The sequence below is a fragment of the Intrasporangium flavum genome, from assembly GCF_001956915.1.
GTDB classification, from domain to species: domain Bacteria; phylum Actinomycetota; class Actinomycetes; order Actinomycetales; family Dermatophilaceae; genus Monashia; species Monashia flava.
In genome coordinates this window covers 1-57,671 of record NZ_MLJO01000021.1, presented here as the reverse complement: position 1 = coordinate 57,671, position 57,671 = coordinate 1, and the positions used below count along the sequence as shown (strand labels likewise).

50 protein-coding genes (1 of these 50 running past the window's edge) are annotated in these 57,671 nt (G+C 74.0%); 27 read left to right on the top strand and 23 right to left on the bottom strand.

The genetic code is table 11. The annotated features are described in order from the left end of the window. Positions 1–684: the 3' end of an MDR family MFS transporter gene (locus tag BIV28_RS15405; RefSeq protein ID WP_076263283.1), read on the top strand. The gene continues 1,050 nt to the left of window position 1, outside the view; 684 of the gene's 1,734 nt are visible here — the last part of the coding sequence; its start codon lies off the left edge, out of view; the stop codon is at positions 682–684. A 178-nt stretch (positions 685–862) separates the two neighbouring features. Here BIV28_RS15405 and BIV28_RS15400 read toward each other — a convergent pair whose 3' ends face one another. The 5 genes from BIV28_RS15400 to BIV28_RS15380 all read right to left on the bottom strand — a co-directional run bounded on the left by BIV28_RS15400 (position 863) and on the right by BIV28_RS15380 (position 6,641). Next, positions 863–2,062: an MFS transporter gene (locus BIV28_RS15400; protein ID WP_076263281.1), complete on the bottom strand. Its 1,200-nt coding sequence runs from the start codon at positions 2,060–2,062 to the stop codon at positions 863–865. Positions 2,063–2,254: 192 nt separating this feature from the next. Further along, positions 2,255–2,992: an enoyl-CoA hydratase-related protein gene (locus tag BIV28_RS15395; RefSeq protein ID WP_076263280.1), complete on the bottom strand. Its 738-nt coding sequence runs from the start codon at positions 2,990–2,992 to the stop codon at positions 2,255–2,257. 29 nt (positions 2,993–3,021) lie between these two features. Further along, positions 3,022–4,149, bottom strand: a complete 1,128-nt coding sequence (locus tag BIV28_RS15390) for an acyl-CoA dehydrogenase family protein (protein ID WP_242653077.1) — start codon at positions 4,147–4,149, stop codon at positions 3,022–3,024. Continuing rightward, the gene (locus BIV28_RS15385; protein ID WP_076263278.1) at positions 4,149–5,297 is read right to left on the bottom strand and encodes an acyl-CoA dehydrogenase family protein; all 1,149 of its coding nucleotides are present in this window, start codon (positions 5,295–5,297) and stop codon (positions 4,149–4,151) included. The genes BIV28_RS15390 and BIV28_RS15385 overlap by 1 nt, the downstream gene beginning before the upstream one ends. 72 nt (positions 5,298–5,369) lie before the next feature. Next, positions 5,370–6,641 (bottom strand): Nramp family divalent metal transporter, encoded by a 1,272-nt coding sequence (locus BIV28_RS15380; protein WP_076263370.1) that lies wholly within the window; start codon positions 6,639–6,641, stop codon positions 5,370–5,372. A gap of 115 nt (positions 6,642–6,756) precedes the next feature. Here BIV28_RS15380 and BIV28_RS15375 point away from each other — a divergent pair, with 115 nt between their 5' ends. Next, positions 6,757–8,061 (top strand): M48 family metallopeptidase, encoded by a 1,305-nt coding sequence (locus BIV28_RS15375; RefSeq protein ID WP_207556021.1) that lies wholly within the window; start codon positions 6,757–6,759, stop codon positions 8,059–8,061. Positions 8,062–8,083: 22 nt separating this feature from the next. On the opposite strand, the gene BIV28_RS15370 is transcribed toward BIV28_RS15375, so the two are convergent. After that, entirely contained in the window at positions 8,084–9,589 is a 1,506-nt protein-coding gene (locus BIV28_RS15370; RefSeq protein ID WP_076263275.1) for a hypothetical protein, read from the bottom strand. 100 nt (positions 9,590–9,689) lie between these two features. Between BIV28_RS15370 and BIV28_RS15365 the strand changes: the two genes are divergently transcribed. Beyond that, on the top strand, positions 9,690–10,052 hold the full coding sequence (locus tag BIV28_RS15365) for a TraR/DksA family transcriptional regulator (RefSeq protein ID WP_242653076.1): 363 nt from the start codon (positions 9,690–9,692) through the stop codon (positions 10,050–10,052). A 102-nt stretch (positions 10,053–10,154) separates the two neighbouring features. After that, positions 10,155–12,734, top strand: coding sequence for a hypothetical protein (locus tag BIV28_RS15360; RefSeq protein ID WP_076263274.1), 2,580 nt, complete (start codon positions 10,155–10,157; stop codon positions 12,732–12,734). A 37-nt stretch (positions 12,735–12,771) separates the two neighbouring features. On the opposite strand, the gene BIV28_RS15355 is transcribed toward BIV28_RS15360, so the two are convergent. Next, positions 12,772–13,380 carry a TetR family transcriptional regulator gene (locus BIV28_RS15355; protein WP_076263272.1) on the bottom strand — a complete coding sequence of 203 codons (609 nt, stop codon included), beginning with the start codon at positions 13,378–13,380 and terminating at the stop codon, positions 12,772–12,774. A gap of 74 nt (positions 13,381–13,454) precedes the next feature. Here BIV28_RS15355 and BIV28_RS15350 point away from each other — a divergent pair, with 74 nt between their 5' ends. Continuing rightward, entirely contained in the window at positions 13,455–15,578 is a 2,124-nt protein-coding gene (locus BIV28_RS15350; protein WP_076263367.1) for an MDR family MFS transporter, read from the top strand. Between the two features lie 141 nt (positions 15,579–15,719). On the opposite strand, the gene BIV28_RS15345 is transcribed toward BIV28_RS15350, so the two are convergent. The 4 genes from BIV28_RS15345 to BIV28_RS15330 all read right to left on the bottom strand — a co-directional run bounded on the left by BIV28_RS15345 (position 15,720) and on the right by BIV28_RS15330 (position 20,109). Further along, the gene (locus BIV28_RS15345) at positions 15,720–17,177 is read right to left on the bottom strand and encodes a dihydrolipoamide acetyltransferase family protein (protein WP_076263271.1); all 1,458 of its coding nucleotides are present in this window, start codon (positions 17,175–17,177) and stop codon (positions 15,720–15,722) included. A gap of 19 nt (positions 17,178–17,196) precedes the next feature. Then, positions 17,197–18,183 (bottom strand): alpha-ketoacid dehydrogenase subunit beta, encoded by a 987-nt coding sequence (locus BIV28_RS15340; protein WP_076263269.1) that lies wholly within the window; start codon positions 18,181–18,183, stop codon positions 17,197–17,199. After that, positions 18,183–19,337 (bottom strand): pyruvate dehydrogenase (acetyl-transferring) E1 component subunit alpha, encoded by a 1,155-nt coding sequence (gene pdhA / locus BIV28_RS15335; RefSeq protein ID WP_076263268.1) that lies wholly within the window; start codon positions 19,335–19,337, stop codon positions 18,183–18,185. The genes BIV28_RS15340 and pdhA overlap by 1 nt, the downstream gene beginning before the upstream one ends. A gap of 274 nt (positions 19,338–19,611) precedes the next feature. Continuing rightward, entirely contained in the window at positions 19,612–20,109 is a 498-nt protein-coding gene (locus BIV28_RS15330; protein WP_076263266.1) for a winged helix-turn-helix transcriptional regulator, read from the bottom strand. 90 nt (positions 20,110–20,199) lie between these two features. Here BIV28_RS15330 and BIV28_RS15325 point away from each other — a divergent pair, with 90 nt between their 5' ends. After that, entirely contained in the window at positions 20,200–20,724 is a 525-nt protein-coding gene (locus BIV28_RS15325; protein WP_076263264.1) for an SRPBCC family protein, read from the top strand. A 63-nt stretch (positions 20,725–20,787) separates the two neighbouring features. On the opposite strand, the gene BIV28_RS15320 is transcribed toward BIV28_RS15325, so the two are convergent. From BIV28_RS15320 to hisC, 6 genes are all read right to left on the bottom strand, one after another. Then, positions 20,788–22,179, bottom strand: a complete 1,392-nt coding sequence (locus BIV28_RS15320) for an AAA family ATPase (RefSeq protein WP_076263263.1) — start codon at positions 22,177–22,179, stop codon at positions 20,788–20,790. A gap of 9 nt (positions 22,180–22,188) precedes the next feature. Next, positions 22,189–22,644: a glyoxalase superfamily protein gene (locus BIV28_RS15315; protein WP_076263261.1), complete on the bottom strand. Its 456-nt coding sequence runs from the start codon at positions 22,642–22,644 to the stop codon at positions 22,189–22,191. Between the two features lie 47 nt (positions 22,645–22,691). Next, positions 22,692–23,333 carry a hypothetical protein gene (locus BIV28_RS15310; protein WP_207556019.1) on the bottom strand — a complete coding sequence of 214 codons (642 nt, stop codon included), beginning with the start codon at positions 23,331–23,333 and terminating at the stop codon, positions 22,692–22,694. Positions 23,334–23,460: 127 nt separating this feature from the next. Next, positions 23,461–24,045 carry a hypothetical protein gene (locus tag BIV28_RS15305; protein WP_076263258.1) on the bottom strand — a complete coding sequence of 195 codons (585 nt, stop codon included), beginning with the start codon at positions 24,043–24,045 and terminating at the stop codon, positions 23,461–23,463. 122 nt (positions 24,046–24,167) lie between these two features. Beyond that, positions 24,168–25,715, bottom strand: coding sequence for a hypothetical protein (locus BIV28_RS15300; RefSeq protein ID WP_076263256.1), 1,548 nt, complete (start codon positions 25,713–25,715; stop codon positions 24,168–24,170). 44 nt (positions 25,716–25,759) lie between these two features. Further along, entirely contained in the window at positions 25,760–26,899 is a 1,140-nt protein-coding gene (gene hisC / locus BIV28_RS15295; RefSeq protein ID WP_076263254.1) for a histidinol-phosphate transaminase, read from the bottom strand. A 161-nt stretch (positions 26,900–27,060) separates the two neighbouring features. Between hisC and BIV28_RS15290 the strand changes: the two genes are divergently transcribed. The 5 genes from BIV28_RS15290 (at position 27,061) to BIV28_RS15270 (ending at position 33,345) form a co-directional block, all read left to right on the top strand. Then, positions 27,061–28,206, top strand: a complete 1,146-nt coding sequence (locus BIV28_RS15290) for a 6-phosphofructokinase (RefSeq protein ID WP_242653075.1) — start codon at positions 27,061–27,063, stop codon at positions 28,204–28,206. A gap of 4 nt (positions 28,207–28,210) precedes the next feature. Next, positions 28,211–28,588 (top strand): phage holin family protein, encoded by a 378-nt coding sequence (locus BIV28_RS15285; RefSeq protein WP_076263253.1) that lies wholly within the window; start codon positions 28,211–28,213, stop codon positions 28,586–28,588. Positions 28,589–28,728: 140 nt separating this feature from the next. Continuing rightward, positions 28,729–29,925 carry an exonuclease SbcCD subunit D gene (locus tag BIV28_RS15280; RefSeq protein WP_076263251.1) on the top strand — a complete coding sequence of 399 codons (1,197 nt, stop codon included), beginning with the start codon at positions 28,729–28,731 and terminating at the stop codon, positions 29,923–29,925. Position 29,926: 1 nt separating this feature from the next. Beyond that, positions 29,927–32,920 (top strand): AAA family ATPase, encoded by a 2,994-nt coding sequence (locus BIV28_RS15275; RefSeq protein WP_076263249.1) that lies wholly within the window; start codon positions 29,927–29,929, stop codon positions 32,918–32,920. A 44-nt stretch (positions 32,921–32,964) separates the two neighbouring features. Next, the gene (locus BIV28_RS15270) at positions 32,965–33,345 is read left to right on the top strand and encodes a DUF1304 domain-containing protein (protein WP_076263248.1); all 381 of its coding nucleotides are present in this window, start codon (positions 32,965–32,967) and stop codon (positions 33,343–33,345) included. A gap of 19 nt (positions 33,346–33,364) precedes the next feature. Here BIV28_RS15270 and BIV28_RS15265 read toward each other — a convergent pair whose 3' ends face one another. Genes BIV28_RS15265 through BIV28_RS15255 form a run of 3 tightly spaced genes read right to left on the bottom strand, consistent with a single transcriptional unit; the run spans position 33,365 to position 37,663 of the window. Next, positions 33,365–34,780 (bottom strand): MFS transporter, encoded by a 1,416-nt coding sequence (locus BIV28_RS15265; RefSeq protein WP_242653074.1) that lies wholly within the window; start codon positions 34,778–34,780, stop codon positions 33,365–33,367. Then, complete coding sequence (gene paaN, locus BIV28_RS15260; protein WP_076263246.1) at positions 34,777–36,504, bottom strand: phenylacetic acid degradation protein PaaN; 1,728 nt, start codon at positions 36,502–36,504, stop codon at positions 34,777–34,779. Before paaN ends, BIV28_RS15265 begins: the two co-directional genes overlap by 4 nt. Before the next feature lie 10 nt (positions 36,505–36,514). Continuing rightward, entirely contained in the window at positions 36,515–37,663 is a 1,149-nt protein-coding gene (locus BIV28_RS15255) for a C40 family peptidase (protein ID WP_207556018.1), read from the bottom strand. Positions 37,664–37,743: 80 nt separating this feature from the next. Here BIV28_RS15255 and BIV28_RS15250 point away from each other — a divergent pair, with 80 nt between their 5' ends. The 8 genes from BIV28_RS15250 (at position 37,744) to BIV28_RS15215 (ending at position 46,834) form a co-directional block, all read left to right on the top strand. Further along, entirely contained in the window at positions 37,744–38,976 is a 1,233-nt protein-coding gene (locus BIV28_RS15250; RefSeq protein WP_076263244.1) for a 3-hydroxyacyl-CoA dehydrogenase NAD-binding domain-containing protein, read from the top strand. Continuing rightward, positions 38,973–39,467 (top strand): hydroxyphenylacetyl-CoA thioesterase PaaI, encoded by a 495-nt coding sequence (paaI, locus tag BIV28_RS15245; protein WP_341350231.1) that lies wholly within the window; start codon positions 38,973–38,975, stop codon positions 39,465–39,467. The genes BIV28_RS15250 and paaI overlap by 4 nt, the downstream gene beginning before the upstream one ends. Positions 39,468–39,686: 219 nt before the next feature. Next, positions 39,687–40,793 carry a ScyD/ScyE family protein gene (locus BIV28_RS15240; protein WP_076263242.1) on the top strand — a complete coding sequence of 369 codons (1,107 nt, stop codon included), beginning with the start codon at positions 39,687–39,689 and terminating at the stop codon, positions 40,791–40,793. Positions 40,794–40,977: 184 nt separating this feature from the next. Continuing rightward, the gene (locus BIV28_RS15235) at positions 40,978–42,393 is read left to right on the top strand and encodes a glycerophosphoryl diester phosphodiesterase membrane domain-containing protein (protein WP_076263240.1); all 1,416 of its coding nucleotides are present in this window, start codon (positions 40,978–40,980) and stop codon (positions 42,391–42,393) included. Beyond that, a complete protein-coding gene (locus tag BIV28_RS15230) occupies positions 42,390–43,058 on the top strand; it encodes a DUF4129 domain-containing protein (protein ID WP_083707388.1) in 669 nt (222 codons plus the stop codon). The genes BIV28_RS15235 and BIV28_RS15230 overlap by 4 nt, the downstream gene beginning before the upstream one ends. After that, entirely contained in the window at positions 43,055–44,437 is a 1,383-nt protein-coding gene (locus tag BIV28_RS15225; RefSeq protein WP_076263239.1) for a DUF4350 domain-containing protein, read from the top strand. The genes BIV28_RS15230 and BIV28_RS15225 overlap by 4 nt, the downstream gene beginning before the upstream one ends. After that, positions 44,434–45,525 (top strand): AAA family ATPase, encoded by a 1,092-nt coding sequence (locus tag BIV28_RS15220; protein WP_083707387.1) that lies wholly within the window; start codon positions 44,434–44,436, stop codon positions 45,523–45,525. Before BIV28_RS15225 ends, BIV28_RS15220 begins: the two co-directional genes overlap by 4 nt. Before the next feature lie 13 nt (positions 45,526–45,538). Further along, positions 45,539–46,834, top strand: coding sequence for a DUF58 domain-containing protein (locus BIV28_RS15215; RefSeq protein ID WP_076263237.1), 1,296 nt, complete (start codon positions 45,539–45,541; stop codon positions 46,832–46,834). Between the two features lie 2 nt (positions 46,835–46,836). On the opposite strand, the gene BIV28_RS15210 is transcribed toward BIV28_RS15215, so the two are convergent. Continuing rightward, the gene (locus BIV28_RS15210; protein ID WP_076263235.1) at positions 46,837–47,832 is read right to left on the bottom strand and encodes a stage II sporulation protein M; all 996 of its coding nucleotides are present in this window, start codon (positions 47,830–47,832) and stop codon (positions 46,837–46,839) included. 101 nt (positions 47,833–47,933) lie between these two features. On the opposite strand from BIV28_RS15210, the gene BIV28_RS15205 reads away from it, so the two are divergent. The 8 genes from BIV28_RS15205 (at position 47,934) to BIV28_RS15170 (ending at position 55,315) form a co-directional block, all read left to right on the top strand. Further along, the gene (locus tag BIV28_RS15205; RefSeq protein ID WP_242653073.1) at positions 47,934–48,764 is read left to right on the top strand and encodes an RDD family protein; all 831 of its coding nucleotides are present in this window, start codon (positions 47,934–47,936) and stop codon (positions 48,762–48,764) included. A 194-nt stretch (positions 48,765–48,958) separates the two neighbouring features. Next, positions 48,959–49,864: an ABC transporter substrate-binding protein gene (locus BIV28_RS15200; RefSeq protein ID WP_076263232.1), complete on the top strand. Its 906-nt coding sequence runs from the start codon at positions 48,959–48,961 to the stop codon at positions 49,862–49,864. 10 nt (positions 49,865–49,874) lie between these two features. Next, positions 49,875–50,867: an amino acid ABC transporter permease gene (locus BIV28_RS15195; protein WP_076263230.1), complete on the top strand. Its 993-nt coding sequence runs from the start codon at positions 49,875–49,877 to the stop codon at positions 50,865–50,867. Beyond that, positions 50,867–51,766, top strand: a complete 900-nt coding sequence (locus BIV28_RS15190; protein WP_076263228.1) for an amino acid ABC transporter ATP-binding protein — start codon at positions 50,867–50,869, stop codon at positions 51,764–51,766. Before BIV28_RS15195 ends, BIV28_RS15190 begins: the two co-directional genes overlap by 1 nt. Positions 51,767–51,913: 147 nt before the next feature. Then, on the top strand, positions 51,914–53,233 hold the full coding sequence (paaK, locus tag BIV28_RS15185; RefSeq protein ID WP_076263356.1) for a phenylacetate--CoA ligase PaaK: 1,320 nt from the start codon (positions 51,914–51,916) through the stop codon (positions 53,231–53,233). A 113-nt stretch (positions 53,234–53,346) separates the two neighbouring features. After that, entirely contained in the window at positions 53,347–53,781 is a 435-nt protein-coding gene (locus tag BIV28_RS15180; RefSeq protein WP_076263226.1) for a nitroreductase/quinone reductase family protein, read from the top strand. Between the two features lie 116 nt (positions 53,782–53,897). Continuing rightward, entirely contained in the window at positions 53,898–54,452 is a 555-nt protein-coding gene (locus BIV28_RS15175) for an LURP-one-related/scramblase family protein (RefSeq protein WP_076263225.1), read from the top strand. 59 nt (positions 54,453–54,511) lie between these two features. Then, positions 54,512–55,315 (top strand): ribonuclease FAU-1 family protein, encoded by an 804-nt coding sequence (locus BIV28_RS15170; RefSeq protein WP_083707386.1) that lies wholly within the window; start codon positions 54,512–54,514, stop codon positions 55,313–55,315. Positions 55,316–55,332: 17 nt separating this feature from the next. Here BIV28_RS15170 and BIV28_RS15165 read toward each other — a convergent pair whose 3' ends face one another. Then, positions 55,333–57,393 (bottom strand): galactose-binding domain-containing protein, encoded by a 2,061-nt coding sequence (locus BIV28_RS15165; protein WP_076263223.1) that lies wholly within the window; start codon positions 57,391–57,393, stop codon positions 55,333–55,335. 92 nt (positions 57,394–57,485) lie between these two features. After that, on the bottom strand, positions 57,486–57,671 hold a 186-nt coding region (locus tag BIV28_RS15160), incomplete at its 5' end, for a hypothetical protein (RefSeq protein ID WP_207556017.1).

The window sequence follows — 57,671 nt, the reverse complement described above, 5'->3', positions numbered from 1 at the left end:
CAGCTCATCTCGCGCACCGGGCGCTACCGCATCTTCCCGATCGTGGGCTCGGCGATCCTCGTCGCGGCGCTCTTCGGCTTCCACTACATCGGGGCCGACACCCCGCTGTGGAAGACGATGATCGGGATGTTCTTCTTCGGCATCGGCCTCGGCTTCAACTTCCAGCCGCTGACGCTCGCCGTGCAGAACGCCGTCCCGCGGCGCGACATCGGGGTGGCGACGTCGTCGGCCACGTTCACCCGGCAGATCGGTGGCACGCTGGGCACCGCCGTCTTCCTGTCCATCCTGTTCTCGCAGGCCGGCACGAAGATCGCCGAGGCATTCCAGTCCGCGGCCAGGTCGCCGGAGTTCATCGCGGCGGTGCGCAACCCGACGGGCGGCGACCCGCAGGCCAATGCGGCCTTCATCGCCGGCGTGCAGAAGGGTGGCGGCGGCGGTGCGGGCGCCTCGGCCCTGCAGGACAGCTCGTTCATCAACCAGCTCGACCCGCGCCTCGCCCACCCGTTCCTCGTCGGCTTCTCCGACGCCATGTCGGTCGTGTTCCTCGTCGCCTCGGGCGTGCTCGTGCTCGCCTTCATCGCCTCGCTGTTCCTGCCGCACGTCGACCTCGGTCCCGGCCCCGGCCAGCAGGGTGCCCAGGAGGGCGACGCCGAGTCCGCTCCGGTGGCCGCCGCCGGCCACTGACCGTCGAGAGGCCACGTCTGGTGGCCTCCTGACCCTCGAAAGGCCACCTCTCGACACGAGAGGTGGCCTTTCGACGTGTCCGGGGCAGCCCATCGTGGCCTCTCGACGGTCGAGGGTGGGCGACGCGTCGGGCCGGGAGGACGCGTCGGGGCGCTGACGCGTCGGGCGGGGCGCCGCGTCAGCGGAGGTTGTGCAGCTCGCGACGGCTGAGGAAGGCGCGCGTGCCGAGGGCCATGACGAAGGCGAAGCCACCGGCGATGACGGCCACCCAGTAGCCGTGCTGGGCCCCGACCCGGTCGACGACGGCTCCGGAGACCGCCGAGCCGGCGGCGATGCCGATGATGAGGCCGGTCAGCACGATCGTCATGCCCTCGTTGAGCTGGGCCTTGGGCACGATGCGCTCGATGAGGTTCATCGTCGTGATGAGGGTCGGGGCGGTGGCCATGCCGGCGATGACCATGAGCCCGGCGAGCACCCACAGGTTAGGGGCGAAGAGCAGCGGCGCCTCGAGCACGCCCATGCCGAGGGTGCCGAGGATGAGCAGCTTGACGAGGTTGCGGCCGTGCGAGACGTGCCCGAAGACGAGGCCGGCCAGGCCCGAGCCGACGGCGTAGAGGGCGAGGATGGCGCCCGCCGTGCCCTTGGCGCCGTGGTCCTGGGCCACCGCGAGGGTGACCACCTCGTTGACGCCGAAGATCGCGCCGGTCATCACCATGATGAACGCGAGCGGGATGAGGCCCGGGTTGTGGTGGGCGTGCCCTTCCGGACGCTGGTGGTGCGGCACGACCGGGGGCTCGGTGGAGCGCGCCGAGATGAAGACGAGCACCCCGACGCCGTAGGCGATGGTGGCGACGACGAAGCCGGCCTCGGGGAACCAGGCGGACGCCAGCCAGATCGCCACGACCGGCCCGATGACGAACGTCAGCTCCTCCATGACCTGCTCGAACGACATCGCCGAGTGCAGCGAGCGGGGGTCGTGGGCGAAGATGTGCGTCCACCGGGCCCGGGCCATGGTGCCCATGTTCGGGATGGCCCCGCAGAGCGGGAAGGTGATGAAGAGGACCCACGAGGGCCAGCCCTTCATCGAGGCCACGATCGTCATGACCGCCCAGAAGCCCGAGAACAGGAAGAACGGGATGGCGATCCGCCGCTGCCCGTACCGGTCGACGAGGCGGCCGAGGAAGGGCGCGAAGAGCGCCAGGGCCACCATGCCGACGGCCACGACGGCGCCGGCCAGCTCGTAGGAGCCCGACCGGGCGGCGACCATGGCCACGACGGCGACACCGAACATCGAGCCCGCGGTGCGGGCGATCATCCCCCCTGTGATGAAGGTGCGGGCGCCCGGTACCTCGAAGAGAGGCCGGTAGGACGCGAGCACGGAACTCCTCCTCGGTGGGTGACGGCAACCTCGCCATCCTGCCACCAAGCGGACCGAGGTGCCGAAACGAGGTTGGACAGCCGCGCGGCGCGCGGCGGCCCGCGACGTGCCCCCGAGGAGAGCCCGAGGAGAGCCCGAGGAGAGCCCGAGGAGGACCCGAACCGGGCGGTTCGCGCGCGCTTCAGGCGTGGATCAGCGACCGTGGCGACGCCGCAGCGACCACATCTGGGGCGAGCGCTCGAGCTCGACCGAGACGTCCCACGGCAGGCCGCCGGGGGCCGTCTCGCGCCGGAAGCTGGCGACCGTGCGACGCGCCAGCGCGGGGTCGCGGGCGACGCGTCGGGCCATCGCGAGGGCCTGCTCCTCGACGTCGGCGTCGTCGTGCGCCGCCCACGCCAGGCCGAGCTCGACGGCGCGCTCGCCGTCGACCTCGGCGCCGAACAGGCCGAGCGCCGCGGCGGCCTCACGCCCGGCGACCCGGTTGAGCAGGGTGAAGTGCCCACCGCCGGGGTGGATGCCGATCTGGGCGAACCCGGGCAGCAGGCGCGCCGTGCGCGACACGATGCGCAGGTCGGTGGCGAGCGCGAGGTTGAGCCCCGCGCCGACCGCCGCGCCGCGCACGGCGGCCACCGTGGGCACGCCGATGCCGCCGACGGTCGTGAACGCCGCATAGACGGTCTCGAGGTTGCGGTAGGCGTCGTCCTCCACCGGGTCGGCACCGGTGTCGGCGAGGACGCTGCGCACGGCGCCGGCGCAGAAGTGCTCGCCGCCGGTGACGACGACGGCGCCGACCGACGCGTCGGCCTCGGCCGTGCGGGCGGCGTCGGCCAGCTCGACGGACATCTCGACCGACAGCGCGTTGCGGCGCTCCGGCGCGTCGAGGGTGATGAGGGCGACGCCCTCGGACACCTCGTAGCGGATCTCGGTCATCGGCGGGTCTCCTTCGGCGGCAGTGCAGTTCAGCTTCCGGCCCGGTCGGCGCTCTTGGCGCGGCCGGTCGTGACGAGGGTCCAGAGCCGGTCCCGGCCGGCGGACGTCGCCAGGGACGTGAGCGTCTCGTCCCACTCGTGCACCGAGCCGTACTCGCTGCGGCGGGCCAGGATCGGCTTGGTCAGGGTGTGCAGCTCGTGCTCGAGGGTGGTGCCGATGGCGCCGAGCACCTGGTGCGCGTTGCGCACGACGACCGAGGCTCCGTGCCCGACGCACGACTTGGCGACGCCGACGGCGAAGAGCATGCCGCGGTCCTGCCAGTCGGAGGCCGCGGCGCGGGCCACGGCGGCGTCGGTGGCGGCCCGGGCGAGCGCGGTCTCGGCGGCGATGTCGGACACGAGGTGCTGGACGGCCTGGAAGCGGCCGATCGGGCGGCCGAACTGGACGCGGTCGCGCACGTGGGTGAGCACGACGTCGAGGATCCGCTCCATCGCGCCGACCACCTGGGCCGATCGCGCGAGGGCGCCGCGGTGGTGGAACTGCTCGCCGATCCCGTGGGCCACGACGATGCCGTCCTCGAGGTCGAGCAGGTCGAACTCGACGGTGTCGCTCGGCTCGCCCGCGAGGTTGCGTCCCTCCTCGAGCCCGACGCGGTCGAGGGGCACGTCGGCGACCCGCCACTCGTCGCGGTCCTCCCACAGCGCGACGATGCGCGACGCGTCGCGCGCCCACGTGACGTTGAGGGCGACGCCGGAGGGGTCGGGGCGGCAGACCGTGCGGATGCCGCCGTCGTTGGGCAGCCCTGCGGCCTCGAGCAGCCACCCGCCGAGGACGTCGTGCTCGGCGACCGGCACCGGGGCACCCGCGGCGGCCGAGAGGCCGAGCAGCGCGGCGGCCTCGAGCCACCCGGCGCCGCTGCCGCCGGCGGACTCGCTGCCGGTCAGGCGCGTCAGGCCGAGGTCTTCCAGGGAGGCCCACAGGCCCCGGTCGAGGTCGACGGTGGCGCCCGGGGCCGGACGCGTGGCGCGGTAGTCGTCGAAGAGCTCGGTCAGCATCGCGACGACGTCGGGGTCGGCGGTGGACGGCGCGGCGAGGTGCGCGAATCCCCCTGCGCGACGGGCGTTCCCGGCGGCGTCGGACATCATCCCGTCGGACATCAGCGCATCCCCAGACCACGGGCCACGACGCCGCGCAGGATCTCGTTCGTGCCGCCGCGGAGCGTGAAGCCGGGGCGCTGGAGGATCGCGGCGTGCAGGAGGGTGTAGAGCTCCTCGTCCTCGACCCAGCCGGTGGCCGTCAGGAGGTCGACGAAGTCGGCGATGTCGCCCTCGGTCGTCGTGCCGAGCAGCTTGACGAGCGCGGCCGGCACGTCGGCCGGCTCGTGCGCCTCGAGGGCCGTCGACACCGAGAACGAGAGGTGGTGCAGGCCGGCGACGCGGGCCACGTTGCGGCCGAGCCCGGCGTCGGTCGGCAGGCCGCCGTCGCCCATCGCCTGGGCTGCGGTGGCGAGCAGCTGGAAGGTCGACAGGACGCGCTCGGGACCGCTGCGCTCGTAGGCGAGCTCGGAGCTGACCTGCCGCCACCCGTCGCCGACCTCGCCGAGGACCCGGTCGTCGGGGATGAAGACGCCGTCGAGGTGGACCTCGTTGAAGTGGTGGTCGCCGCCCATCGACAGGATCGGCCGGATGTGGACGTCGGGGTCGTGCAGGTCGACGATGACCTGGCTCAGACCGGCGTGCCGGTGCTCGGGGTCGAGGGGCGCGGTGCGGCACAGGGCGAAGAACGCGTCGGCCTCGTGGGCACCCGAGGTCCACACCTTGGTGCCCGTGACGCGCCAGCCGCCGTCGACCTTCTCGGCGCGGGTGCGCACGCTCGCGAGGTCCGAGCCGGAGTCGGGCTCGCTCATCCCGATGCCGAAGACGACGTGGCCGCTGCTGATCCGCGGCAGGAAGGCGCGCTTCTGCTCCTCGGTGCCGTAGCGCAGCAACGAGGGCCCGATTTGCCGCTCGGCGATCCAGTGCGCGGCGACGGGGGCGCCGACGACGAGCAGCTCCTCGGTGACGACGAAGCGCTCGAGGTAGGTGCGGCCCTGACCGCCGTACTCCGTCGGGATGACCATGCCGAGCCAGCCGCGGCGCCCGAGCTCGCGGGTGAACTCCCGGTCCCAGCGCGTCAGCCACGTGTCGACGTGCGGCACGAAGACGCCGGCGCGCACCTGCTCGGCGAGGAAGGCGCGCACCTCGAGACGCAGGTCGGTGAGCGCGGGCAGCTCGCGCACGCCGGGGGGCACGAGTCGGGTCGCCATGCTCACCTCCGTCGGTCGGGCCGGGTCAGGGGTCACTCTCCCACACGCTCACCGCCCCGCTCGGGCGGGTCGTCAGGCGCCGCTGACGACGAGGTACGCGCAGAGGCCGACGATGACGGCGGTGATGAGGGTGGCCGCGGCGGTCGTGACGCGGTGGTTGGCGAGGACGCCCATGAGGCGTCGGTCGCGGGTGAAGACGAGGAGCGGCACGAGGGTGCCCGGCAGCGCGAACGACAGGACGACCTGGCTCCAGACCAGCGCGTCGGTCGGCTCGACGCCGAGCCCGAGGATGACGAGGGCCGGCACGACCGCGAAGAGGCGGCGCAGCAGCGGGGAGATCGGCCGCCGTCCGAACCCCTGCATGACGACGTCGCCGGTCTGCACCCCGACGAGCGTCGAGGCCAGGCCGGAAGCGAGCAGCGCCACCGCCAGCATCGTGGCGGCGATGTCACCGGCGCTGGCGCCGAGCGCGGCGTAGGCCGTCTCGATGCTGGCGCCCGCGGTCGTCGGCAGGGCCGCGGCGAAGACGACGAGGCTGACGTTGGCGAAACCCGCGATCGTCATGGCGATGACGACGCTGTGCACGGTGCGGCGTCCGGACCGCAGCCGCTCGGCCTGGGAGGGGGCCGGCGCGCCGTCGTCGTGCCCTCGCGAGGCCGCCGAGTGGAAGTGGAGGGCGTGCGGCATGACCGTGGCACCGACGATGCCGACGGCGAGCAGCGCCGCCGACCCGTCGAGCGGGCCGGGGACGAGCGAGCGCAGCAGGCCGGCGCTGTCGACGTCGGCGACCGTCACCTGCCACACGAGCGAGCCGATGATGACGACGAGCAGCACGAGCACGACCGAGTCGAAGTGGCTGCGACCACGGACCTTGAGGGCGAGCACGACGAGGCTGAAGAGCGTGACGCACACGGCGCCGGCCATGAGCGGCATCCCGAAGAGCAGCCGCAGCGCAATGGCGCCGCCGACGATCTCGGCGAGGTCGGTCATGATGACGACGAGCTCGGCCTGCGCCCAGAGCAGCAGCCGCCCGACGCCGGGGAACCGCTCGGCGCTGTGCTCGGCGAGGCTCTTGCCGGTGACCATGCCGAGCTTGGCGGCGAGGTATTGGATGACCATGGCCGAGCAGCTGGCGAAGACGACGACCCAGACGAGGCCGTAGTCGTGCTCGGCGCCGGAGGTGATGTTGACGCCGAAGTTGCCCGGGTCGACGTAGGCGATCGCGGCGAGCAGCGCGGGCACGAGCGTGCGGGGCGCGCGCAGCGTGCCGCCGAGCCTGCGCTCGCCCCGGTCGGCGGCCCGGTCGGCGACCCGGCGCGGCTCCTGCGCCACCCGCTCGTTCATGAAGGACAGCATCGGGCCTCGCGCCTCGCCGCGCCAACTCCCGCCCGCCCCGAGACCGACACCACACGACACGCCAAGCCCCTGCGGCAGGCCCGGAACATCTACGCTGCGGCGCGTGACGACGACCGCGCCGGCGCCGACCGGTGAGAACTGTCCCGCGTGCTCGAACCCCGTGGTGGCGCTCGAGTGGTCGGAGACGCCGTGGTGCCCGAGCTGCCGATGGGGCCTGGACCACTACGACCCGGCGACCGTCCCGTGGCGCGGGAGCCGCTGGCTCGGGCGCTTCGGCTACGCCAAGGCGTTCCGGCTCGACGACGAGCTGCGCAGCACCCTCGCCGCGGATCCCGCTGCCGCGGGACGACGCTCGCGCGCCGAGCTCGTCCTCGTCGGCATCTCCGCCCTCATCGTGCTCGCGAGCCTCGCGTGCTTCGTGGGTGCCGTCCTCGTCTGGCGCACGGACTGGCTCATCCCGGTGCGGTTCGGCGTCTTCGTGGTGCTCGTGCTCCTCGGTGCGTTCCTCAGGCCGCGGTTCACGCGCGTCCCGAGACGGGACCTGCTCCGCGAGGGCGGTGCGCCCAACCTGCGCGAGCTCGTGCGCCGCATCGCGGACGAGGTCGGCACGCCGGCGCCCGACCTCGTCGTCATCTCCCCCGACACCCTCAACCTCGCTGTCGTTCGCACTGGGGTCCGCGGCCGCCCTGTCCTCGTCATCGGCCTGCCGCTGTGGCTGATGCTCTCACCGGCGATGCGCCAGGCCGTGCTGGCCCACGAGCTCGGGCACCTCGTCAACCGCGACCCGTTGCGCAACTCCCTCACCGGCCCGGCCCAGCGGATCTTCGCCGACGCGGTGGAGTGGACGGGCGGTCGGCACCCGTGGCGACGCCTGGGGCGCGACCTCGACCGGGCCGACCAGAGCGGGCTCGGCGTCATGGTCGTCCGGTTCCTGCTCGCGCTCGCCAACACCGTCTTCGCGACGATCCAGCTTGCGATCGACGCCGTCATCATGCCGGACCACCGCCGGGCCGAGTACGCCGCCGACCTCGTGGCCCGCGACGTCGCGGGCACGGCCGCGACCGTGGCCGCCCTCGACCGGCTCAACGTGCTGGGCGAGCTCACGGACGGCCTCGTGCACGACGTGGTCACACGGGGTCCGGCCGACTGGCTGGTGCTCGCCGACCGCCGAAGCGCCCTGCTGGCGGACCGTCGCGAGCTCCTGCGGCAGGCGACGCGCCGGTCGGTGGACCTCTGGGTGACCCACCCGCCGAGCGGGATGCGCGCCTCCCTCGTCGAGTCGCTCCCGGACGTGCCGGGCAGCCTCCCGGTCGACGCCGAGCTGTTCGCACGCATCGACACCGAGCTCGGGCTCTGGTACGACGAGTCGCACAAGGCCATCCTCGGGGCCCGCGAGTTCCTCGGCTGACCCGCGCCCGACCGGACGCGGGTCAGCGGGCGGACGCGAAGCCGAGCAGCGCCGCGATGCCGAGGGCGCTGCGCGGGTCGTAGGCGGAGGTCCACAGGCCCCCGTGCGCGGCGGCGTACGCCTCGTCCTGCCAGGGGTGGCCTTGGCTCGGCGACCCGGTGCGCAGGTCGTGCACGAGCAGCGCCGCCATGAGGGTGTTGGCCGTGCCGGGCTCGAACACCTCGATGCCGAACCGGTGCGCCCCGGCGTAGGCAGCGGCGAGCGCGCGGTTCTTGACGACGGACCGGGTGCGCGTGGGCGGCGCCACCTTGAACGACACGAGCCCGCCGCCGGCGCGGTGGGCCGTGGCCCTCCACCGCTGGAGCCGTTTGGCCAGAAGGTAGTTCGGCCCCTGCTGGAGCACGACGCTGTCGTTGATGCCGGGGTCCTGGCCGGGTACGTAGTTGCGACGCAGCAGCCGCCCACCGCTGACCGTGCGCAGCGGCACGCGGAGCAGCCTGGAGGTGCGGCGCTCTGCGTAGCTGCGCACCGACCGCTCGACGGCCTCGGCCGGGACCGCGAAGACGTCCGTCGGGGTGGCGAGGAAGGCGAGCGCGACGGCCTCGCGCCCCCGCTCCGCGACGACGCGCTCGGTCAGTGCGTCGACAGCGGTCGACACCCGCACGTTCGTGGCGCCGTCGGCGTACACGTAGTTGCCGACGACGAGCCGCTCCGGCGCCTCGAGCCCGGCGACCCACTCGGTGACGGCCGCGAGGTCGTGCACGAGGTCGCCACCGGCCCTGGCCGCCAGCGGGCCGTCGCCGACGCGGACCGGCACCGTCATCGTGCCGGCGAGCCGACGCGTGTCGCCGATCAGCCTGTCCCACAGGTCGTTCCGCGGGAGGTCGACAGCTGCGACGTTGGCTCCCCAGCGCAGCAGCGAGCGCAGCGGGCCCATCTCGGCCGCGGCCCCCAGGACGACGACGGTGTGGTCGCGCAGGTCGAGCCACTCCGGGTGGTCGAGGACGCGCCCGACCGCCTCCGCGCACGACGGCTCGACCGTCCCGGCCTCCACCCACGCGTCGAGCCGCCGGCGCAGGGCGTCGGCGGCCAGGCGCTCGCCGCCGTAGGGCAGCGAGAGGGCGCGCTCGGCCTCCCCCTCGCCGCGCAGCGTCTCCGAGCCGAGTGGCGTCGCGGGGCGCTCCGCGCCACCCGCACCATCGACGCCACCCGCGCCGAACGCGTCGGGCAGCGGGACGTCGCCTCCGGCCCCGGCCCAGCGCATCCGCGCGTGCAGCGAGGCCAGCCCGTCGCGAGCGATCCCGACGGCCGCGGCGTCGGACACGAGGCCGGCCTCGACCAGCCGGCGGAAGTGCGGCAGGTACCCCTGGCGCCAGCTCGTCTCGCGCTCGGCCGAGGCCGCGCCGACGGGGTCGTGCGCCCGCAGGGCATCGGCGACGACGGCCCGCCCGACGACCGTCGTGCTGCGCCGGCCGGTCGCCGGGTCGGACGGGAAGACCACACCACGCGGGGTGTCGGAGTCGCTCATGCGGCCATCCTGCCGGTGGCCGCGGCGCGTGTCCGCCCGGGACGGGACGAGTCACGACATATCGGGGACGATCGGGGGACGCGGGACCGACAATGGCGAGGTGGACGAGCTCACCACGACGCCCCGGCAGCTGCTCGCCGAGGACCTCGCCGCCACCGAGCAGCGGCTCGCCGACCTGCGCAGCGAGTTCACCCGCGTCGTCGACGGCGCGGAGGGCACCAACCCCGACGACGAGCACGACCCGGAGGGCTCGACCATCGCCTACGAGCGCACCCAGCTCGGCGCCCTCGTCGAGCAGGCCGAGCAGCACCTCGCCGAGATCGGTGCCGCCCTCGCCCGGGTGGCCGAGGGCACGTACGGGCGCTGCGAGGTCTGCGGCCGGCCGATCCCCGCGGCCCGGCTCGAGGCCAGGCCGACCGCGACGCGGTGCGTCGAGCACGTCGCCGCCCGCCGGCCGGCCTGACGCCCGCGCGAGCCTGACTGCCATGGCCCGGAACACCTCACGCTCTCGGCGAAACGCCCCCACCCGGGGGCGCCGTCTGCGACGCTGGTCCGCGGAGGTCGGATGAGCGAGCCGGGACGGTCGCGGCGAGATGCCGCGCACCTCGTCGTGCACCCCGGACACGGGATCCACGGCCGGGTCGAGGAGGTCGAGGCCCTCGTGGCAGCCCTCGACCCGGACGGCTCACGCCGCCTCGTGGTCCACGGCCCGCTCGGGGTCGGCACGTCGACGCTCGTGGCGGCCGCGGCCGAGCGGCTGCGCGACGCCTATGACGCGTCGGTGACGCTGGCCGTCCGTGGGGGGCCGGGTCTCCGGAGGGGCCTCGCCAGCCACCTCGGCGTGCTCGAGCCGTACGACGTCGACCGCCTCTGGGCCGCGGTCGGTGAGCGCCGACTGCTGCTCGTCGTCGACCCGCCCGACGGCTCCGGGCCGCACGCCCTGCTCGCCGAGCGCCAGCTCGTCCACGACGCCGACCGGCTCGTCGCCACGTGCCCGGGCCTCGCCGTCGTCATCATCGGGCGCCGCCCGGCCTCGTGGCCCGGCGCCCAGCAGGTCGCCGTACGCGCCTTCGACCCGCCGCGCGCGGGCGAGGACCCGGACGCGCTGCGCCGGCACCCCGCCGTCGCCCTCCTGCTCGACCGCGTCGCCCTCGTCGACGCGCACCTCGAACCGACCGACGACGTCGTCCGCGACGCCGCGGAGGTGTGCCGCGGCGTCGGTGGCCTGCCCCTCGCACTCGAGCTCGCCGCGGCGCGGGCCGGCGGCATCGGCATCCCGGGCGTCGCCGGGCTGCTGCGCGGCGGGTCCTCCCGCGTGTCGCTGCTGTCGATGCGGCGCACCGAACCGCGCGGCGTGCGCACCGCCCTTGAGCTGTCGTACGCGACGCTGTCGCCGGACGGCCAGGAGCTGCTGCGCGACGCGTCGACGCTGCGGGGGCCCTTCGACCTCGACGCCGCGTGCGCCGTGTCCGACCTGCCCCTGCCACGGCTCGTCGACGCCCTCGACACCCTCGTCGACCTGCACCTCGCCTCCTACGTCACCGGCGACGACGCGGCGCTCTCGGCCGCCCCGGCGGCCCCCGCCGCAGTGGCCTCGGGCGGCGCCCCACCGGCCCACCGGGCCCGGTTCGCCCTCGACCCCGTCGCGGCCGAGCTGGCCGCCGAGCTGCTCGACCAGACGGGCGAGGGCGGCGCCGTGCTCGACCGGCACGGCGCGCACCACGCCGCGCTGGCCCGCCGGGCGGCACTCGTCGCCGCGGACGCGCAGGAGCCCGAGGCCCTGGCGCTGCTCGAGCCGGTGTCGGCCGACCTCAGCGCGGCCCTGACGTGGCTGCGCGCCGGCCCCGACCACGCCGCGGCCCTGCGACTGGCCGTCGACCTCGCCCTGCTGAGCCGCACCGTCGGCGAGCGCGGCAACCTGCGCGGCGTGCTCGACGAGCTGCTCGGCGAGCTCGCCAACCAGCCCGTCGACGAAGGCCTGCTCGCCGACGCCGAGATCTGGTCGGGCACGCTGGCCCTCGAGGGGGCCGACGCCCTCGAACGCGTCGACGACGCCCTGCCACACATGCTCGCCGGCATCGACCGCGCCCGGCACACCACCGACCGGCTGCGGCTGCTGCGCGGCCTCGACGCCGTGGCGCGCACGGCGCCGCTGCACCGCAACACGATCCTCACCCACCGCTGCGTGGCCGAGGGCCTCGAGGTGGCCACGCACCTGCACCACGAGCGGTGGATCGCCCGCTTCGAGGCCCACCGCGCCGCGCTCCTGGGCCAGGGAGGCGACGCGGGGGGCGCGGCCCGACTCGGGCTCTCGGCCCTGCGGCGCGGTCGCGCCTCGGGGGACCGGCAGTCCGTCGTCGACGCCGGCATCCTGCTGCACACCCTGCCGCCGGGCATCGGGCTGCTCGGCGGGCGTGGCGCGTCGGGTCTGACGGACCCGGAGGTGCCGACGCTGCCGGAGCTGCTCGACGTGGCCACCGAGGCGGGTGACGCCGCGCCACGCTCGATCATCCTGGGCCAGCTCGCGAGCCGGGCCCTCACCGACGGTGATCTCGTGGGTGCGGCGCGGCTGACCCGGACCCGCCTCGAGCTCGTGTGGCGCCTGTCCGTGTGGACGACGGTCGCCTATTCCTACCTCCTCGCCTCGCGGCTGGCCGCCGCCCAGGGCGACCTCGTCTCCGCCGCCCGCTTCCACGGCATCGCCACCCCGGTCCTCCCGGTGCTGCTCGCCGGCCTCGCGCCGGGCAAGGGTGCCGCCTACCAGCGCTCGGTCGCCACCCTGCGCGAGCAGCTCGGGGCCGACGTCTTCGACCGCCAGGCGCTCGAGGGCTCGCTGCTCGACGAATCCGCCGCTCACGCCGAGGTGCTCGCCTACGTCAGCGCCGTCGCCGCCCGGGAGCCCGCCTCCCCCGCCGGGTCGGACGCGTCGACGCCTGGGGCCGCTCGCGGCGAGGTGCCCCTGTCGGCGGACGAGGTGGGGCTGCTCACCGCGCTCGGCTCGGGGCGCCCCCTCTCGGAGGTCGCCGCCGCGTCGGGGGTCGGGCTCGCCACGCTGACCGACGACGCCGCGGCGCTCTACGCGCGCCTGGGGCTGCACGGCCGCGCCGAGGCGGCCGCCGTCGCGGTGCGCAGCGGACTGGCCTGACGCGTCGATACCCTGACGCGGCGGATCCTGCTGCGGCTCAGGCGATCCCGGCGCCGATGAGGTCGAACGCGGCGTCGATGTTGCGCTCGAGACGCCCGCTGCCGCCGGCCTGCTGGTGCTCGATGCAGGCCCGCACGGCGGCGATGGCGACCGCGACCGTGACGCGCGGCTGGAGCGACTCGCCGGGCGCGAGGCCGAGCCGGCGCTCGAGGGCAGCGGTCAGGGCGTTCTCGATGCGGATGTTGTTGCCGACGAGGGCCGGGGCGAGCGAGGGCTCGCCGAGCAGGATGCGCCGGCGCTTGGCGCGCAGCTCGCGGTCGACCGACGCCGGGGCGAGCATGCCGGCGAGGATGCGGCGCAGCGAGTCGAGCGGCGTCTCGCCGTCGGTGACCTCCTCGAGCTGCTCGGCGTAGGACTCGAGCTCCTCGGCCGTCGTGCCGATGACGGCGGCCTCCTTGGAGGGGAAGTAGTTGAAGAAGGTGCGGGCGCTGACGCCGGCGCGGGTGGCGATCTCCTCGGTGGTGACCGCGGCGAAGCCCTTCTCCTCGACGAGCTCGAGGGCCGCGAGGTTGATGGCGCGGCGGGTCTCGCGCTTCTTGCGCTCGCGCAGGCCGCAGCCGTCGTCGGTCAGCGTGGTCGTGCTCATGTGCTCATGGTGTCACGTTCACTGCATGGACTGCAATTTTGCAGTGACTGCACATTCGGCGTACCGTGGTCGGCATGCCACAGACGACCCAGGGGGTAGCCACGAACTCCGCGACCGCCACAGCCGGCCCCGCCAAGCCCGCCGGCCTCGACCGCTCGACCCGCAACATCTTCATCGCGCTCATGCTCGGCATGCTCGTCGCGTCGATCAGCCAGACGATCGTCGGACCGGCGATGCCGCGCATCGTCGCCGAGCTCGGCGGCATCGACCACTACTCGTGGCTCGCCACCGCCGCGATGCTCGTCAGCGCCATCACCGTGCCAATCGTCGGCAAGATGAGCGACCTCTACGGCCGCCGCGGCTTCTACCTCGGCGGGCTCGTCGTCTTCATGGCCGGCTCGATCCTGTCCGGCTTCGCGCAGAACTTCTGGTGGCTCATCGCCGCCCGCGCCATCCAGGGTGCCGGCATGGGCACGCTGATGCCGCTGTCGCAGACGATCATCGGCGACATCATCCCCCCGCGTCAGCGCGGCAAGTACCAGGGCCTCATGGGCGGCGTCTTCGGCCTCGCCTCGATCCTCGGCCCGCTCGTCGGCGGCTTCGTCACCGACCACTGGGGCTGGCGCTACCTGTTCTTCATCACGCTGCCGGTCGGCGTCTTCGCGTTCTTCGGCATCAGCCGCTTCCTGCACCTCGAGCACACGCCGCGCGAGTCCGTCGTCGACAAGGCCGGCATCGCCGCGCTGTCGATGACTCTCATCCTCCTGCTCGTGCCCACCTCGCTCGGCGGCACGACCCTCGACTGGGGCTCCCCCGCCATCATCGGCATGTACGCCGCCGGCATCGTCATGCTCGGCGTCTTCATCGCGATCGAGCGCAAGGCCGTCGAGCCGGTGCTGCCGCTCCGCCTCTTCCGCAGCCCGCTCTTCACGCTCTCCAACATCGCGGCCTTCATGGTCTCGGTCATGATGTTCGGCGCGATGATCTACCTGCCGGTCTACGCCCAGGGCGTCCTCGGCGCGTCGGCCACCAACTCCGGCCTCATCCTCATGCCGATGTCGGTGGCGATGATCGGCCTGTCGATCCTCTCGGGCCTCGTCATCACCAAGACCGGCCGCTACAAGCTGCAGACGATCCTCGGCATCCTCATCATGGGCGTCGGCTTCTGGCTCCTGACCCAGCTGCACTACGGCTCGACCCAGACCGAGCTGACGCTGTCGATGATCGTCTTCGGCATCGGCCTCGGCATGGCCCTGCAGGTCTTCACCCTCATCATCCAGAACTCGGCCCAGCGCAAGGACCTCGGCGTCGCCACGGCGTCCACGCAGTTCTTCCGCAACGTCGGCTCGACCGTCGGCACGGCCGTGTTCGGCACCATCATGACGAGCGGCCTCGCCGGCAACATCGCCTCGCACCTGCCCGCCTCGGTCGTCCAGCAGATGCAGGCCTCGGGCCAGCAGGTCAGCGCCGGCTCGGTGCTCGACCCGTCGGCACTGTCGAAGCTGCCGCCGCAGATCGCCCACGGCGTCCAGCAGGGCCTGGCCGACTCGCTGCACACCGTGTTCGTCTGGGGTCTCGTGCCGTTCGCGCTCGCGCTGCTGGCCGCGCTCTTCATCAAGGAGCTGCCGCTGCGCGACACCGTCCACACGCCCGACGAGGCCGGCATCGAGATGCTCGACACGCTGTCGCAGTCGGCGCCCGACGACGAGCTCAAGGTGCCGCTCGGCCGCGAGGCCGGCAACACCCGCACCCACGAGCGTCTGCTCGGCCTGCGCCTCGCGCTCCTTGCCGACACCGCGCTGCGGGGCGACCGCCCCCTGCTGACGCGGGCCGTGCTCCGGCTCGGTGAGGGCGACCTCGACGCCGGTGCCGCGCTGCTGCACCGCACGGCCCGTATGCTCACGACCGAGGACCCGACGACCGCCGCCGACACCGAGCGGTTCGCCGTCGAGGTCGCGGCCCGCGCCAAGGCGGACGGCGGGGTCCTCGACGACGCCCTCAAGCGAGAGCTCGCCACGGCCATCGCCGAGCGCGACGCCCACGAGGTCATGACGACCGTCGAGCCGACCGTGGCCGAGCGGTACGAGGCCGTCGACGTGCGGATGCTCGAGCGGGTCGGTGACGACCTCACGGCCGCCTACCTCGTCGACCGCCAGCAGGCCCGACGCGTCGAGCAGGAGGCCGCCTCGGCCCGCTGACCCGCGCTACCCAGCACGCCACACGCAAACACACCGAGCAGTTGCCAACCCGTCCGGGTTATTCCAGTCGGAGTTGGCAACTGCTCGGTGTGTTGCGGGGTTCAAGCGGCAGGGGCGACGGCGGTCAGCCCCGGAAGGCGGTCAGCCCCAGACGAGGGCCTGGGCCGGGTCGGCCATGATCGCCGCGAGGTCGGACAGGAACCGCGATCCGAGCTCACCGTCGATGAGGCGGTGGTCGAAGCTGACGGCCAGCTGCGTCACGTGGCGCACCGCGATCTCGTCGTTGCCGTCGGCGTCGGTGACGACCCACGGCTGCTTGCGGATCGCGCCGAAGCAGACGATCGCCGACTCGCCGGGGTTGATGATCGGCGTGCCGCTGTCGACGCCGAAGACGCCGACGTTGGTGATCGTGATCGTGCCGCCGGACATCTCGGCCGGCTGGGTGCGACCCTCGCGGGCCGTCGCCGTGAGCTGTCCGATCGCCTGGGCGAGCTCGAGCATCGTCAGTGCGTGCGCGTCCTTGATGTTCGGCACGATGAGCCCCCGCGGCGTGGCCGCCGCGATGCCGAGGTTGACGTAGTTCTTCTGGACGATCTCCTGGGCGGCCTCGTCCCACGTGGCGTTCATGCCCGGGTTGCGCCGGATCGCGAGCGTCAGCGCCTTGGCGAGGACGAGCAGCGGCGTCACCTTGACGTCGCGGAAGTCGCGCTGGCCCTTGAGGCGCTCGACGAGCTCCATCGTCTTCGTGACGTCGATGGTGATCCACTCGGTGACGTGCGGCGCCGTGAACGCGGAGCCGACCATCGCCTGGGCCGTCATCTTGCGCACGCCCTTGATCGGGATGCGCGTCTCGCGCTCGCCCGCACCGAACGGCAGCGCCGGCGTCGACGCACCGGCAGCGGCCGGGGCCTCCTGGGCCGCAGCGCCGTTCATCGCGCCGGACGCGTGGGCGTTGACGTCGTCACGGGTGATGACACCCTCGGGACCCGAACCGGCGACGGTCCAGAGGTCGATGCCGAGGTCCTTGGCGAGCTTGCGCACCGGGGGCTTGGCCTTCGGCCGGCCCTCGCGCGCCACCGGGGCGGCGGGAGCCGGAGCCGGGGACTCGACGCGGGCGGCCGGGGCCACCGGCTCGGCGACGGGAGCCGCCGCCGCGACCTGCTCGGTCTCGGTCGGGGCCGAGGTGCGCGCGACCGGAGCCGCACCACCCGACGCGCCGGACGCGCCGGACGCCTTGCGCGGGCGGCGGGCCGTGGCGCCGGCCTTGGCGCCGTAGCCGACGAGGATCGCCTCGCCACCGGCCGGCTCGGCCGTCTCGCCGGGGATGCCCGGCGAGACGGGCGCCGGCTCCTCGGCCGTGCCGTCCTCGATCGTGATGATCGGGGTGCCGACGTCGATGGTCTGGCCGACCTCGACGAGGAGGTCCTTGACGGTGCCGGCCCACGGGATCGGCAGCTCGACGAGCGACTTGGCGGTCTCGATCTCGAGCACCATGTCGTTGACCTTGACGGCGTCGCCGGGCTTGACCCGCCATTCGACGATCTCGGCCTCGACGAGCCCCTCACCGGGGTCGGGGAGCTTGAACGTACGGATTGCCATGGAAGACAGTGCCTTTCGGTCAGTACGCGAGAGCGCGGTCGACGCCGTCGAGGATGCGGTCGAGATCGGGGAGGAACTCCTCCTCCATCCGGCTCGGCGGGTACGGGATGTTCGCACCGCCGACGCGCACGACCGGCGCCTCGAGCTCATAGAAGCACTGCTCGGTGACCTGGGCGGAGATCTCGGACGCCATGCCGAGGAACGTGCTCGCCTCGTGGACGACGACGAGACGGCCCGTCTTCCTCACCGACGCGACGACGGCGTCGATGGGCAGCGGCGAGAGCGAGCGCAGGTCGATGACCTCGATGCTCGTGCCCTCGGCCTCGGCCGCGGCGGCCGACTCGAGCATCGTCTTGACGACGGGGCCGTAGCCGACGAGCGTGACGTCGGTGCCCTCACGCAGCACGTTGGCCTCGAAGAGGCTGCGCGGCGCGGAGGTCGCGGCCGTGTCGTACTCGGCGCGGTCGTGGTAGCGACGCTTCGGCTCGAAGAAGATCACCGGGTCGTCGCACTCGATGGCCTGCTGGATCATCCAGTGGGCGTCCTCGGGGTTGCTGCACGCCACGGTGCGCAGGCCCGCGGTGTGGGCGAAGTAGGCCTCGGGGCTCTCGGAGTGGTGCTCGGGGCTGCCGATGCCGCCACCGAACGGGATGCGGATGACCATGGGGATCTTGACGGCGCCGAGGGCACGGGCGTGCATCTTGGCGACCTGGCAGACGATCTGGTCGAAGGCCGGGTAGACGAAGCCGTCGAACTGGATCTCGCACACGGGGCGGTAGCCGCGCAGGGCCATGCCGACCGCGGTGCCGACGATGCCGGACTCGGCGAGCGGGGAGTCGATGACGCGCTCCTCGCCGAAGTCCTTCTGCAGGCCCTCGGTGATGCGGAAGACGCCACCGAGCTTGCCGATGTCCTCACCGATGAGCACGACCTTGGGGTCGGCCTCCATGGCCTTGCGCAGGCCGTTGGTGATGCTCTTGCCGAGGGTGACCTTCTCGAGCGCCATCAGTTCGCCTCCTCGAAGCTCGCCTTGTAGGCAAGGTAGGCGGCACGCTCCGCCTCCATGACGGGGTGGTCCTCGGCGTAGACGTGGTCCCACATCGTGCTGCCGGCCATCGTCTCCATCGAGATGCAGCCCTCGCGCAGCTCGGCGGCGAAGGAGTCGGCCTCGGTGTCGACGCGGGCGAAGAACTCGTCGTCGGCCATGCCCTCGTGGGCCAGGTAGGTCTTGAGGCGCAGGATCGGGTCGCGGAACTTCCACTCCTCGACCTCGGCCGACACGCGGTACTTCGTCGGGTCGTCGGCGGTGGTGTGCGCGCCCATGCGGTAGGTGAAGGCCTCGATGAGCAGCGGGCCGTTGCCGTTGCGGGCCTCGTCGAGGCAGTGCTGCGTGACCGCGTAGGTCGCGAGGATGTCGTTGCCGTCGACGCGGACACCCGGGAAGCCGAAGCCGCGGGCGCGCTGGAACAGCGGGATGCGGGTCTGCTTCTCGACGGGCTCGGAGATGGCCCACTGGTTGTTCTGGCAGAAGAACACGACGGGGGCGTCGAACGAGGCCGCATAGACGAACGCCTCGTTGACGTCGCCCTGCGACGACGCACCGTCACCGAAGTAGCAGATGACCGCGGTGTCGCGGTCGGGGTCGCCGGTGCCGACGTTGCCGTCCATCCGCACGCCCATCGCGTAGCCGGTGGCGTGCAGCGCCTGGGCCCCGATGACGATCGTGTAGAGGTGGAAGTTGTTCTCCTTGGGGTCCCACCCGCCCTGGCTGACGCCGCGGAAGAGCTGCAGCGAGCTCTGCGGGTCCATGCCGCGCACGAAGCCGACGCCGTGCTCGCGGTAGGTGGGGAAGACGAAGTCGTGCGGCCTGAGCGCACGGCCGGAGCCGACCTGGGCGGCCTCCTGCCCGAGCAGGCTCGGCCACAGGCCGAGCTCACCCTGGCGCTGCAGTGCGTAGCCCTCGGCGTCGAGGCGACGGATGAGGACGAGGTCGCGGTAGAAGCTCCGCAGGTCCTCGGCTGTCAGGTCCGCGACGTACTTGTCGTAGTCGGGGTGGGACACACGCTGACCCTCCGGGGTCAGCAGCTGGATCATGTCCGGGCCGCCGTCGCCGACCGCGGGGGTCGGCTCCTGCAGCTCGGCGACAACCTTGTCGCTCACTGGGGCTCCTTCGCCGGAGCAAGGTCCGGCTTCGAATCGGGCCGCGTACGGGGGTCACCCGCCCGACGGCTGTGTCACACACGCCCGCCGAGGGTGACGGCGAACACATGCGGGTCTCCGATTCGAACCGTACCGGAGGGCCCTGCGAATCTCACAATGCGGGACGGTAGGCCCCCAGGCGTGGTCGGCACGGGGCCTCGCCGGGGTGGCTGACCCGGCCGCCGGACCCGGACCCCGACGCGTCAGCCACCCGACGCGTCAGCCACCCGACGCGTCAGCCACCCGACGCGTCGCGGCGGGGACGGCGTGCCGCGAGGTACTCGGCCGGCATCCCCGGCCCGATGGCCACGGCCACCTCGTCGGCGGGCACCGGCCCGTGCGTCGTGCACGTCGTCGTCGTGCTGACGGCGGCGCCGCAGCCGGCGTGCTCGTAGAGGATCGGCGGCTCGCCCGGCGCAGCCCAGCGGTCGCCCCACGCGGTCAGCGCCACGAGCGTCGGGGCGAGGTCGCGCCCCTTGTCGGTGAGCACGTACTCGCGCTGGGCGGCCGAACCGGCGACCTCGCGCCGCTCCATGAGGCCGGCCTCGACGAAGGCGTCGAGGCGGGCCTGCAGGACGTTCGTCGCGATGCCGAGGTTGTGCTGGAAGTCGGTGAAGCGCGTGACGCCGGCGAACAGGGCGTCGCGGACGATGAGCAGGCTCCACCGCTCGCCGACGAGCTCGAGGGCCCGCGCGATGGAGCACACCTGGGAGTCGTAGGTCCGTCCGAGCACGGGACCAGCCTAGCAAAGTGCTTGCATCATGAAAGTCGATGGCGTTAGCGTGACTTGCATCATGCAAGTCACTTCGGAAAGGGCAACACCATGGGCACCGACCTCACGATGAGCTTCACCGTCGAGCAGACCCCGCAGGCGGTCTTCGACGCCGTCACCGACGTGCGCAGCTGGTGGTCCGGCAGCATCGTCGGCGACACCACGACCCTCGGGGCCGAATGGGTCTACACGGTCCCCGACATCCACTTCACAAAGTTCCGCACGACCCGTCTCGACGCCGGCTCGCGCGTCGAGTGGCTCGTCCTCGACAGCCACCTCACCTTCCCCGAGGACAAGCAGGAGTGGACCGGCACGACGGTGCGCTTCGACATCACGTCGGAGCCGGCCGACCCCGACGCCGACCGGGCCGCCCGCACGCGGCTGACGTTCACGCACGTGGGGCTGCACGCGGGGCAGGAGTGCTTCGAGGTCTGTCGCACCGCTTGGGGCCAGTACGTGCTCGGCAGCCTCCGCGACCGGGTGCTCACCGGCGCCGGGGTGCCCGACGCGTTCAGCAACCAGGAGTCGCTCGAGGCCGCGCTCGCCGGCACGGCCGAGGTCCCGGTCGTCTCCTGAGCGCGGTGGGCGCCGCCGCGTCGCGCGGCCGGGAGGGGGCCGGGCGGGCGTCAGCGGCGGGCGTCAGCGGCGGGTGCCCCAGGCCCAGGGCGGCGTCGAGAGCAGGCCCTGGCCGACGACGGAGGTCTCGCCGAGGTCCTTGCCCAGGGTGACGACACGGGCCGGCGAGCCGAGCCCGACCGGGCGGTCGTCGTCGTCCTCGCCGTCGTCGTAGCCGTCGGGGTCGGCCCCCAGCTCGCGCACGAGCGCGGCCGAGTGCGACACGACCATGACCTGGGTGCGCTCGGACGCGCGTCGCACGAGCCGCGCGAGCGGCGGCACGAGGTCGGGGTGCAGGGAGGTCTCCGGCTCGTTGAGCACGAGCAGCGGCGGCGGGTCGACGGTGAGCAGCGCCGCGACGAGGAGCAGGTAGCGCAGGGTGCCGTCGGACAGCTCGGCCACTCCGAGCGGGCGCAGCATGCCCGGCTGGTGCAGCGCGAGGTCGAACCGCCCGGCGTCGACGGTGACGTCGAGGATCGCGCCGTCGAAGGCGTCGGCGACGGCGCGGTCGAGCTCGCCGCGGCCGTCCTCGCGGATCGTCTGGATCGCGGCGGCGAGGTCGCGGCCGTCGTCGGCGAGCACCGGGGTGCGGGTGCCGACCTGCGACTGGCGGGCCGGAGCGTGGGCGTCGGTGCGGAAGCCGTCGTAGAAGCGCCACCCGCGCACGAGCCGCCGGACGCGGAGCAGCTCGGGCGCCCGCTCCGGGTCGGCGAGCTCGGTGAGCATGCTCTCCCACGGGCGCAGCGATCGGGACAGCTCGGTCCACCCCGGGCGGGTCTCCCGGGGCGAGGCGCCCGATCCCGGGGGTGCCGCCCCCTTGTAGGCCGCCCGCCGCGAGCCGGCGCGCGACCCGGGCGCCTCGACGGGGTCGGACTCCCACTCGTCGTCGCCGCCCTCGCTCCACCCCGAGCCCCAGCCGTCGTCGGAGGCGCCGGCGGCGCGGGTCTCGACGACGCTCCAGCGCCGGCGCACGAGGACCGAGCCCGGCCGCATGACCGGCCCGGCCCAGACCACCTCGCGCTTGATCTCGGGGTCGCGCAGGAACGCCGACCCGCCGGACCCGTCACCGCCGGAGGCCTGTTGGGGCAGCCCGAGGTCGACGAGGTAGCCGAAGTCGTCGGAGGCGAAGCCGAGCTGGAGGCTGATCGGGCCCCGGCGCACCGTGCCCTGGACCGTGTGGCCGCGGCGCGCCCCGCCGAGCGTCGCCGGGCCGGCCCACAGCGCGGACTGCAGCCCACCCTCGCGCGCGAGCGTGCCGACGACGTCACCCCGCCCGCAGCCGGCGAGCAGCCGCAGCGCCCGGTAGAGGCTCGACTTGCCGCTGCCGTTGGGACCGGTGACGACGTCGAGGCCGTGCAGGGGCACGACGACGTCGCGGAGCGAGCGGTACCCGGCGACCGCGACCGCCGTCAGCACCTCGGCGCCTCAGGCGTCGGCGGCCGCGCCGTCGGGCTCGGACCCGCCGCCCGGCGCCTCGTCGCCCGGGTTGGTGCCGTCGCCACCGGCGCCGCGCGACCAGGCCGGCAGCTGCTGGAGGGTCCAGCGGTTGCCGTCGGGGTCGGCGAAGCGGACGAACCGGCCCCACGGCTGGTCGTCGACCTCGGAGGCGTCGACACCGCGGGCGACGAGCTCGGCGCGGGCCGCGTCGGCGTCGGCGATGACCACCTGGAGGTTGTCGAGGCTGCCGGGACCCATCTCGGTCAGGCCCTTGCCGAAGGCGATGGAGCAGGCCGACCCCGGCGGCGTCAGCTGCACGAAGCGCACCTCCTCGCTGACGGTCTGGTCGTGGTCGAGCACGAACCCGACCTGGTCGACGTAGAAGTCGCGGGCACGGTCGACGTCGGTCACCGGCACCATGACGAGCTCAAGCCTCATGTCCATGTGCCCACGCTAGGGCCGACCACCGACGCCGGGGCCCGACTGCGCCCTCAGTCCCGCGGGCCCGACGCGTCGCGGCCCCTCCGCCGGTCGGGCTCGGCCCGGGAGGGTCGGCGGCGCAGCTGCCACAGCATGAGCGTCAGGCCCGCCGACCACGCGGCCAGCGCGAGGATGCTCAGCCCGCCGGCCGGCGTCACCGTCGCGACGGGGAGCGCTCCGGCGTCGGTCCCGAGGGCCCCGAAGGCGACCTCGCGCGCGCCCGCGGAGACCCCGCCGAGGTAGAGCGACATGGCGAGGACGGTCACCGCCGCAGCGGCGCCGAGCCGCCCGCGCGACCGTGCCGACCACCAGAGGACGCCGGCCCCGACCCCCGCGACGACCGACGCGACGAGCAGCACCACTGCCACCGTGCTGTCCGGGGCGTCGCCGCCGTGCGGGGGCACCGACCCGAACCAGCCCCCTTGGGGTGCCCAGCGGACGCGTCCGGCGACCCACTGCTCGAAGAGCAGCTGCGCCGACGAGCCGGCCTGGCTCCACGTCACCCTCGTGGCCGGCAGGACGAGCGAGGGCACGACGAGCAGCGACCCGAGCGCGACGAGCGCCGCTGCGAACCCACGTCGACCGGGCAGCGGCCGCTCCCCCGCACTGCCGCCGTCCGGGCCCTCGCCCGCGTGACCGTCCCGTGTCGACACCCGGTCCTCCTCGTCGCATCCGATGGCCGCGCCACTGTCCCACGCCGACGCGTCACCGGACCGGTCGCCGCCCCGTCGGCGCGCCGTCGGCACACCGGGCGCGCCGGTGACCGACGCACCTGGGTCGTCAACGGCGCCCCGCGGACGGGTCGGTGGCAACGCGGCTCTCCTCGTCGCGGCGTCCCTCGGCCGCCCGGTCGCGCTCGACGCGCTCGAGGACCCCGCGCCCAGCCCTCGCCGCACCGCGGGCGAGCGGCGGGCTGAGGACGAGCAGGAGCGCGACGGCGAGCAGGACGCCCCCGGCGGACTCGAGGTGGCCCGCGGGCAGCGTCTGCGTCGTCAGGCCGGGCAGCAGGCTCCCGGACGCGTCGGTGCCGCCGACCCGTGCCGCCCACGACTGCGCGACGGTGGCGAGACCGGCCGCCGTGGCCGCGGCCCCGACGACCTCGCCGGTGCGACCGGGCACGACGAGCCACGTGACGACGCCGGCCACCGCCAGCGCCAGGACGACGCACAGGGTGACGAGGGCGACCACGTTGGAGGGTCCGGTCGCGGCGTCGTAGGTGGCGCCGTTCCCGGCGAGGCTGAGCTCGCGCCCCCACGACCACTGCTCGGTCCGAAGGACGCGGTGGAACTCCCCGACCTCGGCCGTCGTGAGCACGAGCGCCCGGGTCGGCCAGACGATCGGCGTCGCCGCGAGGAGCAGCCCCACGAGGGCGACGGCACCGGCTGGTGCGCGCCCGGGCACCGGACGCGGCCGCCGTCGCCGCCGCGCCGACGCGACCCCCGACGCGACCCCCGCCCCTCCCGGCTCGCGCGGACCTCCCGACGGCGTCATGACGCGTCCGGGTGACGTCGCCGGCCCAGGCCGCCCGGGTGGTCCGCGTGGCCGCCGTCGTCGCCATCGTCGCCGTCGTCGCTGAACCCGACGACGCGCGCCCCGGAGCCCGAGCGGTCGCCGGCGGGGAGGTCGCGCAGCGTCGCGACGCCGATGCGCGGGGCCGGCGCACCGGGCACCGATCCCGGCCGGTGGCCCGACGCGTCGCTGCCCGCGGCGCCGGACGCGTCGCCGAAGGCGTCGCCGAAGACGTCGGCAGGGGCGTCGTCGACCTCGCGCGAGTCCCGGAGCCGGACGACCCACGCGACGAGGCCGGGCCACGCGACCCGCAGCGTCGAGGCGGCCGGGCGGGCCACGACGAGGCCGAACGCGGCCAGCAGCGACGCGACCGACACCCACTGCAGCCACCCGGTCAGGTGCGTCTCGACCTCCATGAGCGGGTTGTCGCCGTAGAGGCCGGTGACGGTGTCGCCGACGCGCTGGGCAAGCGGTGCGCCCAGGCCGAGCAGGGCCCAGCCCAGGCCGGCGGCGCCGAGCACCCGACCGTCGACGCCGGCCCGCAGGGCGTAGGCCGCGCACGCGGCGAGGCCCACCACGATCGACGCGGCGAAGAGCGTCAGCGTGAACGGGTTGGACAGGTCGAACTGGCCGGCGTCGACCGTTGTCGTGTCGGCGTACCGGCCCCAGCTCCAGATCGACTGGCGGAAGTCGTAGCCCCCGGTGGGGCCCTCGCCCCGGACGCCGACGGAGTGCGTCGGCCAGAACAGCTGCGGCACCGCGAGCAGCGCCCCGGCCGCGCCGAGCGCAGCGACGAGAGCGCGTCCGGGCACGAGGCGGGGCAGGCGGCGCGGAGCGTCGGGCGGCGGCGCCTCGGCGTCGGCGACAACGGCGCCGGACAGGTCCGCGCCGTCGTCGGCGCGCGCGGACCCGGTCCCGGCGGCCACGCTGCCTGCGGGGTCGGCCACCACCTCGGCGGCCGCGCTGCCGGAAGCGTCGGGCACCGACCCGACCGGACGCCGGACGACCTCGCCGAGCGCCGAGGCCCGCACCCCCGCGAGCGCGGCCACCATCAGCACCAGGGCCACGACGAGCACGGCGGCAGCGGCGGTCTCCGCCGTGCCGGCGAGCGTCGAGGCGCCCTGCGCCGAGAGCCCGTGGACGTCGTCACGGACGGGGCGGCCCAACCGCTCCGAGACCGTGGTGACGAGCCGCCCGAGAAGCAGGGCGGCGGAGGCCGGCGCGACGACGCGGGCCCACGGCGCGTCGGACAGCAGGTGGGCGAGGACGGCCACGAGCGTCAGGCCCAGCAGGGCCACGAGCACCGCGAGCCCCCACGGGTTCCAGAGGTCCTGCACCACGGCGCCACCGGCGCCCAGCGACTGCGAGCGCCCCCAGCTCCACTCCCGCTGCTCGAGGACCGCGGCCCCGCTGTCGCTGGCGACGGTCGTCAGGTGCCACGTCGCGGCGAGCAGCGAGGGCACGGCGAGCGCGATCGCGAGGAGGGCAGCCGACGCCGCCGGCACGCGTTCGCGGTCCAGCGTCATGACGCCCTCCGATCACCGCGCGGCGGCGCGCGGTGATCCCATTGTCAGCGCGGGCCGAACTGCTGCGCCACCTCCACGAGGCGGCTGTTGGCCTCCACCTCGCCGATCGTGACGCGCACACCGTCGTCGCCGTACTGGCGCACCATGAGTCCAGCTTCCTCGCACGCGCGCGCGAAGGCGGTGGAGTCGGAGCCCAGCGGGAACCACACGAAGTTGGCGTCGCTGCGCGGCAGGTCCCAGCCCTGGTCGGCCAGGGCCCGGGAGACGCGGTCGCGCTCGGCGACGATGGTGTCGACGCGCTCGGCCAGCTCGTCGAAGGCGTCGAGCGAGGCGATCGCGGCCACCTGCGCGAGGGAGTTGACGCCGAAGGGCGTGGCCGTCTTGCGGATGGCGGCCGCGACCGGCGGGTGCGCCACCGCGTAGCCGACGCGCAGCCCGGCCAGGCCGTACGCCTTGGAGAAGGTGCGCAGGACCACGACGTTGGGGTGGCGCTTCCACACCTCGAGGCCGCGGACGGCGTCGGGGTCGCGGACGAACTCGACGTAGGCCTCGTCGACGACGACGATGACGCCGCTCGGCACCTTGGCGAGGAAGGCCTCGAGCTCCTTCTCGTGCACGCACGGGCCGGTGGGGTTGTTCGGGGTGCAGACGAGCACGACGCGGGTGCGCTCGGTGATCGCCGCGGCCATGGCGTCGAGGCGGTGCCGGGCACCGGCGTCGAGGCCGACCATGACCGGCTCGGCGCCGGCCAGCTGGGCCACGATCGGGTAGGCCTCGAAGGACCGCCACGCGAAGACGACCTCGTCGCCGGCGTCGCAGGCCGCGTTGACGACCTGCGCGAGCACCGCGACCGACCCGGTCCCGGTGGCGAGGCACTCGGCCGGCACGTCGAGGGCGGTCGCGAGCCGCTGCGTCAGGGCCGTCACCGCCATGTCGGGGTAGCGGTTGACCGTCGTGGCGGCGTCGCCGATCGCGGCGAGGACCGAGGGCAGCGGGCCGTACGGGTTCTCGTTGGAGGAGAGCTTGTAGGCGGTGAGGCCGGCCGGCGCGCTCGCGGGCTTGCCCGGCTTGTAGTCGGGCATCCGCGAGAGCACCTCGCGCAGGCGCACCGGGCTCGCGGCGTCGGTGGGCTCGGTGCTCGGCGTGCTCGGCGTGCTCTCGCTGCGGTCGACGGCGTCGCTCATACGGCGCACTCTAGAGGGTGCACCCCGGCGCCCGTCTCAGCGCGGTGCCCGGCCTCTGGACGCTCCACTGACGTGGTGGCCCGCGTGTGGCTAGGCTCACATCGTCGCGTCAGTGCCGCCTCGACACCCTTCATCATGCCCACACAGCGAAAGTCCAGCTCATGCGCATCGGCATCCTCACCGGGGGCGGAGACTGTCCCGGCCTCAACGCCGTCATCCGCGGCGCCACCCGCGCCGCGGAGGTCACCTACGACAGCACCGTCATCGGCTTCCGCAACGCATGGCGCGGCGTCATGGACAACGACTACGAGATCCTCGACGTCGACCGGTGCCGCGGCATCCTGCCCCTCGGCGGCACGATCCTCGGCACGAGCCGCGACCAGCCCTTCGCCCAGGAGGACGGCCTCAAGCGGGTCCGCAAGGCCTACGACCGGCACGGCCTCGACGCCATCATCGGCATCGGCGGCGAGGGCTCGATGGGCGTCGTCAACCGGCTGCACGAGCACGGCTTCCCCGTCATCGGCGTCCCGAAGACCATCGACAACGACATCTCCCTGACCGAGATGACGTTCGGCTTCCAGACCGCCGTCCAGATCTGCACCGACGCCATCGACCGGCTCCACACCACCGCCGAGTCGCACCACCGCGTCCTCGTCGTCGAGGTCATGGGCCGGCACGTCGGCCACATCGCCGTGTGGTCGGGCCTGGCCGGCGGCGCGGCGATCATCCTGACGCCCGAGGAGGCCTTCGACATCGACGAGGTGTGCGAGCGGATCGTCCACCGGCACAAGAAGGGCCGCTTCGCCACCATCGTCGTCGTCGCCGAGGGAGCCGTGCCCAAGGAGGGCACGATGGAGATCCCCGCCCCGGAGGTGGACAAGTACGGCCACCAGATCCTCGGTGGCATCGGCTCGATCCTCGCCCGCGAGATCCAGGGCCGCACCGGCATCGAGAGCCGCATGACCGCCCTCGGCCACATCCAGCGCGGTGGCTCCCCCGTCGCCTTCGACCGGGTGCTCGGCACGCGGTTCGGCGTCGCCGCGGTCGAGGCCGCGATCGACGGCGCGTGGGGCCAGATGGTCGCCCTCCAGCAGGGCCGCATCGAGCGCGTCCCGGTGGCCGAGGCGATCAGCCACCTCAAGATGGTCGAGCCCGAGCTGCTGCGGCTCAACTCGATGTTCCAGCCGCGGATCCCCGGCGACGAGCACCCGGGCCTGCCGGGCGACGCACCGGTGGAGCCCCGGCGCGACACCCTCGCGAGCATGGTGACGGACCACCACATCCCGGACGTACCCGTGGAACACTGAGCGCATGCTCATCAACTTCGCGCTCCAGACGGTCATCAACGCCGTCGCCCTCTGGGTCGCCGCGTGGCTCATCCCCGGCATCACGTTCGGGGAGGGATCGACGGGCGAGATCGTCAAGACGGTCGTCATCGTCGCGCTGATCTTCGGCATCATCAACGCGTTCGTCCGGCCGCTCGCCAAGCTGCTGTCGCTGCCGTTCATCATCCTGACGCTCGGGCTGTTCGTCTTCATCGTCAACGCCCTGATGCTCCAGCTGACGTCGTGGATCTCGGGCAAGCTGAGCCTGTCCTTCCACGTCGAGCACTTCTTCTGGGACGCCATCCTCGGCTCGCTCATCATCACGTTCGTCTCGATGATCCTCAGCTTCGTCAAGAGCGACTGACGCCCGACGCGTCGCGCGCCACCTGCTCGACCGTGAGCCCGTCCCCGACGCCGGGGGCGGGCTCGCGGCGTCGCCGGGGTGTTGCGGGACAACGGGGTGTCGGCTTCGGCCGTGTCGGCGGCGGGTCCTACCGTCGTGGCATGCGGTTGCTCCACACCTCCGACTGGCACCTCGGGCGGACGCTCCACGGCGTCAACCTCCACGAGGCGCAGACGGCCGTCCTGGAGCGCCTCTGCGAGCTCGTCGAGGACCCTCCCGACGGCGTCCCCGTCGACGCCGTGCTCGTGGCCGGCGACGTCTACGACCGCGGCGTGCCGCCCGTCGAGTCGGTGCAGCTGCTCGAGTGGACCCTCTCGCGGCTCTCGGCCGTCACCACGGTCGTCGTCACCTCGGGCAACCACGACTCCGCCATCCGGCTCGGCTACGGCGCGGGCCTTTTCCGCGACAGCATCCGCATGGTCACCGACCCCGGGCAGCTCGACCTGCCGGTGCTGCTCGAGGCCAGCGACGGCGTCCGCGCGGCGATCTACGGCATCCCCTACCTCGACCCCGACCACGCCCGCGTCGCGCTGGCCGGTGGCGGCGAGCCGCTGCCGCGCTCGCACCAGGCAGTCGTCAGCGCCGCCTGCGACCGTATCCGCGCCGACCTCGCCGAGCGTCCTGGCGTGCGGTCCGTCGTCCTCGCGCACGCCTTCGTGGCCGGCGCCGAGCCGAGCGACTCCGAGCGCTCGATCATGGTCGGCGGCGTCGACCGCGTCGCCGGCACGGCCTTCCACGGGATCGACTACGCGGCGCTCGGGCACCTGCACGGCCCGCAGGCTCCCGAGTCGGCCGAGGGGTCGGTCGTGCGGTACTCCGGCTCGCCGCTGCGGTACTCCTTCTCCGAGCAGGACCACACCAAGGTCGCCCTCCTCGTCGACCTCGACGCGTCGGGCCCGGCGCGCGTCACGCCGGTCGAGATCGCCCAGCCGCGGCCGATGGCGACCCTGCGCGGCACCCTCGACGAGCTCCTCGAGTCGCCCGCGCACGCGTCCGCCGAGGAGGCGTGGGTGCGCGTCACCGTCACCGACCGCGTCCGACCCGACTCCCTGATGGACCGCGTCAAGTCCCGCTTCCCGCACGCCCTCCAGGTCTTCCACGAGCCCGACGGCACGGTCGAGCGCGCCCGCGCGAGCACCACGGTCGTCAGCGAGCGCGACCCGCGCGAGCTCGGCTCCGACTTCATCGCCTACGTCACCAAGACCGAGGCGAGCAGCGGTGAGGTCGACGTCTTCGCCGCCGGCTACGAGGCGGCCGTCAAGGCGCAGCACCTCGCCGAGGCACAGGAGGTGGGCTGACGTGCAGCTGCACCACCTGTCCATGACGGCGATCGGCCCGTACGCCGGCACCGAGACCATCGACTTCGCCGCGGTCGGCCGCGCCGGGCTGTTCCTCCTCGAGGGCCCCACCGGCTCGGGCAAGTCCACGATCATCGACGCCATCACCTTCGCCCTCTACGGCAAGGTGGCCCAGGCCTCGGCCGACGTCGAGCGCATCCACTCCCACCACGCCGACCCGCGCACCGTCCCGGTCGTCACGCTCGTCTTCGAGACCCAGAGCGGCATCTACCGGGTGCAGCGCACGCCGCGCTTCGAGCGGCCCAAGACCCGCGGCGAGGGCACCACGGTGCAGAACCCCTCGGTCAAGCTGTGGCGCGTCCAGACCCCCGACGACCTCCTCGGCGGCGAGCTGCTCTCGAGCAACCTCGGCGACTGCGACGACGAGATCACCCGCGCCGTCGGGCTGACCCGCGACCAGTTCGTGCAGACCGTGATCCTGCCGCAGGGCGAGTTCGCGACGTTCCTGCGGGCGCGGTCCGAGGACAAGGGCAAGCTGCTCGAGAAGGTCTTCGGCACGGCGTTCTTCCGCCGCGTCCAGGACGAGGTCGTCGAGGCCGGCCGCGAGGCACAGGCCCGGCGGGCCGGCGCCGTCGCAGAGATCCGCGACGCCGTCCACGCCTTCGCGGTGTCGGCCGGGCTCGACGACGCCGCCCGCGACGCCCTCGCCGAGACGAGCCGGTCGGCGCCCGACCTGCTCGCGGCCGAGCTCGCGGAGGTCGTCGACGACCTCGTCACGCGCGAGCGCCACGCCGCCAAGCGCAGCCGCGAGGCCATCGAGTCGCACCAGCAGATGGCCTCCATGGTCGGCGACGCGCGCCTGCGGATGCAGCGCCGCGAGCGCCTCCTCGAGCTCCAGCGCCAGGACGAGAGCCTCGGGGCGCGGGCCGTCGAGTTCGACGAGCTGCGCCGGGCCGTGTCGCTGGCGCGGCAGGCCCGCCCGGTGGCCGGCGCCGTGCGCACCCTCGCCACGAGCGAGGGGCACCTGAGGCAGGCCGAGTCGTCGCTGGCCGCAGCGCGCGGCAGGGTCGACCCCACCCTGCGCGAGGGCTCGGTGGCCGAGCTCCGGGTGGCCGCCGCGTCGCTGCGCGAGGTCATCGGCGGGCTCGCCTCGGCCCTCGAGCTCGAACGGGCGGTGTCGACGCGGCGCGACCGGCTCGACGAGGCGCGTCGGTCGCTCACCGCCGCCCGGCGCCGTCTCGACGCGCTGGGCGCCGAGCTCGCCGGGCTGCCGGCCACCCTCGAGCAGCACGAGCGCGCCCTCGCCGCCGCCCGCGACCTCGTGTCGCTGCTCGACGTGCGGGCGCAGGCCGCCGAGTCGGCCCGTCGCCGCCTCGAGTCCGCCACGGCGCACGACGCCGCCCTCGCGCGGGTGCCCGCCGCCGAGGCCGCCGCCACCGCTGCCCTGGAGGCGCTGCGGTCCGGCGAGACCGACCTCGCGCACCTGCGGCGGGCCCGCATCGACGACATCGCCGGCGAGCTGGGGCTCGCGCTCCGCGAGGGCGAGCCGTGCCCGGTGTGCGGCTCCGTCGAGCACCCGGTGCCCGCCCGACCGACCGCCGACGCCGTCACTGCCGAGCAGGTCAGCGCCCAGGAGGATGCGGTGACCGTCCTGCGCGAGGCGGCTGCCGCGCGGGCCGACGCGCTGGCCGGGGTGCGGGCCGAGGTCCGTGAGCTCGCCGCCGCAGCAGGCGGTCTCGGCCTCGACGCCGCCCGCGCGGCCGCCGAGCAGGCCGCCGGCGACCTCGCCGCGTCGCTCGCGGCCCGCGACGACGTCGCCCGGAGCACCGAGCGCCTCACCGCCCTGCGGGCACGCCAGGCCGAGCTCACCGACGCGTCCACCGCGCTCACCGCCGAGGTCGCGCGGACCGAGCACGGCGTCGAGCAGCTCGCCGAGCGCGTCGACACCGAGACCGCGCAGGTCGAGCTGGCCCGCGACGGCCACCCGAGCGTCGGCGCACGGCGCGAGGCGCTCGGCGGCGAGGCCGCCCGCGTCGACGCCCTCGTCGACGCCCTCGGGGCCCGCGACGTCGCGCGCGCCAGCGTCGCCGAGGACGAGGCCGCCCGCGACGCCGACCTGCTCGCAGCCGGGTTCACCGACGTCGCACAGTTCTTCGCGGCCGACCGCCCGATGGAGTGGATCACGGCCCGGGAGAAGGAGATCGCCGACTTCGAGACCGCGTGCACGCGGGTCAAGGCCGGGCTGTCCGGTCCCGAGCTGGCCGACGTCCAGCTCGGGGCGCTCTTCGACGACCTCGAGCCGATGGTCGCCCTCGAGAAGACCGCGAAGAAGGAGATGGAGGAGGCCGCCCGCGACCACGGCGCCCTCCGCGGCCAGGTCGCCCGCACCAAGCAGCGCGTCGGCCACATCACGGCCGCCCTGGAGGCCAACGCCGCCGTCATCGCCGAGACCGCCGACGCCGTCCGGGTCGGCCTGCTCGTCGCGGGCAACGGCGACAACCAGCTCAACCTCGACCTCGCCAAGTACGTCCTCATCCGGCGGTTCACCGAGGTGCTGTCGGCGGCCAACACCGAGCTCGCCCGGTTCTCCGGCGGCCGGTACACGCTCGAGCACACCGACGCCAAGAAGGGCAACGCCAAGTCGGGCCTCGGCGTGCGCGTCCACGACATGCACACCAACCAGGTCCGCGAGGTCGGCACGCTGTCGGGCGGCGAGACCTTCTACGTGTCCCTCGCCCTCGCCCTGGCCCTCGCCGAGGTCGTGCGGGCCGAGTCCGGCGGCGTCGACCTCGGCACGCTCTTCGTCGACGAGGGCTTCGGCACCCTCGACCCGGACGTCCTCGACGACGTCATGCACACCCTCGAGGGGCTGCGCGAGGGAGGGCGGACCGTCGGCATCATCAGCCACGTGACCGAGCTGAAGTCGCGGGTGGCCGACCGCATCGAGGTACTCGTCCGCCCCGACCGCACCTCGACCCTGCGCGTCACGGCCTGAGCGCCTACCGGGCCCCGAGCCACCCGCGGGCCTACGCTGCGGACATGAGCGTCGTCGCGAGCGTCGTCGTGGGCCTGGCGGCCCTGCTGCACGTGTACATCTTCTGGATGGAGTCGGTCGGCTGGACCCGGCCCGAGGTGTGGCGCCGGTTCGGGGTCGCCGACCAGGCCGCCGCCGACACCACCCGCCCGATGGCCTACAACCAGGGCTTCTACAACCTGTTCCTCGGGCTCGGCGCCGGCCTCGGCATCGTGCTGCTGGCCCTCGGGCACGAGGCGGCCGGCACGACGCTGATGCTCTTCTGCACCGGTTCCATGGTCGCCGCCGCCGTGGTCCTCACGACCACCGGCCCGGGCTACCTGCGCGCCGCCCTGACCCAGGGCACGGTCCCCCTGCTCGGCTTCGTCCTGACGCTCCTCGCCTGACCCTCGCTCCCGCTGTGGATCAGGCGGAGGCGGGCGTCGGGCGTCCGGAGCGCACGACCGCCGCGGCGCCGAGCACGAGGACGACAGCCCCGACGACGGCCGATCCCGACGCCAGCGCGCCGTAGCCGAGCGACCCGACGACGACGCCGGCCGCCACGCCGCCGAGCGCACCGGCCAGGCCCATGACGACGTCGGCCAGCCCCTGCGTCGCGGGGCGCTCGTCGGTGGAGACCGCCGCCGTGAGCAGCGTCGAGCCGGACACGAGGGTGCACGACCAGCCGACGCCGAGGAGGAAGAGCGCGACGAGCAGCAGGCCCGACCACCCGGCCTCGGTCCACGACGCGAGCACTGCCGCGACCATGAGCACCGCACCGCCGGTCGTGGCGACCCACTGGCTCCCCCACCGGTCCACGGCCATCCCGACGAGCGGCGACAGCGCGAACATGCCGAGGATGTGCACCGAGATGACGAAACCGATCACCTCGAGCTCGGCGTGCCCGTGCTTCATGTGGATCGGCGTCATGACCATGACGCTGACCATGACGAGGTGCCCGAGCGCCATGACGAGCATGCCCTGCAGTGCGCGGGGCCTGGCCCGCACGACGGCCAGGCCGCGGCGCATCGAGCCGTCGTGGTTCGGCACGTCGGCCACCGACGCGGCGGCCGGGTCGGCCGTTGCTGCGGCACCCGCCGCGGGGGCGTCCACGCCTCGGGACGCGGTGTCCGCGACCCGGGCCTCGGCGTCGAGACGACGGGCGGTGAGCAACGGGTCGGGCCGCAGGAAGCGGTCGACGACGAGCCAGGCCAGGACGAACCCGACGAGCGAGAACGTGAAGACGCCGGCGAGCTCGGGCAGCCCGAGCGCGTGCGCGACCTGCTTGCCCGGGCCGACGAGGTTGGGTCCGGCGACCGACCCGATCGTCGTGGCCCACACGACGATCGACAGGTCACGGCCACGACGCGCGGGCTCGGCGAGGTCGGCGGCGGCGTAGCGCGTCTGGTTGTTGGCCGTCGTGCCGCCGCCGAAGAGGAACATGCCGACGACGAAGAGCGGGAACGAGCGGAGCACCGCGGCGACGAGCACGAGGGCCGCGCCGACGAACGCCACGGACAGGCCGAGCCGCAGCCCGACGCGTCGGCCCCGGGCCGCCGTGGCGCGGGCGACCGGGATGGTGAGCAGCGCCGTGCCGAGCACCTGCGAGGTGGTGCCGACCCCGGCGAGGGCCTCCGTGCCGCTGAGGTCCTCGGCGATGAGGGCACCGACGGCGATGCCGCACGCCATGCCGACGCCGCCGAGCACCTGCGATCCCACGAGGGTGCGGACCACCCTGCGCTGCAAGGCAGCCCGGTCGTCGAGCGCACCCGGGGACGCCGCCACCGACGCGCCCGACGCGCCCGGCGCGTCGGGGCGTCGCACGCCCTCGTCAGCGGTCACACGTGCCTGCGCGAGGTGATGACGCGGAAGCGGTTCGCGACGAACGCGGCGTCGGTGTACGCGGCGTTGGCGGCCGGGTTGGCCCCGGTGCCGTGGAAGTCGGAGAACGCGGCGGTCTGGTTGACGAACACCTGACCGGTGAGGTTCTCCGACAGCGCGACGCCGCCCTCGGCCGCGGCATCGCGGGCGCGGTCGAGCACGTCCTCGGACGTCGAGTAGACCGCGGCGGTCATGGCGCCGTGCTCGCGGACGGTGTCGGCGAGCTGGGCCAGCGACTGCTCGGTCGAGGCGGTGCGGATGAGGAAGCCGACCGGCCCGAAGCACTCCTGCGTGTAGACGTCCTCGCGGGCGACGTCGACGGCGACGAGCCCGGGGGCGCGCACGACGGCGTCGGGCCACGCGGGGTGCACGACGCGTCGCGACTCGAGCACGACGCGTCCCTCGGCGTCGCCGGCGAGGTCGTCGAGCGAGTCGGCGTTGGTGCGCACCTGGTCGTTGACGGTGGCGCCGAGCAGCTCGACGGCCTTGGCGTCGTCGCCAGTGAGGCGCGACACGGCGCCGGCGAGCTTCTCGCCGAACTCCTCGAAGGACAGGTGGCCCTCGTCGGTGTCGACGCCGCCGGCGGGCACGTAGAGGTTCTGCGGGGCCGTGCACATCTGGCCGGAGTAGAGCGTCAGGCTGAAGGCGAGGTTGCCGAGCGTGCCGCGCAGGTTGTCGGTGGAGTCGACGACGACGGTGTTGAGGCCGGCCTTCTCGGTGTAGACGAGCTTGCCGGCGGCGGCGCCGTGCTCCTCGAGCCAGGCACCGAACGTCGGGCCGCCGGTGTAGTCGATGATCGCGACCTCGGGACGCTCGGCGAGCACCTTGGCCAGGCCCTGTCCGTCGGCCTCGGGCGCGAGCTGCACGAGCGCCGGGTCGAAGCCCGCCTCGGCGAGCACCTCGCGGGCGATCGCCACGGAGATCGCGAGCGGCAGCACGGCGCGCGGGTGCGGCTTGACGACGACGGCGTTGCCGGTGACGAGCGAGGCGAAGATGCCCGGGTAGGCGTTCCACGTCGGGAAGGTGTTGCAGCCGATGACGAGGGCCACGCCCCGCGGCACGATGCGGTAGTCCTTCTGCATCCGCAGCGGCGCGGGGTTGCCCTCGCGGTCCTTGCCCGGCTTCTCCCAGACGACCGACGCCGGCACGCGCTCCTGCTCGACGAGCCCGGCCGCGACCGCCTCGACGGCGCGGTCCTGGGCGTGTGGGCCACCGGCCTGGAACGACATGACGAACGGCTGGCCCGACGTGTGCATGACCGCGTTGGCGATCTCGAAGGAGCGCGCGTTGATGCGGTCGACGATCTCGACGCACACGGCCGCGCGGACCTGCGGCCCCGCGTCGCGCCAGGCCACCATGGCCGCCCGCGCCGCGCCGAGACCGGCCTCGAGGTCGAGCGACGGGTAGGTGACGCCGAGGGCCGGGCCGTACGGCGACACCTCGCTGCCGACGGACGTGCCGTCGGTCGGCTGGCTCGCGAGCGCGTCGAACGGGGCGCCGAGGTGCGCCTCGTGGGCGGCGAGGCCCTGCTTGGCGGCGTCCTCGCCGTAGACGCGGGGGCTCGGCGACTCGGGGTAGCGCGAGTAGTAGGAGCGGCCGGCCAGCGCCTGACGGATCTCGTCGAGGACGCCGGCGTGGCGGTCGAGCAGCGGGTGGGTGGCGGGCGTCGTTGCCGGTGCGGTCACGCCCTCGATGCTAGTAGCGCCGCGCGACGGTGAACTCGGCGGCGAGGGGCGGCGTCGAGGCGGGCACGACCTCGACCACCGCACCGGTGTGCGGAGCGTGCACGACGAGACCGGCACCGGCGTACATCGTCACGTGGTGCACCGAGTCCGCCGCCGCGTAGAAGAGCAGGTCACCGGGGCGCAGCGCTCCCGTTTCGACACCACGACCCGACCGCGACTGCGGGCCGGCGTCGCGCGGGATCCGCACGCCGTGCACCCGCAGCACGAGGTGCGTCAGCCCCGAGCAGTCGAAGCCGAAGCCCGACGTGCCCGCCCACAGGTAGGGCAGCCCGACGAACTGCTCGGCCGACGCGACGCGTGCGGCGCCCGTCGTCGGCAGGGCGGACGCTCCGACGGCGACGACCGACACGTCGGCCGCACGCGCGCGCAGCACCCGGCCGCCCGGCAGGGCCACCCGCACCCACGCGCCTGTGACACCCAGGCTGGGCAGGCGGGTGCCGAAGCTGACCTCGACGACGCGGTCGGCCGCCGCCGAGTCCTCCCTCAGCCACGCGGTGCTCGCGGTGACCGTCGCCTCACGGACCGTGGACCGCGGCGCGACCGCGCTCAGCTGCGCCGCCGGCACCCAGCCCGGGTAGCCGCGCGCGTCGAGGGGCGAGGGCTGGTCGGGCACGACGACCGCCGCCCAGGTGCCGCGCCGCGCGGTGATGACGACCCGCTCGCCGAGCAGCGCCTGGGTGTCGGCACGGCCGCTCAGGCCGCGGCGGTCGGACAGGGTCATCGCCGCGAGCCACGTGCGGACTCGCGCCGGCGCCTGCAGGGCGGGCAGGTCGACGGGCCGGGGCGCGGACGGTGAGCGCCACAGCGTGGCGACCGACACCGCCACCCACGCCGCCCGGCCGACCCGCAGGGCCGGCACCGGCGCAGGCGTCGTCGAGGGCGTCGTCGAGGGCGTCGGCCGGGGCGAGGCCGTCGGCCGGCCGCGCGACGCGTCGGGGCCGGCCGAGGGTGTGCCCGGCGTCGTGGGCGCGACCGTGGCGGTCGTCGGGGAGCCGGGTGATGCGGCCGGGGTGGTCGCGCCCGGCGCGCCGCATCCCGCGAGCACCGCGAGGGTGAGGGTGCCCACGAACAGGATCCGGCTCGGACGGGGGCGTGCCACACCTTCAGGCTCGCCGAACGCCACCGGGACCGCCACAGCCCAAGGTCCCGCCGCCCGAGCGGTGTGGGCAGGATGGAGGCATGGACCCCGACCTCGACACGAGCACCCGGACCGACAGCCCCGAGGACGCCCCGACGAGCTCCTTCGGCCGGGTCGCCGTCATCGGCGCCGGCGCGATGGGGGCCGGCATCGCCCAGGTGGCCGCCGTCGCCGGGCACGAGGTGGTCCTCGTCGACGTCGTGCCGGGCGGCGCCGCGTCGTCCCGCGAGAAGATCGGCGCCGCGCTCGAGCGGCTCGTCGCGAAGGGCCGGGTGGAGGAGTCGCACGCGTCCGCGGCGCTGGCCCGCATCACCGCGCGCGACGGCATCGACGGCCTGCCCGAGTGTGCGCTCGTCATCGAGGCCGCCCCCGAGAGCCTCGAGCTCAAGCGCGACCTCTTCGCCGCACTCGCCGAGCACCAGCCCTCGACCACCGTCCTCGCGACGAACACGAGCAGCATCGACATCGACGACATCGCCCGCGACGTCACCGACCCCGAGCGCGTGCTCGGCCTGCACTTCTTCAACCCGCCGCCGGTCATGCGGCTCGTCGAGGTCGTGCACGGCACGGCCACCTCGCGCGCCTACGTCGAGCACGCCACGACGCTCATGGAGGCGTGGGGCAAGACGCCCGTGCGCTGCTCGTCGACACCGGGGTTCATCGTCAACCGCGTGGCGCGGCCGTTCTACGGGGAGGCCCAGCGCATCGTCGAGGCCGGGGTCGCCGACGCCGCGACCGTCGACTGGATCCTCCGCGAGAAGGGCGGCTTCCCGATGGGTCCGCTCGAGCTGACCGACTTCATCGGCCAGGACGTCAACCTCGCGGTCGGCACATCGGTGTGGGAGCAGACCGGCCGCGACGAGCGCTACACCCCCACCGACCTCCAGCGCCGGCTCGTCGAGGCCGGTCGCCTCGGCCGCAAGACCGGCGCCGGCGTCTACACCTACGGCACCGACGGGGCCCCGACCGACGCCGAGCCCGACCTCGAGCTCGCCGAGCGGCTCGTCGGCGGTCCCCTCGAGACCGACCCCCTGGCCCGGACGCTCGCGATGCTCGTCAACGAGGCTGTCGACCTCGTGCACCGCGGCGAGGCGAGCGCCGACGACGTCGACGTCGCGATGCGCCTGGGCATGCGCTACCCCAAGGGGCCGATCGCGTGGGGCCGCGAGATCGGGTTCGACGTCGTGGCCCGGCAGGTCGCCGAGCTCGACGCCGCGTTCCCCGGCGGCCGGTACCGGCCGAGCCCCGCGCTGACCGACGGGAGCCTCGCGTGACGCCCGCGGACGCGTCCGGCGCGCTGGACGCGTCGGGCGTCGGTGACGCGTCGGGCATCGGTGACGACGTCGTGGAGGGCGTCGCGGACGGTGTCGCGTTCGCCCGCCGGATGTGGTCCGACGACGAGGCCTCGCGGCGGCTCGGCATGGACGCCGTCGTGCTCGAGCGCGACCACGCGGTCGTGCGGATGCCGGTGCGCGAGGACATGGTCAACGGCCACGACATCTGCCACGGCGGGTTCATCTTCACCCTCGCCGACTCCGCGTTCGCCCTCGCCTGCAACTCCCGTGGCGCCCTCACCGTCGCGGCCGGCGCCGACGTCACCTTCACGACGCCCGGACGCCTCGGCGACGTGCTGGTCGCCGACGCGCAGGTGCGCACCGCGTACGGCCGCAGCGGCCTCACCGACGTCACGGTCACGCGGGAGGCGGACGGTGCCGTCGTCGCGGAGTTCCGGGGGCGCAGCCGCTCCGTCGCCCAGCCGCGCTGAGCCGGGGCACACTGGACATCTCGCGAAAAGTCATGCAGCGCAAGGCAACTCCTCGACCCGTGACAAAGCCGGGCGCATCGGACGACTTTCTGCGCATGGTCGCGAATCGGCGGCGGTGACTAGTCCGCTCCCCTACCGTCGAGGCACGACGTCGAGGACGCCGCGGGAGGCGGCGGGGGCTCGGGGGACGCCTTCCTACGACTGAACGAGGGGATTCACATGGGGATCAACGTCCGCCTGCGCACCGCCGCCGTCGTCGCGTGCGCGGTGACCGTCGCCGGTCTCGCCGGAACACCGGCCGCGTCCGGCGCGAGCCGCAACTGGGAGCGGAACCTGGGCTCGGCCGTGCTGCCGTTCAACGTGGCCGTCAACCAGCAGAAGGTCTACGTCGCTGACGGGTACAGCGGCACGGTCTCGCAGATCGGCGGGGGCACGGTCGTGTCGATGCCGGGCATGGACGTCTCCGGCATCGACCTGTCGGCCGACGGCCGGTCGATGGCGTGGACGTGGTCCAACAACGACCACAGCTCGACGGGCCTCACGGTCCGCACGAAGGGCCGGCCGGACGTCTCGGCCGACATCAGCGGCTACGAGCTGGCCCACAACCCGGACGGGTCGTCCACCTACGGCATCGTCGCCGGTGGCAACCCGTGCGCGGAGGCGATCCTCGGTGGCCTCACCGGCGGCCCCGCGACCTACCACGGCATCGTCGACAGCCACCCCTACTCGGTGGCGCGGTCCGGCTCGGGCTGGCTCGTCGCCGACGCCGGCGCCAACGCCGTCCTGCGCGTCGACGCCCAGGGCCACGTGTCGACGCTGAGCGTCCTTCCGGCACAGCCGGTCACGCTGACCCAGGCGATGGTCGACGGACTCGCGGCGAGCATGGGCGCTCCCGCAGGCTCCCTCGACTGCCTCGTCGGCGTCACCTATGCCTTCGAGCCGGTGCCGACCGACGTCGAGGTCGACAACCACGGGATGGTCTGGGTGTCGGTCCTGCCCGGTGGCCCCGAGGACCCGAGCCTCGGAGCCCGCGGTGCGGTGTACCGGATCAACCCGAGCACCGGTGCCGCCACGCGCGTCGCCGGCGGCTTCGCCGGCGCCACGAACCTCGCGGTCGCCGACGACGGCACGGTCTACGTGGCCGAGCTCTTCGGCGCCGGGATCTCGAAGATCTCGGGCGGTACGGTCAGCCCCGCCCGTTCCTTCCCGGGCGCGGTGTCGGTCGAGGTGCACGGCGGCTACCTCTACGTCGGCCAGCTGGGGAACGTCGACTTCGAGACGGGACAGGTCCTCGCGGACGGATCGGTGACCCGCTTCAAGCGCTGAGGCGCGCTCTCTTCGGGGACCGGCCCGTGACCCACCACGGGTCGCGGGCCGGTGCGTCGTCCACCGGTCGTGCCGTCCCGCCGCCGAGGCCGGACACGGACTCGTGACGATTGTGGATCTCCCACCACGGCAGGGCCCTCCGTCGGGGTACATTGCCGCGGACCGACAGGGAGGTTCGGAGACAGTGAGCGACCAACAGGGGTGGAGCGCTCCGGGGGCGTCGACGCCGCCCGGCGACCCGACCGGCGACACCACCGGCGACACCACCGGCGACACGGCCGGCACGGCCGATTCGTCCGGCGAGTCCGGCGCGTCCGGCACGCCGGGTGCCGCCTACCCGTCGCCGGCGTGGTGGGGCGAGCAGCCGACGTCAGGGTCGCACCCGACGCCGTCCGACGCCCCGGGCCCCCCGGCACCGGGATCGCCCGCATCACCTCCACCGGCAGCGGCCGCCTACCCGCCGCCCGGCGCGGCCGCCTACCCGCCGCCCGGTGGCACCGTCGGCCCGCCGCCGGTCCCGTCTGCCTACCCGCCGCCCTCGAGCAGCCCATTGCCGCAGGCGTCCGGCCCGGGACGCCCCGCACCGGTCCAGCCCCCGGGGTGGGTCCCTCCGCAGCTGGCCCCCAAGCCCGGCATCATCCCGCTCCGGCCGCTGTCCCTCGGCGAGATCTGGAGCGGCGTCATGACGGCGGTCCGGGGCAACCCGGGAGCCACCATCGGGCTGGCGCTCGTCACGACCACGGTCGTCCTCGTGCCCCTGACCCTCCTCGGCGTCTGGCTCGCCTCCACCCTCAGCGCCCAGGCGGCGAGCTTCGACTCGTTCGACCCCGCCCTCGACGTCTACTCCGCCGAGTCACGCGGCACCGCGGCGGCGCTCGGCGCCACCTTCGCCGCGTTCGTCCCCCAGCTCGCCATGTACGTCACGACGCTGCTGCTGCCGCTCTTCATGGCCGTCGTCATCGGCCAGGGTGTGCAGGGCCGGCGCATCGGGATCGGCGAGACGGTGCGCGCCGCCCGGGGGCGCATCCTGCCGGCCCTCGGCGTCGTCCTGCTCGTCGGGCTGGCCGCCACCGTCGTGGTGGGCGTGCTCGTCGGGATCGTCGTCGCCTTCTGGGTCGGCGCCGGCGACGGCGGCGGGGGCACCGCCGCCTTCATCACGTTCCTCGCCGTCGCCGGGTTCATCGCCCTCGCGATCCTGTTCGGCGTGCGGTGGGGCTTCGCCATGACGATCGTCGTGCTCGAGGGCGCCGGACCCACCCTCGCCCTGCGACGGTCGTGGACGCTCACCCGCCGGCGGGGCTTCTGGCGCATCTTCGGCATCCGGCTGCTCACCGGGATCATCGTCGCCATCGCCGGCTCGGTCATCACGACCCCGATCGGCTTCCTCGTCGGCTACCTCACCACCGACTCGCCGACGAGCACCGCCTGGGTGCTCGTGCTGCTGCAGGCCGGCAGCGTCCTCGTCCAGAGCGTCCTCACGACGCCGTTCACGGCGGGGGTCGACTCGCTGCTCTACGTCGACCAGCGCATCCGCTACGAGGGCCTCGACGTCGCGCTGCTCCAGCAGTCGCAGCAGGGCCGCGACGCGCAGGTCCCGTGACCCTCGCCGCGCTGCTGCCCACGAGCCCGCCGCTCGACCCCTCCGTCGAGGAGGCGCGCGCGTGGCTGGCCGGCGAGCTCGCGTCGCCGGCCTACGCCGACGACCGCAGCTGGCTCGACCGGTTCACCGACTGGCTCGACCAGCAGCTGTCGGGCGTCGGCGGCCACGCCTCGGCACCCGGCTGGGCGCTGCCGGTGGTGCTCGTCGTGCTGGCACTGGTCGTCGTCACGATCCTGCTCGTCGCGGTGCGGCGCTCTCCCACGGCGTCGCGCACCGGCGCGGCCGGCGGTGTCCTCGACGAGCCGCACCTCACCGCCGCCGACTACCGCATCCGGGCCGAGGCCGCTCTCGACCGCGGCGACGCCGCCACCGCCACGGCCGACGCGTTCCGCGCGGTCGCCGCGTCGGCCGCCGAACGCACCCTGCTCGACGACGTGCCGGGCCGCACGGCCCACGAGATCGGGGCCGCGCTCGCCGCGGTCTTCCCGGGCGAGGCCCGGGCCGTCCGGGGCTCCGCCGACCTGTTCGACCGCGTCGTCTACGGCCGGGTCCCCGTCGACGCCGCCGACGCGCGTGACGTGCTCGACCTGGACGCCCGCCTGCGGGCGACGCGTCCCGTGCTCGCCGCGAGCGCCGTCGCCACCGTGGGCGGTGGGGTCCGGTGAGCACCCCGTCGAGCGAGGCGCCCGCCACGACCGGCGTCTCCACGCCGTCCCCCACCCAGGCGCCCACAGGCGTCGCGGCCCCGGCAATGGCCGCCTGGAACACGACGGTGCCGCCGCGCGCGCCGCGCAGCCGGCGGCGGACCGTTGTCCGCCTCGTCGTGCTCGCGGTGGTCGCGGCCGTCGCGATCGGCCTGCTCGTCACCTTCGTCACCGGGCCGCGCGCCTCCGGCCTGCCCCTCGACCCCGACGACACCGGCCACGGTGGCGCCCGCGCCGTCGCCGAGGTGCTGCGCCGGCAGGGCGTCGACGTGTCGGTCGTCCGAAGCGTCGACGACCTGGAGCGGACCCTCGACGCCTCCGACGACCGGGCCGACTGGACCGTCGTGCTGACCGACGCCAGCTACCTCGGCCGGGGCGCCGCGCAGCGCCTGACCCTCGCGGTCGAGCAGACCCGCCGGTTCGTCCTCGTCGAGCCCGACGACGTCGAGCTCGACGACCTCGGCCTGCCGCTCACGGTCGTCGACAGCGGAGCCACGCCGCGCACGGCCGGCTGCACGTCCGACGTCGCCGACCCCACCGACCGGCTCACCGCGGCCTGGAGCAGCTACGGCCTGCTCGAGGGCCCGGACGCCCCGAGCGAGTCGAGCGGGTCGAGCGGGTCGGGCGCGTCGCCGCGCACGGCCGCCGGCGCGACGCTGTGCTTCCCCGGCGCCACCGACGGCTCGGACACCGCGGACGGCGAGCGCTCCGGGGCCCTGGTCGTGCTGCCCCGCGAGGGGGCGTCGCCCGAGACCGTCGTCCTCGGCTCCAAGCGGGCGGTGAGCAACGGCCAGGTGCTCGACGCCTCCCACGGCGCCCTGACCCTCCGCGCGTTCGGGCCCACCGCACACCTGCTCTGGTACGTGCCGGGCCTGTCCGACCTCGACGCCGCCGACCCGTCCGGTGAGCAGGTCGCCGACCCCGGCCGCGGCGTGCCCGACTGGCTCGGCCCCGCCGCCTGGCTCCTCGCGGCTGCCGTCATCGCCTTCGCGCTGGCCCGCGGACGTCGGCTCGGCCGCCTCGTCGTCGAGCCCCTGCCCGTCGTCGTCCGCGCCGCCGAGACCACCGAGGCCCGCGGCCGGCTCTACCACCGCGCCGCCGACCGGCCGCTCGCCGCGCGTGCCCTGCGCGTCGGCACCCGCACCCGGCTCGCCGACCGTCTCGGCCTGCCGCGCTCCACGCCCGGCACCGCCCTCGTCGACGCCGTCGCCCGGGCGTCCGGCACCCCCCGCCCCGACGTCGAGCAGCTGCTCGACGGGCCCGACCCGACCACCGACCGCGACCTGCTGCTGCTCGCGCAGCGGCTGGCCGACCTCGAGGAGAGCGTGCGAAACGCATGAGCCAGACCCCCGAACCCCAGACCGCCGAGGCCCCCGGCACCGCCGACGTCCCCGCCAGCGCGGCCCCGGACGCCACTCGCGTGCCCGACCCGAACCACGACGCCACGCCGCCCTCGCGCGACCCGTCCGACGACGCGTCCGACGCGGCGCGCCACGCCCTCAACGCGGTCCGGGCCGAGGTCGCCAAGGCCGTCGTCGGCCAGGACGCGGCGGTCAGCGCCGCCATCGTGGCGCTCCTCGCCCGCGGCCACCTGCTCCTCGAGGGCGTGCCCGGCGTCGCCAAGACGCTCCTCGTCCGGTCGCTCGCCGCCGCCCTCGACCTGACCACCAAGCGGGTCCAGTTCACGCCCGACCTCATGCCCGGCGACGTCACCGGCTCGCTCGTGCTCGACCCGCGCACGTCCGACTTCACCTTCCGCGAGGGCCCGGTCTTCACCAACCTGCTCCTCGCGGACGAGATCAACCGGACGCCGCCGAAGACCCAGTCGGCGATGCTCGAGGCGATGGAGGAGCGGCAGGTCAGCGTCGAGGGCCGCCCGCGCCCGCTGCCGACGCCCTTCCTCGTCGCCGCCACGCAGAACCCCGTCGAGTACGAGGGCACCTACCCGCTGCCCGAGGCGCAGCTGGACCGGTTCCTGCTCAAGGTGACGCTGCCGCTGCCGCCCCGCGAGGACGAGGTGGCCGTGCTCCGGCGGCACGCGTCGGGGTTCGACCCTCGCGACCTGTCGACGGCCGGCATCCGCGCCGTCGCGGGCCGGGCCGACCTCGAGGCCGGCGCCGAGGCCGTGCGCCGCGTGGAGGTCTCGCCCGAGATCGCCGGCTACATCGTCGACATCGCCCGCGCCACGCGCACCTCGCCGTCGATCTCGCTCGGCGTCAGCCCGCGCGGTGCCACGGCGCTGCTGGCCACGAGCCGGGCCTGGGCCTGGCTCAACGGTCGGTGGTTCGTCACGCCCGACGACGTCAAGGCCCTCGCGCACGCCACCCTCGCTCACCGTCTCGCCCTCCGTCCGGAGGCCGAGCTCGAGGGCGTCAGCATCGCCGCCGTCCTCGACAGCGCCCTCGCGTCCGTCCCCGTTCCCCGGTGACCGGAGCCGACCGATGGTCGTGACGACGCGTGCCGCGTGGGCGCTGCTCGCCGGTGCGGTCCTGCTCGTGTGGTGGCCGACGACCGGCACCGTGGCGCTGTGGGTCCTCGCCGTCGCCGTGCTCGTGGCGGTCGACGCCGCGCTGGCACCGTCGCCTCGTCGCCTCGGCCTCGAGCGCACCGGCCCGGCGCAGGTGCGCCTCGGCGAGTCCGTGGCCACCGACCTGCTCGTCACCAACCCCGGGCGCCGCACCGTGCGCGGCCTGCTGCGCGACGCCTGGCCGCCCTCCGCGGGTGCGGCGCCCGACCGGCACCCGCTGCGTGTCCCCGGCGGCGAGCGCGTCCGCGTCCGCACGCCCCTGCGCCCGACGCGTCGGGGAGACCGGGTCGCCGACCGCGTCACCGTGCGCTCCCTGGGGCCGCTCGGCCTCGCCGGCCGGCAGCACTCGACCGCGGTACCCGGCGCCGTCCGCGTGCTGCACCCGTTCCCGTCGCGGCGCCACCTGCCGAGCCGGCTCTCGCGCCTGCGCGAGATCGACGGCCGCTCGGCCGTGCGCCGCCGGGGCCAGGGCACCGAGTTCGACTCGCTGCGCGACTACGTCGAGGGCGACGACGTCCGCTCGATCGACTGGCGGGCCACGGCGCGACGGCGCTCGGTCGTCGTGCGCACGTGGCAGCCCGAGCAGCACCGGCACGTCGTCATCGTCGTCGACACCTCGCGCACGAGCGCCGGCCGCGTCGGAGACGTGCCACGCCTCGACGCCGCCATGGACGCCGCGCTGCTGCTGACGGCCCTCGCGAGCCGGGCCCACGACCGCGTCGACGTCGTCGCCGGCGACCAGGTGGTGCGGGTGCGCGTCGGCGGGTCTGCCGACCGGGGCACGCTGCTCGCCGACGTCGTGTCGGCGCTGGCGCCGGTCGACGCCTCGCTCGTCGAGGCCGACTGGACCGCGCTCGTGTCGGGCCTCATCGGCCGCGGGCACCACCGCGCGCTCGTCGTGCTCCTGACGCCCCTCGAGCCCGCGGCGGTCGAGGAGGGCCTCTTCCCGGTGCTGCCCACGCTCGTCTCGCGCCACCGGGTCGTCGTCGCGAGCGTCTCGGACCCCGCCGTGACCGCCCTGCGGCTCGCCCGGGGCTCGGCGCAGGAGGCCTACGGGGCCGCGGCCGCCGAGCGCACGGCGGCCCAGCGCCGCCGTGTCGCCGAGGCCCTGGGGCGGATGGGGGTCGACGTCATCGACGCTGACGCCGACGCGCTCCCGCCCCGCCTGGCCGACCACTACCTCCGGCTCAAGAGCGAGGGCCTGCTCTGACCTCAGCCGACCACGGGCGCGGCGTCGCCGGCCACGTGGCCCGCGACGTCGCCGGTCGCGCCGGCACGGTGGGCCCGCCGCCCGACGACGAAGACGTAGACGAGGAAGGCGCCCCAGGCGACGAGGCCGATGGCGATCCGCGCGGCGGTGGGCAGCCCCGAGGGCGTGACGAAGCCCTCGATGAGGCCGCTGACGAGGAGTACGACGACGAGCCCGAGCGCGATGCCGACGACCTGGCGACCGGTCCGTGCGAAGGACGCCGAGCGCGACAGCGGCCCCGGGTCGACCCACGACCAGAAGAGGCGCAGCCCCGCGCCGCCCGCGACGAAGACCGCGGTCAGCTCGAGCAGCCCGTGCGGCAGGATCAGGCCGAAGAAGAGCGACGCGCGGTCGTGGCTGACCATGAGCGCCGCGACGACGCCGAGGTTGACGACGTTCTGCCACAGCACGTAGAGCACCGGCAGGCCGAGCGCTCCGAAGGCGATGCACTGGGCCGCGACCCACGCGTTGTTGACCCACACCTGCGTCGCGAACTCGTGGTGGGCGAACTCGCTGTAGTACCCGGCGAAGTCGGTGTCGACGTACGCGCGGATCTGCTCGGCCGACAGCTGCGAGGTGTAGAGCTCGGGATGGGCGAGGGTCCACGCCGTGACGAGCGCGGCGAGGACGACGCTGGCCACGAGCGTCGACACCCACCAGCGCCGGAGGTCGTAGAGACCGGCGGGGAAGGTGCTGCGGAAGAAGGTGAGGACGCCCGACCAGGTCGACGCGTGACGCCCGGCGAGCGAGAGCCGCGCCCGCGTCAGCAGCATCGACAGGTGGCGCACGAGCGCCGGGTCGGGGGCGGTCGAGCGCACCTGCGACAGGTGCGTCGAGACCCGCTCGTAGAGGTCGAGCAGCTCGTCGGCCTCGGCGCCCGAGAGGCGACGCTGCTTGCTCAGCGCGTCGAGGCGCGCCCACTGCTCGTGGTGCGCGGTGACGAGCGCGTCGACGTTCACGGCGTCACCCTAACCGCGGGCGAGGGGCGGCGGGCCGTGTCGGTCCACAGCCGTCCGCGTCCGGCCTCGGACGGGGCGTCCCGCGGGTTACCCTGCCTCCCGTGACGGCCAACGCGCGCAGTGCGCCCGCGCCCTACCGGGGGTACGCGGCCCAGGAGTCGGTGACCGGCGAGGGCGTGGCCCTCGAGCTGCCGGTCGCCAACATCGGCTCGCGCATGGTGTCGGGGCTCATCGACCTCGTCGTCAACGGCCTGGCCTGCTGGGGGCTCATTGTCGCCGCGATCGCCCTCACCCAGGGCACGTCCGAGGCCGTGGCCCGCACCGCGATGATCGTCGTCATCGTCGGCGTCCTCGTCGGGGTGCCCGCCACCACCGAGGCGCTGACCCGGGGCCGGACCCTCGGCAAGCTCGCCATGGGGCTGCGCGTCGTCCGTGACGACGGCGGGCCGGTGTCCTCGCGGCACACCATCACCCGCGCCCTCGTCGGCTGGCCCGAGATCTACCTGACCACCGGCGTCGCCGCGGCCATCGCCGCCCTGTCCAGCTCGCGCGTCAAGCGGCTCGGCGACCAGGCGGCCGGCACGTACGTCGTGTCCGAGCGAAGCCGCCTGCAGCTGCCGCCGCCCCCGAGCATGCCGGCCGAGCTCGAGGCCTGGGCCGCCCACGCCGACATCGCCGCCCTCGACCCCGGTCTCGCCACCGCGCTGCGCCAGTTCCTCCCCCGCGCAACCTCGTTCGCGCCCGAGGCCCGCGACGCGCACGGACGCCAGCTGCTCGGGCGCGTCCTCGTCTCCGTCGCGCCCCCGCCGCCGCCCGGCCACCACCCCGAGATCGTCCTGCGCGCCGTCGCCGCCGAGCGCTACCGGCGCGACCTGACCCGCATCGCCCGCGACCAGCGGCTCCGCGACGCGGTGCTGCCCCGCGAGCGCTGACCCGCCGGGCCCCGCCCGCGCCCGACCTGCGGCGACTCGTGCCGTGCCACCCCTGATGGGCGTGACGCTGGCCACCTAACGGTTCGGTGTATCCGGTGTCGACGTCCAGCGATAGGTGGCAGTATCGGCCAGACCCAGCCAGTGCGTCGTCGCGCCGGCTCGACCGCTGCATCGCCCGGAAGGACCCCACCAGCATGCGCCGCATGTCCCTCATCGCCGTCACCGGCGGAATCGCCCTCGGTCTCACGCTCTCCGCATGCGGCTCCGACTCGCTCTCACCGGGCGGCGGCCAGTCGTCCGCTCCGGCCGCGGCCCCGACGACCGGCAAGGCTGACCCGGCCCTCGTCGCGAAGCTGCCCGCCAAGATCAAGTCGGCCGGCAAGATCGTCGTCGGCATCGACCCCACCTACGCCCCCAACGAGATGCTCGCGGCCGACGGCAAGACCGTCGACGGGTGGGACCCGGCCCTCTTCAACGCCGTCGCGGCGAAGTTCGGCGTGACCGTCGACTACCAGCCCTCGAAGTTCGACGCCATCATCCTCGGCGTCGACAGCGGCAAGTACGACGTCGGTGTCTCGTCGTTCTCGATCAACCCCGACCGCAAGGCCAAGGTCAACATGGTCAGCTACTACACGGCCGGCACGCTGTGGGTCGGGCAGAAGGGCAACCCGAAGGGCATCAACCCCGACGACGCCTGCGGCAAGAACATCGGCGTGCAGAACGGCACGACGCAGTTCGACGACATCACGGCCCGCAGCAAGGCGTGCACGGGAGCCGGCAAGCCCGCGATCAACATCCTGCCGCACGACGGCCAGGACGAGGTCACCGCCGACGTCGTCTCCGGCAAGGTCGACGCCATGCTCGCCGACTCCCCGATCGGCCTCTACGCCATCAAGCAGACCGGCGACAAGCTCGCCGAGATCGGCAAGGTCTACGACTCGGCGCCCTACGGCTACGTCGTGCCCAAGGCCGAGACCGACTTCGCCCAGGCCCTCGTCGACGCGCTCAAGGCCGCCAAGACCGACGGCAGCTACGACGCGGCGCTGAAGCAGTGGGGTGTCGAGTCGGGCGGGATCACCGACTTCGCGCTCAACCCGTGAGCCGCGGCCGATGAGCGCCAGCACCGACACCACGACCGTCGCTCGCGACCCCTCATCCGAACGGCCGGGCCTGATCCAGGCCCGGCCGGTCCGGCATCCCTGGCGGTGGGTCGCCGTCGTCGTCATCGCCGTGCTCGTGGCGATGATGATCAGCTCCTTCGTGACCAACGAGCGGTGGAACTTCCCGTTCGCCCTCAAGATCATGAACCAGAACCCGGTGCTCGAGGGGCTCATCAAGGGCACCATCGTCGGCACCGTCGGGGCCATGGTCATCGGCGTGCTCGGCGGCATCCTGCTCGCGGTGATGCGCCTGTCGAGCAACCCGGTGCTGCGGGCCGTGTCGTTCGTCTACACGTGGTTCTTCCGGGCCATCCCCCGCTACGTGCTGCTCAGCATGATCGGCGTCGGCGTGCCCTACCTCTACAACACGCTCGACCTCGGTGTGCCGTTCGGCCAGCAGCTCGCATCGCTGCTCGGCCTCTCGAGCTCGTTCACGTTCTTCAGCCTCGACCTCAACGCCTTCTCGAGCACGCTGCTCGCGGGCATCGTCGGCCTCGGCCTGTCCGAGGCCGCCTACATGGCCGAGATCGCCCGCGCCGGCATCATCTCGGTCGACAAGGGCCAGGGTGAGGCGGCTGCGGCGCTCGGCATGAACAACGGCCAGACGATGCGCCGGATCGTGCTGCCCCAGGCGATGCGGGTCATCGTGCCGCCCACGGGCAACGAGACGATCGCGATGGTCAAGGACACCTCGCTGTTGACGGCCATCCCGGTCATCACCGAGCTCTTCTACCAGACCCGGATCATCGGCACCCGCACGCTCGAGATCATGGCCTCCTACGTGGCGGCGACGGCCTGGTACCTCATCGTCTGCTCCGTCCTCATGGTCGGCCAGTACTACCTCGAGCGGTACTTCGGCCGCGGCTTCGGGCAGACCCGTGGCCAGGCCCGCAAGGCGCAGCAGCAGCGCGGCGCCCGTCCCGCCGGCATGGGAGGTGCCTGATGACCGAGGTGTCCAGCAGGTCGCGCACGGGTGAGGAGCAGCCGCTCGTCCGGGCCCTCAACGTCATGAAGAGCTTCCACGGCAACGAGGTGCTCAAGGGCATCGACCTCAACGTCCACCGGGGCGAGGTCGTCGTGCTGCTCGGGCCGTCGGGGTCGGGCAAGACGACCTTCCTGCGGTGCATCAACCAGCTCGAGTCGATCGACGGCGGCCGCATCTGGGTCGACGGCGACCTCGTCGGCTACCGCGAGCAGGGCGGGCACCTGCACCACCTGACCGACAAGCAGGTCGCGGCCCAGCGCCGCGAGATCGGGATGGTGTTCCAGCGCTTCAACCTGTTCCCGCACAAGACGGCGATCGAGAACATCATGGAGGCGCCGACGCAGGTCAAGGGCGTCGGCCGCAAGCAGGCTCGTGAGCGCGCGCTCGCGCTGCTCGCCCAGGTCGGGCTCGGCGACAAGCCCAACGCCTACCCGGGCGCGCTGTCCGGCGGCCAGCAGCAGAGGGTCGCCATCGCCCGGGCCCTGGCCATGGAGCCGAAGCTCATGCTCTTCGACGAGCCCACCTCGGCCCTCGACCCCGAGCTCGTCGGCGAGGTGCTGCGCGTCATGCGCGAGCTCGCCGAGGGCGGCATGACGATGATCGTCGTGACGCACGAGATGGGCTTCGCCCGCGACGTCGCCGACCACGTCGTCTTCATGGACGGCGGGATCGTCGTCGAGGAGGGCAAGCCGGCCGACGTCATCAACAACCCGCAGCACGAGCGCACGAAGTCCTTCCTGCGCCGGATGCGCCAGGAGGAGCAGGAGATGGAGGAGGCCCGGATGGGCGCTCCCACCAGCACCGCGAGCGACGCCGCCGCGTCGGACACCCCGTCCGTCACGTCGCCCGACGCCTGACGCCTGACGCGTCACCCCACCCGACGCGTCACCCCGCTCGACACCGCAACACACCGAGCAGTTGCCAACCCGACACGGTTATTCCATGCGGAGCTGGCAGCTACTCGGTGTGTTCGTGGTTTCGGAGGGTGGGTGAGAATGGGCGGCATGACGACGGAGTCAGCCGAGCGCCGCCCTGCCCTGCCGGACCACGAGATCCCGACCCTGTCGGTCGACGAGCTGCGCGCCGTCCAGCTCGAACGGCTCCAGGCGTCGGTGCGGCACGCGTACGAGAACGTCGCGCACTACCGGAAGGCGTTCGAGGACAAGGGGATCCACCCCGACGACGTCCGCGGTCTCGACGACCTGCGGCACCTGCCCTTCACGGCCAAGTCCGACCTGCGCGCCAACTACCCGTTCGGGATGTTCGCCGTGCCGCGCGAGCAGGTCGTCCGCGTCCACGCCAGCTCGGGCACGACGGGCCGCCCCACCGTCGTCGGCTACACGCGTCGCGACATCGACACGTGGGCCGACCTCGTGGCGCGCTCGATCCGGCTCGCCGGCGGCCACCCGGGCGACGTCGTGCACGTCGCCTACGGCTACGGCCTGTTCACCGGCGGCCTCGGCGCGCACTACGGCGTCGAGCGCCTCGGGGCCACCGTCGTGCCGGTGAGCGGCGGCATGACCGAGCGGCAGGTCCAGCTGATCCAGGACTTCGGCCCGCGCGTCATCATGGTCACCCCCTCCTACTTCCTGTCCCTGCTCGACGAGATGGAGCGCGCCGGCCTCGACCCCGCCGCGACGAGCCTGGAGGTCGGCATCTTCGGTGCCGAGCCGTGGACCGAGTCGATGCGCCAGGAGATCGAGCGCCGCACCGGCATGGACGCCGTCGACATCTACGGCCTGTCGGAGGTCATGGGCCCGGGCGTCGCGCAGGAGGCCGCGACGACCAAGGACGGGCTGCACGTCTGGGAGGACCACTTCTACCCCGAGGTCATCGACCCGGTCACCGAGGAGGTGCTGCCCGACGGCGAGCTCGGCGAGCTCGTCTTCACGTCGCTGACCAAGGAGGCGATGCCGGTGCTGCGCTACCGCACCCGCGACCTGACGCGCCTGCTGCCCGGCACGGCCGTGCCCTCGATGCGACGCATGCAGAAGGTCACCGGGCGCACCGACGACATGATGATCATCCGCGGCGTCAACGTCTTCCCGACGCAGATCGAGGAGCACGTGCTCGCCGAGCCCGGGCTCTCGCCGTACTTCCAGTGCGTCCTGACCCAGCCGGGCCGGATGGTCGAGCTGACGGTCCTCGTCGAGCCGCTCGAGCGACTGTCCGACGACGCGTCCGGCGAGGTCGCGCGCCGCCTCGAGCACGCGGTCAAGACGCACGTCGGGGTGACGTGCCGGGTGCAGGTGCGCGCGCCCGGTTCGATCGAGCGGTCGGTCGGCAAGGCCCGCCGCATCGTCGACGAGCGCCCGAAGGGCTGAGCCCCGGCACGTCGTCCTCCTTTCGAAGGTGCTTCCGAGGTCGGGGTGCTTGACTCGGGTCGAGAGGGGTCCGGGTCGGCCCGGACGCCCACCGTCGAGCGAGCGAGGGACCCATGGCATCGATCGGCCAGCGTCTGTGGAAGGCGGGCAACACCGCGTCGGTCTGGTTCTACCGCCGCACCGGCGGCAGGGTCGGGGGGCGCGTCCGTGGCGTGCCGGTGCTGCTGCTGACCGTCGCCGGTCGCCGGACGGGGGCGCAGCACACGACGCCGGTCGGCTACTTCGAACGCGAGGGCTCCTACTACGTGGCCGCCTCGGCGGGTGGGCGGCCGGAGGAGCCGCAGTGGGTCCGCAACCTGCGCGCCGCCACCCACGCGTCGGTCCAGATCGGCCGGGTGCACCACGACGTGACGGTCGACGTGCTGCACGGCGCCGACCGCGACGCCGCCTGGGAGGACGTGGTCGTGGCCAGGGCGCCGTTCTTCGCCGCCTACGAGGAGAAGGCCGGCCGCGTCATCCCCGTCGTGAGGCTGACGCCCACCTCCTGAGTGCGGCACGTCACGGTGTCACGGCTGCACCTCACTCGGATCGAGGGGTGACACCCGGCCCGCCGCCCGGTGTCCTGAGGGGCGTCCGAGGAAGAGTCGGCGCCGAGGAGGCAGCCATGGCACTGGGAGACCGGCGGCGAGAGCGCCGCGAGGAACGTCGCGACGAGCGGCGAGGAGTCGGCAGGACCACCTACCGGATGCGCCAGAAGCTCGTCGCGATCGGCGACGACTCCTGGATCGAGGACGAGCAGGGCAGACGCGCGTTCAAGGTCAACGGCAAGGCCATGCGGATCCGCGACACCCTCATCTTCGAGGACGCGGCGGGCAACGAGCTGCTCAAGCTGCAGGAGCGCAAGCTGCGGGTGCGCGACACCATGACCATCGAGGACCCGTCCGGGCGGACCGTCGCGACGGTCAAGAAGGCCATGATCAGCCCGCTGCGCGAGCGGTTCAGCGTCGACGTCGCGGACGGCGAGGACATGGACGTCCAGGGCAACATCGTCGACCACGAGTACCGCATCAGCCAGGGCGGCGACGAGGTCGCCGAGGTGTCGAAGAAGTGGTTCCGGGTCGCGGACACCTACGGCGTCGAGGTGGTGGACGGCAGGAACGTCGTGCTGATCCTGGCCGTGACGGCGGTCATCGACAGCATGACGCACGACGTCGGCTGAGGGCGCGTCGCGGGGGCGTGGGTCCCGGCGGCCGGTCGGTCCTTCCGTAGGGTGGCCGGGTGCCCGAGGTCCTGCCGATGCCCGACGCCCCACCGCCCACCGAGGCGCCCGTCCCGGCGCCGTACGCCGTGAGCGTCCCCGACGACGCACGTCTGCTCGGGACGCCGCCCTTCCTGGCCCCCGGCGAGGTCGTCATGTGGCGCTACCGCGACTACGCCTGGGCGCCGGGCCGGCCCGAGACGGTGTCGCCGATGCGCGTCGTGCGCGACGACGAGCGCGGCCTCGTGGCCTGGCTCGCGCCCGGCACCCCGCAGCTGACGAAGCGGTACGCCGACGGATCGGACCTGCGGGACGTGCCGCTCGGCGACAGGTACGTGCGCGAGCCCCACCGGGTGCAGGCGCGCTCCCGGTGGCGGGGCGCCGGCATCCTGCGCGTGGCACCGGCCGGCAGCCCGTGGTCGGTGTGGCTGTTCTGGGACGTCCCGGAGGGACACGAACCCGCCAACCCGGCCGCCCACGACGCCTGGGAGTTCGCCGGCTGGTACGTCAACCTCGAGACGGTGCACCGTCGCGCGGGGCACGACACGTTCACCGGCGACCACGTGCTCGACCTGTGGATCGAGGCCGACGGCACCGTCCACGTCAAGGACGCCGACGAGCTCGTGGAGGCCGAGCGGGCCGGCCGCCTCACCGCCGAGCAGGCTGCCGCGATCCGGCTCAATGCCGAGCACGGCCGCGCGTCGTTCCTCGCGGGCGACTGGCCGTTCGACGACGCGTGGACGCGATGGCGTCCGGACGCGACGTGGACAACGCCCGACCTGAGCACCGACGAGCGCTGGGACGTCGACCTGCTGGACGTCTGAGGGCGGCGGGCGTCGGCTCAGGTCGCCTGGACTCCGACCTGCCACAGCGAGTACCCGTAGGAGGTCGCCCGCTGGATGCCGACGACGCGGACGTACCGCGCCGTCGTCGGCGTGAACGCGAGCACGTCGAGGCCGCCGTCGGCGCCGGAGCGGCTCGCGACGGTGCGCCACGTCGTGCCGTCGGTCGACACGTCGACGCGGTAGGCGCGGGCGTACGCCGACTCCCAGTCGAGGACGACGCGTCCCACCTGACGCGCCGAGCCGAGGTCGACCTGCCACCACTGGTCATCGCTCCAGCGGCTGGCCCACCGGGTGTCGCCGCGCCCGTCGACGGCCCGCGGTGCGCGGTAGTCGGTGAGCAGGTCCCACTGGTAGCTGCTCGCCGTCGCGGGGCGCCCGGCGGCGAGGTCGGCCGGCGGCGTCCACGACTGGGCTCCGGCCGCCGTGCGCAGGTACGACTCGGCGCCGCGGGCCAGCTCGTCGACGACCTGCTGGCCGCCGATGAGACGCAGGTCCTCGACCCAGTCGGGGATGAGGCCGTACATCGGCACGCCGTCGCGGTTGTAGTCCCAGGTGCGCTCACCGGTCACCTGCCGGTCGGCGGTGGCGCCGCCGAGCGTCGTGAAGGGGTAGGTCACCGTCGAGCCCGCACGCGGTGCCGGCGTGCCGCCGAAGCCGTTCATGTCCATGCCGTAGCCGTAGCCGACGCCGTACTTCGCGCGGAGCGCCTCGTCGGCCTTCATCGTGTCGACGAACTCGCCGGCGTCGTGGCCGTACTGGGCGACGAACCCGCCGAGCCGGTAGATGCGCTCGGTCAGGTGGGTGTCCATCCACGAGTGCGACGACACGACGCCGGGGTAGTGCGCCGCCTCGAGCAGGTCGAGGGTGCGGGCCGCGGCCTTGACGCTCATGTGGTCGACCTCGACGACCATGCCGCGCTTCATCATCCCGTCGAGGGCGTACTCGCCGAGGGACGAGAGGCCGCGCGGGTTGCAGTGCGGTCCGGGCGGGTAGACGGGCGCCACGAGCCCGCCGGGCAGGAACGGCGCGAGGTCCTTCGGGATGACGGCGGTGGCGATCGTGTGGTCGTGCAGCTCGGTGCGGCACGGCTCGGTCTGCCACCACTGCCCGGTGTTGAGGAAGTTGCCGAGGTTGACGATGACGCCTTGGGTGCCCTCGTCGAAGCGGACGCCGCACAGGGCGTTGTCGAACTTGTGGCACAGGAACATCGAGCGGACACCGAGGTCGTGCAGCTCGGTGAGGCCGGCGTCGATCTGCGCCCTGGTGCACCCCGGGACGCCGAGGGTGAGCTTGCATCCGAACGGGTTGCTCACCTCGACCCCGAGGATCACGGCGAGCTTGCCCTGCGCGACGTACCGGCGGGCCTCCTCGGCCGAGTAGGCGATGCGGAACCAGCCCTTGCCGGTGCCGCCGTACCGGGCGTCGACGAAGGCCTCGAGCTTCTTGGTCTCGGCGATCTGCCGCCGCACCGTGTCCATGTCGTCGCAGGAGTAGCGGTTGACCTGGGTGGGCAGGCTGCACAGCACGTTGTTGTTGACGGCGTCGGCGACCATGATCCGCTCGCCGCCGCGCCAGGCCCGCTCGACCCACCGGTAGTACATCTGCTGGTGGGTCAGGCTGCTCCACTTCGGCCAGTCGTGGAAGGTGGGCCAGCCGACGGGGTCGTGCGTGGCGAGCGGGTTGCCGCCCTCCTTGTTCGTGAGGTTCTCGATGAGGGCGGCCTGGCCGTTCGGGTAGTGGTTGTCGCAGTCCTCCAGCGCCTCGCCGATCCCGGCCGTGCTGAAGGTCGCCCCGCACACGATGTCGCCGCCGAAGCCGACGTCGGACATGAGGTGGGTGTGGGCGTCCACGTAGCCGCGCACGGTGCCGTCGGGCTGAGTGCCGCTCAGGGGTGGGCCGGTGACGTCGACCTGGGAGTCGGGGCTCTGTGGGTCGACCGGCTCGTACCAGGCGCCGGAGGCGGCGGCGGGCGCGAGGCCCGCTGCCGCGACGACGGCGGCCGCGGCCGCGAGCGCGACCAAGGGCCGACGGATGGACCGGTTCCAGCGCTTCGCCATCGAAGCCTCCCCGAGGGGTGAGGGTGCCGTGTGGTCGGGAAGTTACCAGCGGTAAGGCGACGGCGCGCGGCGAGACGATCCGGCCCTCGGCGTCACGAGGCGACCGTCAGCAGCACCCAGGCGGCCGCGACCCCCGTGGTCCGCGGGTTCGGCGCGATCTCCGAGGTCCCCGGCGGGACGGGCGGGAGGTCCACCACGGTCTCGGCGCCGTCGCACGGGATCGTCGCCGACGCGACGGGGTCGCCGAGCATCGGCTCCGACGGGGCACCCTCGGCCGC

Excerpts from the sequence above, each read along its gene's own strand:
- BIV28_RS15355 (WP_076263272.1), bottom strand. The coding sequence starts at position 13,380 with ATGAGCACGACCACGCTGACCGACGACGGCTGCGGCCTGCGCGAGCGC.
- BIV28_RS15280 (WP_076263251.1), top strand. The coding sequence starts at position 28,729 with ATGCGGTTGCTCCACACCTCCGACTGGCACCTCGGGCGGACGCTCCAC.
- hisC (WP_076263254.1), bottom strand. The coding sequence starts at position 26,899 with ATGAGCGACGCCGTCGACCGCAGCGAGAGCACGCCGAGCACGCCGAGC.
- BIV28_RS15340 (WP_076263269.1), bottom strand. The coding sequence starts at position 18,183 with ATGGCGCTCGAGAAGGTCACCCTCGGCAAGAGCATCACCAACGGCCTG.
- BIV28_RS15270 (WP_076263248.1), top strand. The coding sequence starts at position 32,965 with ATGAGCGTCGTCGCGAGCGTCGTCGTGGGCCTGGCGGCCCTGCTGCAC.
- BIV28_RS15385 (WP_076263278.1), bottom strand. The coding sequence starts at position 5,297 with ATGGCGACCCGACTCGTGCCCCCCGGCGTGCGCGAGCTGCCCGCGCTC.
- BIV28_RS15315 (WP_076263261.1), bottom strand. The coding sequence starts at position 22,644 with ATGGACATGAGGCTTGAGCTCGTCATGGTGCCGGTGACCGACGTCGAC.
- BIV28_RS15250 (WP_076263244.1), top strand. The coding sequence starts at position 37,744 with ATGGACCCCGACCTCGACACGAGCACCCGGACCGACAGCCCCGAGGAC.
- BIV28_RS15215 (WP_076263237.1), top strand. The coding sequence starts at position 45,539 with ATGGTCGTGACGACGCGTGCCGCGTGGGCGCTGCTCGCCGGTGCGGTC.
- paaK (WP_076263356.1), top strand. The coding sequence starts at position 51,914 with ATGACGACGGAGTCAGCCGAGCGCCGCCCTGCCCTGCCGGACCACGAG.
- BIV28_RS15285 (WP_076263253.1), top strand. The coding sequence starts at position 28,211 with ATGCTCATCAACTTCGCGCTCCAGACGGTCATCAACGCCGTCGCCCTC.
- BIV28_RS15380 (WP_076263370.1), bottom strand. The coding sequence starts at position 6,641 with ATGAACGAGCGGGTGGCGCAGGAGCCGCGCCGGGTCGCCGACCGGGCC.
- BIV28_RS15290 (WP_242653075.1), top strand. The coding sequence starts at position 27,061 with ATGCGCATCGGCATCCTCACCGGGGGCGGAGACTGTCCCGGCCTCAAC.
- BIV28_RS15345 (WP_076263271.1), bottom strand. The coding sequence starts at position 17,177 with ATGGCAATCCGTACGTTCAAGCTCCCCGACCCCGGTGAGGGGCTCGTC.
- BIV28_RS15180 (WP_076263226.1), top strand. The coding sequence starts at position 53,347 with ATGGCATCGATCGGCCAGCGTCTGTGGAAGGCGGGCAACACCGCGTCG.
- BIV28_RS15195 (WP_076263230.1), top strand. The coding sequence starts at position 49,875 with ATGAGCGCCAGCACCGACACCACGACCGTCGCTCGCGACCCCTCATCC.
- BIV28_RS15395 (WP_076263280.1), bottom strand. The coding sequence starts at position 2,992 with ATGACCGAGATCCGCTACGAGGTGTCCGAGGGCGTCGCCCTCATCACC.
- BIV28_RS15390 (WP_242653077.1), bottom strand. The coding sequence starts at position 4,149 with ATGTCCGACGGGATGATGTCCGACGCCGCCGGGAACGCCCGTCGCGCA.
- BIV28_RS15200 (WP_076263232.1), top strand. The coding sequence starts at position 48,959 with ATGCGCCGCATGTCCCTCATCGCCGTCACCGGCGGAATCGCCCTCGGT.
- BIV28_RS15165 (WP_076263223.1), bottom strand. The coding sequence starts at position 57,393 with ATGGCGAAGCGCTGGAACCGGTCCATCCGTCGGCCCTTGGTCGCGCTC.
- BIV28_RS15370 (WP_076263275.1), bottom strand. The coding sequence starts at position 9,589 with ATGAGCGACTCCGACACCCCGCGTGGTGTGGTCTTCCCGTCCGACCCG.
- BIV28_RS15220 (WP_083707387.1), top strand. The coding sequence starts at position 44,434 with ATGAGCCAGACCCCCGAACCCCAGACCGCCGAGGCCCCCGGCACCGCC.
- BIV28_RS15360 (WP_076263274.1), top strand. The coding sequence starts at position 10,155 with ATGAGCGAGCCGGGACGGTCGCGGCGAGATGCCGCGCACCTCGTCGTG.
- BIV28_RS15175 (WP_076263225.1), top strand. The coding sequence starts at position 53,898 with ATGGCACTGGGAGACCGGCGGCGAGAGCGCCGCGAGGAACGTCGCGAC.
- BIV28_RS15300 (WP_076263256.1), bottom strand. The coding sequence starts at position 25,715 with ATGACGCTGGACCGCGAACGCGTGCCGGCGGCGTCGGCTGCCCTCCTC.
- BIV28_RS15350 (WP_076263367.1), top strand. The coding sequence starts at position 13,455 with ATGCCACAGACGACCCAGGGGGTAGCCACGAACTCCGCGACCGCCACA.
- BIV28_RS15190 (WP_076263228.1), top strand. The coding sequence starts at position 50,867 with ATGACCGAGGTGTCCAGCAGGTCGCGCACGGGTGAGGAGCAGCCGCTC.
- BIV28_RS15325 (WP_076263264.1), top strand. The coding sequence starts at position 20,200 with ATGGGCACCGACCTCACGATGAGCTTCACCGTCGAGCAGACCCCGCAG.
- BIV28_RS15240 (WP_076263242.1), top strand. The coding sequence starts at position 39,687 with ATGGGGATCAACGTCCGCCTGCGCACCGCCGCCGTCGTCGCGTGCGCG.